This is a genomic window from Cryptosporangium arvum DSM 44712 (assembly GCF_000585375.1).
Classification (GTDB): Bacteria; Actinomycetota; Actinomycetes; order Mycobacteriales; family Cryptosporangiaceae; genus Cryptosporangium; species Cryptosporangium arvum.
The window spans coordinates 918,981-973,445 of sequence record NZ_KK073874.1; the positions used below are offsets into that span (position 1 = coordinate 918,981).

Here is a 54,465-nt window from a genome sequence, read left to right on the forward strand (position 1 = left end):
GGACGAACGCCCAGATCGCCGCCGAGCTCTTCGTCAGCGTGGCCACGGTGAAGTCGCACCTCACCCGCGTGCTCGTGAAGCTCGAACTCGACAACCGCACCCAGGTGGCCCTACTGGCCCACGACGCCGGCTGGGCCTGACGCCGCGCGCGCGTAGCGCTCACCGGTGGCCCGGAGCGCATCGATGAACTCCGGCGGACCGACGACCTCGAAGTCGGCGCCGAGCCAGCCGAGCGAGGCCACCGGCCACTCCAGGTAGTCGCTCCGGATCACGACCCGGCAGCTCCCGGCATCCACCACCGACACGTCGGCCTCGCGGCCGAACGCGCTGCGGATCGCCGCCTCGGGCGCGTGCACGAGCACCTCGATCGTGTAGCGGTGCGGACGCTCGGCCTGGCGCTGCCGCACGAACGCGGCGGCGTCCTCGGCGGGGAGTTCGCGCTGGCGGAACCGGGCGCCGGTGGGCTGCGGCGAGCTCAGCCGGTCGACGCGGAACGTCCGCCAGTCGCCGCGTTCGACGTCCCAGGCGACCAGGTACCAGCGCCGCCCCATCGAGACCAGCCGATGCGGCTCCACCAGCCGGGACGTCCGCTCGGCGCCCCGGGCGGTGTAGGAGAAGCGCAGGCGCTCGTCGTCCCGGCACGCGCTCGCGATCACGGCCAGCGCACCGGCGTCGACCGTGGGCCCGCCGGAAAAGACGCCGGGGACGGTGTACGCACGCAGCGCCTCGACCCGGCGGCGCAGCCGCGGCGGCATCACCTGGATCACCTTGGTCAGCGCGCGCACCGAGGTCTCCTCGATGCCCTCGACCGCGCCGCCGGCCGCGGTACGCAGCCCGACCGCGATCGCCACCGCCTCCTCGTCGTCGAGCAGCAGCGGCGGCATCGCGGTGCCGGAGCGCAGCTGGTATCCCCCCGCGACCCCGCGCGACGCGTCGACCGGATAGCCGAGCTCACGCAGCCGATCGACGTCCCGGCGCAGCGTGCGCTCGCTGACGCCGAGTCGATCGGCCAGATCGCCGCCGGGCCAGTACCGGTGGGTCTGCAGCAGGGAGAGCAACCGCAGCGTCCGCTCGCTCGTGTTCGCCATGGCTCCAGGATGGTCGACATTGCGGTCAGGAAGTGGCCGGAATGACTTCTACCGTTGGTCTCATGATCAAGACCTCCCAACTGACCAGGCACTTCACCGTGAAGAAGAAGACGGTCGAAGCAGTGAGCGGCTTGGATCTCGAAGTGCGGCCGGGTGAGCTCGTCGCGTTCCTCGGTCCCAACGGCGCCGGCAAATCCACGACGCTCCGGATGCTGACGACGCTCCTCACGCCGACGTCCGGCACCGCGGAGGTGGCCGGGTTCGACGTCGGCCGGAACCCGCGCGAGGTGCGCGAGCGGATCGGTTACATCGGCCAGGGCAACGGGGCCGGCCACAGCCAGCGCGGCCGGGACGAGCTGATCAGCCAGGGCCGTGCCTACGGCCTCGACCGGGCAGCGGCGCGCCGCCGGGCCGACGAGCTGGTCGAGTCGCTCGGCCTCGCCCCGGTCGCCGACCGGATCGTGTCCTCGCTCTCCGGGGGTCAGCGCCGCCGGCTGGACATCGCGATGGGGCTGATCCACACGCCGCCGCTGCTCTTCCTCGACGAGCCGTCCACCGGTCTGGATCCGCAGAACCGGGTCAACCTGCAGGAACACATCCAGCGGTTGCACGACGAACACGGCACGACGATGGTGCTGACCACCCACTACCTGGACGAGGCCGACCAGCTGGCCGAGCGGATCGTGGTGATCGACCACGGGAAGCTGATCGCCGACGACAGCCCGGCCCGGTTGAAGTCCGAGCACGTCGGCGACCGGATCGTGCTCACGTTCTCGTCCGCCGCCGACGCCACCCGGGCGGCGAACCGCGCGCTGGTCCTCGACGGACGGATCGACGTCGCGGGCCCGACGGTCACGATCGCGGTGCCCGAGGGCACCCAGCTCGTTCCGAAGCTGCTGCGCAGCCTGGAGGAGGCCGGGATCGCGGTGGCCGCGGTCGAGGTCACCCGCCCGACGCTCGACGACGTCTTCCTCGTACTGACCGGCCGGAGCCTCCGGGAAGGGGCAGCAGCATGACCACGCTCGTTCGGGACACCACCGTCGTTTTCAGCCGCGAGCTGCGGCCGGTGCTACGGAGCCCGTTCTCGCTGATCTTCACGATGGTGCAGCCGGTGTTCTTCCTGGCGCTGTTCGCGCCGCTGCTGCCCGACGACGTGTCCCCGGGATCCGGGAGCTCGCTGCAGTGGTTCGTGCCCGGCATCGTGGTGATGTCGTGCCTGTTCGGGACGTCGGTCACCGGCTCGAACCTGCAGCTGGAGATGCAGACCGGCTCGCACGAGCGGATGCTGGTCTCGCCGCTGAGCCGGCCCGCGCTGCTGATCGGGCGGGCGCTCAAGGAGATCGTCCCGATGCTCGCGCAGACCGTCGTGCTGATCCTGGCCACGATCCCGTTCGGCTTCCGGCTGCACCCGGTGGGTGTGCTCGTCGGCCTGGTGATCCTGTCGGTGTTCTGCGTCGGTCTCGGGGCGCTGTCGTACGCGCTGGCGCTGGCCAGCGAGGGCCAGGAGTGGATCTTCTGGACCGTGCAGCAGACCCTGCTCTTCCCGCTGCTGCTGATCGCCGGGATCCTGCTCCCGCTCGACGACGGCCCGGGCTGGCTCAAGGCGCTGTCCCACGTCAACCCGCTCACCTACCTGGTCGACGCCGAGCGGGTCCTGTTCGACGGCGAGGTGTTGTCGACCACCGTCGGCGCCGGGCTGCTGGCCGCCGTGCTGGTGGGGGTCGGCGGACTCTGGGTGGGTATCCGCGCCATGCGACGGGGCGCCGCCTGACCGCTGGGACCGGCGGCGGGCACCCGCCCGCCGCCTCGGCCTCGGCCCTCTTCCCGGGTGGGTCAGTACGTGAGGACGACTTCCTCGTCGCCGGTGCGGATCAGGTCGAGGATCGCGTCGGCCACCCGCTCCGGCGACTGCGGCGGCGGCATACCCGGCCGGTCGCTGAGCGAACCCGCGCGCAGCACGTCGTGGAACTCGGTCGCGGTGATCAACGGGTAGACGGTCGAGACCACGATGCCGTCGGCCGCGAGTTCCTTCCGCGCCACCGCCGAGAGCATGTTGAGCGCCGACTTGGTCGCCGCGTACGCGCCCAGGCCGGGCAGCACCAGGCGGGACGTCCCCGAGCTGACGTTCACGATCGCGCCACCGCCCTGCCTGCGCATCGTCGGGATCACCGCCTGCATCGCGATCAGCGGCGCCACGACGTTCAGCTCCAGCACGGCCCGGAAGTCGTCCGCGTCGACCTGCTCGAGCGGCACGTGCAGGCCCTGGCCGGCGTTGTTGACGAGCACGTCGACGCGGCCGTACGCGTCGAGCGCCACCTGGACCGCGGTCGGGATCTGCCCCGAATCGGTGAGATCGGTGGGGATGGCGATCGCGTCCGGCAGTTCGTCGGCGAGCGCGTCGATCCGGTCACCGCGGCGCGCGGCCAGCACCAGCCGGGCGTCCAGCTTCGCGGCGAGCCGGGCGGTCGCCGCTCCGATCCCCGCCGACGCCCCGGTGACGAGTACGACCTTCCCCGCGATGTCCATGCCTCCACGCTAGCCAACCTGAGGGTTCACGAGGCACTCTGTGATCCGTGGCCGTCGACCCCCGTCTGCGTGAGCTCGCGCTGCTGCGCCGTGTCCGCGACCGGATCGACCGGGAGTACGCCGAACCGCTCGACGTCGAGGCGCTGGCCCGGGGCGTCCACCTCTCGGCCGGTCACCTGAGCCGGGCCTTCCGGGCCGCGTACGGCGAATCGCCCTACAGCTACCTGATGACGCGGCGCATCGAGCGGGCGATGTCGCTGCTGCAACGCGGCGACATGTCGGTCACCGAGGTCTGTTTCGCGGTCGGCTGTTCCTCCCTGGGCACGTTCAGCACCCGGTTCTCGGAGCTCGTGGGCATGTCCCCGTCCGCGTACCGTCGCCAGAAGGGTGCGCACGCCGAGGGCGTTCCGCGCTGCGTCGCCAAACAGGTCGTCCGACCGGTCAGGAATCGAGAAGCTTCCCCGGGCTGACCTCACTTACCGTCATCGGCATGAACATCACGATCGCGAACACGTTCCTGCCGGCCGACAACCCCGAGAAGTCGCTCGAGTTCTACCGGGACGCCCTCGGGTTCGAGGTTCGGCTCGACGTCGGCTACGGCGACATGCGCTGGATCACGGTCGGCCCGCCCAACCAGCCGCAGACGTCGATAGTGCTGCACCCGCCGGCCGCCGACCCCGGCATCACCGACGACGAGCGCCGCACGATCGCCGAGCTCATGGCCAAGGGAAGCTACGCGAGCATCGTGCTCTCCAGCGACGACCTCGCCGCCACGTTCGACCAGGTGGTCAAGAGCGGCGCCGAGGTCATCCAGGAGCCGATGGACCAGCCGTACGGGGTCCGCGACTGCGCGTTCCGCGACCCGGCGGGCAACATGGTGCGGATCAACCAGCAGGCCTAGGGCCACCGGCACTTCGGGAAGCCGGGGTCCGGCAGCATCTCCCCGTCCGCGTCGTAGGCACGCAGCGTCCTTCGTGATCCGGCCGCCGGACAGCGCGAGCCCGTCGGAGGGGGTGCCGAGCAGGTTGAGGAGCTTCGCGCTCTTGGCCAGGTCCTGCTGCTCCGGGGGGCCGCCGAGCCCGTAGGAGGCGAGGCAGCCCGGGACGATCGACTCCCGCTCCCCGGTCGGCCGCTCCACCGACCGGGTGGGGACGGGCGACGGGGACGCCGACGTCGCCGGCGCGACCCGCTCCTCGTCACCACCACGGAGCGCGCCCACGGCCACCGCCGCGGCGGCGGGCGCGAGCCACCGCCTCCGGGGCGCACCCCGGGCGGTGGTGACCTCGGCGATCAAGGCCTCGTCCCGCCGGCGCCACGCGGTCAGGAACGTCACCGAGACCGCGTCCTCGGCGACGCTCCACGAGCCGGTGAGCCGGAAGCAGTGGTTGTACACCGCGCGCTAACGCTGTTGCATCAGATTTTCCGGCTGCCGACGGTGCTTCACCGCGTACATCGCCGCATCGGCGGCGCGGAGCAAGGTTTCCGGATCCTCCGCGCTGCCGACCGTCACCCCGATGCTCGCCCCGATGCCCAACCGGAGCTCGCCGATCCCGATCGGCTCGGACAGCACCCGCTCGATCCGGGCGACCAGCTGGGCCGCCGATTCGCGCGTAGCCCCGGGCATCAGCACCGCGAACTCGTCGCCGCCGAGCCGCGCGGCGGTGTCGGTCGGGCGCACGCAGCGGCGGATCCGCTCGGCCACGGCGATCAGCACCGCGTCGCCGACGTGGTGGCCGTAGCGGTCGTTGATCGGCTTGAAGCCGTCGAGGTCGATCGCGAGGAGCGCGACCGCGTCCTCGCCGAGGTCGGCCGTCGCGTCCAGGCGCTCGGTGAACAGCCGCCGGTTCGCCAGTTGCGTGAGCACGTCGTGGTCGGCCTGGTGGCGCAGCTGGAGGTTCGCGTGGTCCAGCTGCCCGATCAGCCGTGAGTTCTCCCCGAACGACAACAGCTGGCGGACGACGACCAGGCCGGTGACCAGGCACATCGCGACGAGCATGCCCCAGCAGCGCAGCGTCAGCTCGTCGTCGATCACGAACGCGCCGAACAGCAGCAACTGCACCCCGCCGACGACCCCGTACGGGAGCACGCTGTAGGGGCGGCGCCGGGTCCGCAGGCGGAAGTGCTCGGGATCCACCCGGAACCGGAGCAGCTCGAGCCGAGGTCCGGCGGCGATCAGCGCTGTGGGGAGCAACTGGACGGCGAGCGCGACACCGGGATCGAGCGGCCCGGCGTAGATCGGGAGCACCACGATCTGTCCGACCAGCACGATCGCCGACGCGATCATCGTCGCCGCGGCCGGCAATGCGACCGGGCTGTGGCCGCTCAGCACCAGCTTCACCGCGAAGAACCCGACCGCGAGAACGCCGACACCGATCACCAGACCGCCGATGACGCCGCCGCCGGTCGTGTTCGCGGCCCGCGGGTCAGCGAGCAGGAACCAGACCATCGCCCCGACCCCGGCCAGCACGATCGAGGCGTCCAGCAGGAACCGCTGCCGAGCCGCCCCGGAGCCGATCAGCATCGGATAGCCGATCAACGCGGCGAAGATCGCGGTCTGTCCGATCGCCAGGCAGGCCAGCTGTACCGGTCCGGACTCGGTCGTCTCCAGCCCGACCACGCCCTCGGCCGTGCGCAGGACGTCCGCGGTCACGAACACGCCACCGGCGAACGTCAGCAGCCGCCAGAACCGGTACGCCCGCCGATCGTCGCGTGCGTTGCGCGTCACGGCCAGCGCGCTCAGGAAGAACATCAGATCACCGGGGGCCTGGACGGCCCAGAACAGCGTGGTGCGGTGAGGTTCGGGCGTGTTGCCGAAGATCAGCCAGGAGGAGGCCAGCAGGAGTCCACCCACCAGGGCGAGCAGCCCACGATCCGTGCACGCCGCCCTGAAGAATGCAGAACGCTGCACGCCGCGACCCTCCCGCACCGGACCTCTGTTCGGTCAGATCGGCACGGAGCTCGGTCAGCTTCGTGTTCTGCGCCGCCGTCCTGACGCATAGGTGCGGGCAACCGGGGCATCACGCGACGATGCGTGCTCTGACGTGGCAAGGTACCCAGAAGGTTTCCGTCGAGACGGTCCCCGACCCGACCATCCAGCAGCCGACAGACGCGATCGTCCGGATGACGTCGACCGCGATCTGCGGCTCCGACCTGCACCTCTACGACGTCCTCGGAATGTTCCTCGACCCGGGCGACATCCTCGGCCACGAGCCGATGGGCATCGTCGAGGAGGTCGGCCCCGAAGTCACCCACATCCGGCCCGGCGACCGCGTCGTGGTCCCGTTCAACATCTCGTGCGGGCACTGTTGGATGTGCAGCCGCGGCTTCTACGCCCAGTGCGAGACCACCCAGAACGTCGAGCAGGGCAAAGGTGCGTCGCTGTTCGGCTACACCAAGCTCTACGGACAGGTGCCGGGGGCGCAGGCCGAGTACCTGCGTGTCCCGCAGGCCCAGTTCGGCCCGATCAAGGTCGAGTCCGAACACCCGGACGAGCGGTTCCTCTACCTGTCCGACGTCCTCACCACGTCCTGGCAGGCGGTCCGCTACGCCGACACGAACCCCGGCGACACGGTCGCGGTGATCGGTCTCGGCCCGATCGGCCAGATGTCGGCCCGGATCGCCAAGTACCTCGGGGCGAACCAGGTCATCGCGGTCGACAACGTGCCCGAGCGGCTGGAGATGGCTCGTCGGCACGGCATCACGGTGCTCGACGAGCGTGAGGTCGACGACATCCCGGCGGCGATCGCCGACCTCACCGACGGGCGCGGCGCGGACGGCGTCGTCGAGGCGGTGGGCATGGAGGCGCACGGGACGCCGTTCCAGGAGTTCGCGCAGCGTGCCGCCGGGCTGCTTCCGGACGCGCTGTCGAAGCCGGCGATCGACAAGATGGGCGTCGACCGGATGGGGGCGCTGCGGACGGCGTTCGCGAGCGTGCGCCGCGCCGGGACCGTGTCGATCATCGGGGTCTACGGCGGCCAGGCCGACCCGTTCCCGATGATGGACCTGTTCGACAAGGGCGTGACCCTGCGGATGGGCCAGGCCCACGTCAAGCGCTGGGTCGACGAGATCATGCCCGCGCTGACCGGCGCCGACGACCCGCTCGGCACCGAGGACCTGCGGACGCACTCCCTCGGGCTGGAGCAGGCCCCGGAGGCCTACGACATGTTCAAGGACAAGAAGGACGGCTGCATCAAGGTCGTGCTCAAGCCGTAGGAGACACGAATCGGCCGGGTCGCCGCTCGCGACCCGGCCGATTTCCGTCTCAGTTCTCGGCCGACCCCGGTTCGGCCATCCGCCGGTGCATCTCCGCTTTCGCCCGGTCGGGCAGGAACTTCGCCGCGGCCTCCTGCGCCTTCGTGGTGAGGCTCGCCGCGACGACGCGCGACTCGCCCTTCATCAGCGCCTCGAACCCCTGCTTCGCGACGTCGGCCGGGTCGTCCTTGCTGTCGCTCGCGCCGACCTTGGTGTCGAGCATGTCGGCGCGCTCGAAGAACCCCGTCTCGGTGGGGCCGGGCATCAGCGAGGTCACCGTGACCCCGGTGCCCCGGAGTTCGGCCTGCAGTGCCTCGGCGAACGACTGCACGAACGACTTCGACGCGTTGTACACGGCCTGGTAGGTGCCCGGCATCGTCGACGCGATCGACGAGGTGAACAGCACCTTGCCCTCGCCCCGTTCCACCATGGCCGGTAGGACGCGTTTGGCCAGGTGAACCGTCGAGCGGACGTTGACGTCGATGATCTCCATCTCGTCGCGGAGATCGGTGTCCCGGACGAAGTCACCGCCGGCACCGCGCCCGGCGTTCAGCGCGATCGCGTCCACCGGGCGGCCGGCCGCCACGATCGCCTGATGGAGGTGTTCGACGCCGCTGGTGGACGCCAGGTCGATCTGGACGACGTCGACGCGGTGGCCGGCGTCGCGCCGCAGATCGATCGCGGCGGCGTTCACGTCCTCGTCCTCGGCGGTGATCAGCAGGTCGAAGCCGTGGGCGGCGAACTGCCTGGCCAGTTCGTACCCGATGCCACTGGACGCGCCGGTAACCACGGCGAACGGCTTGTTAGTCATCTGGGAACCTCCTCCGGTGTTTTCCAGGCGTGCCCGGAGGTCGGCGGTCTATGCCTGCGCGAGTGAGGGGCCGTGGCCGGACGGCACCCGGTGCCGGGCCGTCAGCCGATGAGTGGTCACGCCCAGCAGGCCGAGGCTCACGGCCGCGAGGATCGCGTAGGCGATGGTGTTCCCGAGCGAGTCCCACGCCGTGTGCAGAGCGACCGCGACGGCGAACACGCCGACGAACCGCATCACCGCGGACGCGTGCCAGTGGCTCTCGGCGGCGTACCAGAGCGCGGCCGCGGTCAGACCGGTCCAGGCCATGTGCGCGGCCGGGCTCAGCACCCCGCGCAGGAAGAGCACGTCGTCGACCGCGCCGATGTCGCCCTTCGACTGGATCAGCGTGACGAACGCGTAGCCCATCGTCTCCAGCGTCGCGAACCCGGCGCCGGAGGCCACCCCGATCAGCAGACCGTCGGCCGGCTTGCGGGGCTTGAGCACGAAGACCAGGACGAGCGGCGCGATCAGCTTCGCGCTCTCCTCGATCAGCCCGACCGCGACCATCGGCAGCACCCCGAGGTCGTGCAGCGTGTCGTACTCCAGCACGCCGGCGGTCACGACGCCGATGACGCCGCCGACGAGTGCGGTGAGCGCGAGCGTGCCGCCGCTGACGCCGTACTCGATCCGGCGTCCGGCGAGGAACGCGACGAACGTCATCGGCACCACCGCGGCGCCGAGGAGGATCAGCGAGGGGATCAGATTCGGGTTCCCGGTGTCGAGCGTGGCCCGGCGCACGGCGTAGAACAGGGCCAGCCCGATGACCAGCACGGCCACCCAGGACCAGCGACGCGCGAACCTCATGACGTCCATCCCCTCGCTTGGTTGTTGTCAGCAACCTTCCCCGGGGCGTGGGGATTCACGTCAATGTGTAGCGCACCAGACAGCAGTCAGCCGGAAAAATCGTGCGTCAGCCACACCGTGCCGTTTTCGTCCCGGATCACGTCGACGCCGATCCGGGTCAGGTCCGGGTTCAGGATGTTCTTGCGGTGGCCGTCGTCCGGGGGAACCTCGGCCAGCATGCTGTCGGTCAGGCCGACCGCCATCTGGGTCTGGCCGCTGGCGTTGTCGTCGACCGGTCCGCCGGTGCCGACGTTCTCCGCGACCGAGGACCACGAGACGCCCTGCGCGCTGATCCGGTCGCCGATGCCGGACTCGCCGTCGCACTGGTGCGAGAGCCCGCACCCGTCGGCCATCTGCAGGTTGTGTTCGTGGGCGGCGGCGACCAGTTTGGTGTCCATGGTCAGCGCGCCCAGGCCCTCCTCGGCGCGGGCCTCGTTGATCCGGGCCAGCACCGCGAGCTCGGGCGAACCGGTGCTCGCTCCGGGCGCCTTCGTCGAGCGGCGTGGGCTCGGGCTCGCGCTGCCCGGTTTCGGGCCGGCGGTCGTGCCGGTCGCGGCCCGGGGAGGCCCGCCGGCTAAGCGTGGCCGCGCGGCCGACGCGCTCGGGCTCGCCGACTCCGACGGCTGCGCCGACTCGTCGACCGCGGGGTAGTCCGTCGCCTGCGGCACGAGCGTCTCGGCGGTCTGGATCGCCGCGCTGGCGTCCCCGGAGTCCTCGCCGGTGAGGCCGACGACCGCGATGCCTCCGGTGGCGAGCGCGGCGACGACGGCCACCCCACCGATTACGAGACGGGCACGGTTCGGCGAGCGGCGACGTCTGTGCACGGTATTCAGCCTCACCTGTCACAGGCGAACCGTGAACGTCATTCAGTCGCGCTTAAGGCGAGTTTGCGGCCGATCTAATTCGCGCGACCTCGGCGGCGTCGGCAGCGACCTCTGCCCGGGGGCGTGGACGAGGACGGCGTCCACCAATTCGTCACGCTCGTCGCAGGAAAGTACCCGGGTCGTTAATTCTCCGGCAGAGGGTTGACACTCCGGGTCGCGCGCAAGACTCTGTGTTGCACTCACTGCGCTTCATTGCATGATGCGCAACTCTGGCGCCCGCGTGAGGAGCCTTAACAGTGACGGCAACCACGGCACGATCAGGCACACCGGAGCGGGCGGACGACCTTCCCAGCGCGGACGTGGACATCAGCGTCCGGAACCTCTGGAAGGTGTTCGGGCCGAAGGCCGACCGGGTGCCCACCGACCCCGAGCTGGCCGCACTGCCCCGCACCGAGCTCAAGGAGAAGACCGGCTGCCTCGCCGCGGTCTGCGACCTGAGCTTCGACGTCGAGCCCGGCCAGGTCTTCGTCGTGATGGGACTGTCGGGCTCCGGCAAGTCGACGCTGGTGCGGTGCCTCACGCGGCTGATCGAACCGACCGCCGGTGAGGTCCTGATCCAGGGCCGGAACATCCGCGAGGCCGACGAGAAGGCGCTGCGCGAGCTGCGCCGGCACCAGGTCTCGATGGTGTTCCAGCACTTCGGGCTGTTGCCGCACCGCCGGGTGATCGACAACGTGGCCTACGGGCTGGAGATCCGCGGCGAGAAGAAGACCGACCGGCTGGCCCGGGCCCACGAGGTCATCGAGCTCGTCGGGTTGAAGGGCTTCGAGAACTCGCTGCCGCGTCAGCTCTCCGGCGGCATGCAGCAGCGGGTCGGCCTGGCCCGCGCGCTCGCCGGCGACCCGGGCGTGCTGCTGTTCGACGAGCCGTTCTCCGCGCTCGACCCACTGATCCGCCGGGACATGCAGAACGAGGTCATCCGGCTGCACCGCGAGGTCGGCAAGACGATGGTCTTCATCACCCACGACCTGTCCGAGGCGCTCAAGCTCGGCGACCGGATCCTGATCATGCGCGACGGCCGCCAGGTTCAGGTCGGTACCGGCGCGGAGCTGGTGGGCGCGCCCGCCGACGACTACGTGCGCGACTTCGTCCAGGAAGTACCGAAGGCCAACGTGCTGACGCTGCGCTGGATCATGCGGCCACCCGCGGCCGACGAGGTGCTCGACGGCCCCGAGCTGGACCCCGACGTGCTGGTCAAGGACGCGGTGCGGGCCGTGCTCGAAGCCACCGCCCCGGTGAGAGTCGTCGAGAGCGGCGAGTTGCTCGGGGTCGTCGGCGACGCGGAGGTGCTCGGCGTGGTGGCGGAGTCGTGAGCATCGCGCTGCCCCGCACAAAAGCACTGGGCAGGCCGAACCGCGGCTGGAGCATCGTCGGCATCCTGGCCGTCTGGCTGGTCGGGTACGCGGCGTTCCACGGGAAACAGACCCTTGCGTTGGCCCCGGCCGACATCAACGGCTTCCACCAGTCGCTCAACGACCTGAACGGCTCGGTCGGGGCGAACCGGAACTCCAACCCGCTTTTCCTGTACTTCTTCAACGAGATCAAGGTCGGCATCGACCAGATCGTCGTGTTCCTGCAGCACCTGATCTCCCAGCCGGTCGGCGACCGGCCGCTGCCCTACGTCGGCTGGCTCGGCGTCGTCGCGCTGGCGACGTGGGCCGCGTGGGCGTTCGGCAACTGGCGGGTCTCGCTCCTGACGCTGGCCGGCCTGCTGTTCGTCGGCGCGCAGGGCCTGTGGCAGGAGAGCATGGACACGCTCGCGCTGACGATCACCGCGGTGCTGCTCTCGTTGCTGATCGGCATCCCGCTCGGCATCTGGGCCGGCGTCTCCAACCGCTTCAACAACGTCGTCACGCCGGTGCTCGACCTGATGCAGACGATGCCGACGTTCGTCTACCTCGCGCCGCTCACGCTGCTGTTCCTGATCGGACCGGCGGCCGCGACGATCGCCACGCTGATCTACGCGGTGCCACCGGTGATCCGGCTGACCGCGCACGGCATCCGCGAGGTGCCCACCGACAGCGTCGAGGCGGGGGAGTCGCTCGGCTCCACGCGCGGACAGCTGCTGCGCAAAGTGCTGCTGCCGATGGCCAAGCCGAGCATCGTCGTCGGCATCAACCAGACGATCATGGCCGCGCTCTCGATGGTCACGATCGCGGCGCTCATCGACGCGCCCGGCCTGGGCCAGGTCGTCGTCCGTGCGCTGCAGACGCTCGACGTCGGCACCGCGTTCAACGCCGGCCTGTCGATCGTCGTGCTGGCGATCGTGCTGGACCGGGTGACGACGGCCGCGAGCGTGCGGGTGGAGCGGGAGGCCGGCCCGTCGAAGGCCCGGCGCTACGGCGCCCTCGGCGGTGGGGTGGCCGCGCTGATCGGCGTCTACCTCTCCTACACCTACGTCTGGGCGGCCGAGTTCCCGGACAGCCCGAACATCGGCTCGCCGATCATCCGTGCGGCGACGTCGGTGAGCGACTGGTGTCAGCTGCACCTGGCCGGTTTCACCGGTGGCCTCAAGGACGGTTTCACCGCGGCCGTGCTCAACCCGCTCGAGGCGCTGCTCTCGGGGTCACCGTGGTGGTTGGTGATCGCGGCGATCACCGCGTTCGCCTACGTGCTCGGCACCTGGCGGACGGCGGTGCTGTCGCTGGTGCTGCTGGTGCTGATCATCGGCACCGGCGTCTGGTTCGACGCGATGGTGACGCTCGCCGCGACGCTGGTGGCCACCGTGGTGACCACGGCGCTCGGTCTGGCCGTCGGCATCTGGATGGGGCGTAGCGATCGGGCCGACGCGATCATCCGGCCGGTGCTGGACGCGGCCCAGACGATGCCCGCGTTCGTCTACCTGGTGCCGTTCCTGGCGTTGTTCGAGGCCAGCCGGTTCACCGCTATCGTCGCGGCGGTCGTCTACGCGGCCCCGGTCTGCATCAAGATCATCGCCGACGCGATCCGCGGAGTCTCGCCGACGACCGTGGAAGCGGCCACCGCCGTCGGTTCGAGCCCGTGGCAGATCATCACGAAGGTCCAGGTGCCGATGGCCCGGCGTGGCATCACGCTCGCGGTCAACCAGGGCCTGATCTACGTGCTCGCGATGGTCGTCGTCGGTGGCCTGGTGGGTGCCGGTGCGCTCGGATACGACGTCGTCGCCGGGTTCGTGCAGATCAGCCTGTTCGGCAAGGGCCTGGCGGCCGGCGTCGCGATCGTCCTGCTCGGTGTCCTGCTCGACCGCATCACCCGGGCGGCGGCCAGCGAACGCCTCCCCGCTCCGATCTCCCCTCGGACCCGAACCCCCTAGCTAGGGAGCAGCATGTTTTCGAAGCTCAGACTCGTTGCCCCACTGGCCGCTCTGCTGCTTGTCGCGTCGGCGTGCGGCGGTGCGAAGGTCGGCGAGGAGTCCGGCGGCAGCGACGCCGGCAGCAAGGGCAAGTGCGGAACGGTGAACCTGGCGATCAACCCGTGGGTCGGCTACGAGTCGAACGCGGCGGTCGTCGCGTACGTCGCGGAGAAGCAGCTCGGCTGCAAGGTGGTCAAGAAGAACATCCTCGAGCAGGTCGCCTGGCAGGGCTTCTCCACCGGCGTCGTCGACGTGATCATCGAGAACTGGGGCCACGACGACCTGGTGAAGAAGTACATCACCGACGACAAGGTCGCGGTGGACGCCGGCTCGACCGGCGTGCCGGGCAAGATCGGCTGGTTCGTGCCGCCGTGGCTGGCCAAGGAGCACCCGGACGTCCTGGACTGGAAGAACCTGAACAAGTACGCGGCCGAGTTCAAGACGTCGGAGTCGGGCGGCAAGGGCCAGTTCCTCGCCGGCGACCCGTCGTACGTCACGAACGACGCGGCCCTGGTGCAGAACCTGAAGCTGAACTTCAAGGTGGTCTACTCCGGGTCGGAGACCGCGCTGATCACCGCGATGCGCCAGGCCGAGCAGCAGAAGAAGTGGCTGATCATGTACTTCTACACGCCGCAGTGGTTCCTCAACGAGGTGCCGGCCGTGAACGTGAAGCTGCCCGAGTACAAGTCGGGATGTGACGCCGACGCCAAGAAGGTCGCGTGTGACTACCCCGAGTACGACCTGAACAAGATCGTCAGCAAGAAGTTCGCCGACTCCGGCAGCCCGGCGTACACGCTGGTGAAGAACTTCACGTGGACGGCCGAGGACCAGAACGAGGTCGCGAAGGCGATCGCGGTCGACAAGCTCCCGGCCGAGGACGCGGCCAAGAAGTGGGTCGAGGCCCACCAGGACAAGGTCGACGCCTGGCTGCAGGGTACGTAGGCGCCACCCCCGGCGGCCCTTACGGGGTCGCCGGGGCCTTCGCTCGGGCGACCAGGGCTTTCGGGTCGTCGGCGAGGAAGCTGACCGCGGTGACCTCGCGATCCTTGACGATGATCGGTTCGGTCAGCACGACGCGGACGTTCACCTCGTTGTTCACGGCCACGAACAGCTCGTCGTCGATCAGCCGCAGCGTCCTGATCGACGACTCGAGGTTCGTGCGCTGCGTGGTGACGCTCGCGATGATTTCCCAGGGGAGCTTCAGATCGAAGTTTCCGCCGTGGCGGACCCGGAGCCCCTGGGGCGTCACCAGGTGCGGGTAGGTGCGCATCCCGGCCAGGAGGCCGAGCATCCAGAGCAGACCCCAGATGCCGACGATGTCGGCGACCAGCCGGATGCCCTCCCACGGCAGGATGAAGTGCACGACGACGGTCTCGACGGCCGAGCCGAAGATCCACAGGCACAGCACCGGCGTGACCAGCTGGGCGTACCCGAACGGCTCCCCGCCGCGGACGTCGGGCCTGCGCGCCACCCACCGCGCCAGGTTGCGGTAGATGCGCAGCTCGAACAGGACGGCTCGGCGAATCATGCTGGTCTCCCCTCGGCAATCGCGGCACGCAGCCGCTCCACCACGCCGGTGAGGCTGGTGACGAACTGATCGAGCTCGCCGGGCGTCATCGGCCCGAAGAGCTGCTCGGCGAGCTCGGTCTGGCCGGACCGGAAGGCGCTCACGATGGCCGCGCCCGGCTCGGTCATCGAGACGAGCGTCGCGCGCCGGTCGTCCGGGTGCGGTTCGCGCGTCACGTACCCGGTCTGCTCCAGCCCGTCGACCAGCCCGGTGATGTTGCGTGCGCTCACGTTCAACGCGTCGGCCAGGCTCTTCTGGGTGCTCGGACCCTGCGCGCCGAGCACCCACAGCAGATGCGCGCGCGGCTCGGTGAGATGGTCGCGCGCCAGGCTCTGCGTCATGTCCTCACCGAGCAGGACGGTGAGTTCCAGGACCAGGTCGAGGGCATTCACTGAAGGTGGCACATAGTGAATGTACTTCATTATTACGTAGGTTCACAGACGGTTTATCGGCCGATTCGCCGGGAAGCCGAGCGAAATGAATCAGCCCGCGCAGCAACAGGACGTTCCCGGTACCCAGTCGGAGATGACGCCGCGCCCGGACTGCGGCGAGAGCAGCTACCAGGGCACGGGTCGCCTCGCCGGCAAGGCCGCGATCATCACCGGCGGCGACAGCGGCATCGGCCGCGCCGTCGCGATCGCCTACGCCCGAGAAGGAGCCGACGTCCTCATCTCGTATCTGAGCGAGCACGAGGACGCCAAGGACACCGCGAAGTACGTCGAGGACGCCGGTCGCAAGGCCGTGCTCGTCGCCGGTGACGTGTCGCAGGCCCAGCACTGCCGCGACCTCGTCGCCCGCGCCGTGGAGGAGTTCGGCCGGCTGGACGTCCTGGTCAACAACGCCGCGTTCCAGATGACGCACGAGTCGCTGGACGAGATCCCCGACGACGAGTGGGACTACACGCTCGCGACCAACCTGTCGGCGTTCTTCCACCTGGCCAAGGCCTCGGTGCCGCACATGGGGCCGGGATCGTCGATCATCGGCAGCTCGTCGGTGAACTCCGACATGCCCAACCCGACGCTGGCGCCGTACGCGGCGACAAAAGCGGCGATCGCGAACTTCTGCGCGAGCCTGGCGCAGATGCTCGGCGAGAAGGGGATCCGGGTCAACAGCGTCGCTCCCGGACCGATCTGGACGCCACTGATCCCGGCCACGATGCCGCCGGAGAAGGTGGCGAAGTTCGGCGAGAACACGCCGCTCGGCCGGGCCGGTCAGCCGGTGGAGCTGGCGCCGGTCTACGTGCTGCTCGCGTCGGACGAGGGCAGCTACATCTCCGGCGCTCGCGTCGCGGTCACCGGCGGCCGCCCGATCCTCTGAGCCGAATCGCGGAGTCGGCCGGACCTGCCGGTGACCGTCGAGGACACGGCCTAGAGGTCCTGCCCCCCGGACGCCTCGATCCGCTGACCGGTGATCCAGCCGCTGCGGTCGCTCAGCAGTGAGGCGGCCACGGTGCCGATGTCCTCCGGCCGGCCGACGCGGCCCAGCGCGATCCGCTGCGACAGCATCTCCTGGAGCCCGGGGTTGTCACGCACGGCGCCACCGGCGAAGTCGGTCGCGATCACGCCGGGAGCCAGCGTGTTCACGGTGATGCCACGCGGTCCCAGCTCCTGGGCCAGGTACCGGGTGAACACCTCGACCGCACCCTTCATCGCCGCGTACGCCGCGTAGCCGGGGCTGGTGAACCGGGCCAGGCCGGTGGACAGGTTGAGGACCCGGCCACCGTCGGCCAGCAGCGGGATCAGCCGCTGGGTGAGGAAGAACGGGCCGCGCAGGTGCACGCCGAGCAGCGAGTCGAACTGCTCGACGGTCGTGTCGGCGATCGACGCGTAGACACCGGTGCCGGCGTTGTTCACGAGGTAGTCGAACGTGTCCCGGCCCCAACGGTCGGCCAGCGCGCCGCGGACCTCGTCCACGAACGCCTCGTGCGCGGCGAGATCGCCGACGTCGAGGCGGAACGCCACGGCCGTGCGGCCGAGCTTCGTCAGCTCGTCGACGACCTCTTGGGCCTCGTCGGCGTTCGACCGGTACGTGAGGATCACGTCGACGCCGTCCTCGGCGAGGCGGAGCGCGGTGTTCCGGCCGAGCCCACGGTTGGCTCCGGTGATCACGGCGATTTTGGACATGGGTGTCTCCAGGGAGTGTGCGGATTACGGGGTTCAGACGTCGACGCGGTCACCGATGACCGAGAGGAGCTGCAACTTCTCGTAGCTCTCGGTGCCGGGCGTCGCGGTGAAGACCAGCAGGCTCTGCGACTGGTCCGGGTCGAGGAGGGTTTGGCACTGCACTTCGAGGATGCCGAGCTCGGGGTGGTTGATGCGCTTGAACTCGGGGTGACCGGCGCTGATGTCGTGCTCGGCCCAGACGGCGGCGAACTCGGGGCTCTCGGCCAGCAGCGCGTCCACGAGCGCTGCCGACCGTGACCCGCTGCCCTCGGCCAGGTAGGCGTCGCGCAGCTTCGCGGTGAACGCCCGGCCGTGGATCGGGTGGTCGTCCTCCGGGTAGATCACCCGCGACCGCGGGTCGGTGTACCAGCGGTAGACCGTGGCCCTGGCCATGCCGGTGAACTTCAGCTGGTCACCGAGCAGGGCCTTCGCCATCCTCGTCTGGCGCAGCGTCTCGCCCAGGCGGGTCATCACCAGGGCGGGAGTGTCGTCGAGCCGGTCGAGGATCCGCATGATGCCGGGGTTGACGTGATCGGTGCGGATCGCCCGCTGCGGCGCCGTGTGGCCGGCGATCCGGAACAGGTGGTCCCGCTCGTTCAGCGTCAGGTGCAGCCCGCGGGCGATCGCGGCCAGCATCTGCTCGGACGGGTTCGGGCCCCGTTGCTGCTCGATCCGGCTGTAGTAGTCGGCCGACATGCCGCAGAGCGCGGCGACCTCCTCGCGACGGAGCCCGCCGGTACGCCGGCGCGGCCCACGGGGAAGCCCGACGTCCTCCGGCTGCAGAGCCTCCCGCCGCGAGCGGAGGAAATCCGCCAACTGCGCCCGGTCCGCCATCGTTCCTCCCCTCGTCGCCTGCCGACGGGACCAAGCATCACCCGTTCCGCGGCCGACAGGTAGGACACGTTCATCCAGGGATCGTTCGTCCCTGTCTGAGGGTCTGGCTGGGGAGCTCGCCGAACGCGGCGTGATAGGCCGCGGCGAACCGGCTGCGGTCGGCGAAGCCCCAGCGCCGAGCGGCGTCGGCGACCGTGGAACCGTCTCCGGGCTGCGCGTTCTGCAGCTCCTCACGCACGCGGTTCAGGCGGACCCGGTACAGCTGGCCGAGCGGCGTGGTGTCCAGGTGCCGGGCGAACGCGGCCTGCAGCGAGCGGGTGCTGACGCCGACCGCCGCCGCGATCGACTCGAGCGTCACCGGCTCCGCGGCGTGCTCCTCGATGAACTCGACCGCCCGCCGCACCACCGAGGGACCCGACCAGCCCGACCCGGGCACGTAGTCGATCCTCATCGTCGTGTTCGGGAACGCGGCCAGCACCGCGGTGGTGGCCGCCTCCATCACCGCGGAGAGCAGCAGTGGATGCACCTCGAGCGGCTCGGAGCCGTTGAACACGCCCGTGATGTAGGCGGTCGTCGCCCGCCAGTGCCTGGTCATGGCGGCCGAGACCGGCGTCATGCCCTCGAAGCGGAACTCCGCCGGGTCGACGCCGAGCCGGGCCGCCGCCCGCGTCGTCAGCTCCCCGGGCATCTGGATCACCTCGTACGCCACCTCGTCCATGACGAAGTCCAGCGGGACGTGGCGCGGGTACAGCACGCACTCACCGGGGCCGGCCACCACCCGCGCGCGCCCGGACGAGATGTCGAAGCGCCCCTCGCGGACCCGCAGGACGAGCGTGGTGTCGAACGGGTCGGCGTTGATCACGATGTTCGCCTGGTACTTGGCCCGGTCCAGCGTGAGTGCCCCGGCCCGCACCGACCGCGACGTGAAGCGGAAGGCGCGCGCGTCGCCGGAGATCCGCGGCTCGTGCTCCACGTACCGACGGCTGATCAGCTCCTGGACCTCTGCCATGTCCCGGGAGTCGAACGTGTCCCGTTCGACGTTCACCGAAGTGCCCATGCGTGAATCCCCCTCACCCGCCGCGAACTGAGGCTGAACCTCTCGAGCGTCGGAATCAACCCCGTAGCGTGTGGTAGCGACGGTTCGAGGCGCCACCAATCCACGGGCTGACCGGCTCCGAATGACCAGCGGACCCCGTCGACACAGGAGGGCACGTATGGACCGCTGGAGGCGCGCTCGCGCTACGGCACCGCCGCCCGACAGTGACGACACCGACGTGTTGGGCACGTTGCTCACCCGGGTCGGCCGAGGCGACGACGACGCGTTCGCGGGCCTCTACGACGAGGTGTCGCCGCGCGTCTACGGCGTGATCCTGCGTGTGGTCCGGGACCCCTCCCAGGCCGAGGAGGTCGCCCAGGAGGTGCTCGTCGAGGTCTGGCGCACGGCCGCCCGCTTCGATCCGGCCCGCGGCACGGCGTCGGGATGGATCCTCACGTTGGCGCACCGGCGCGCGGTGGACCGGGTACGCGCGGCGCAGGCCGCGACCGACCGCGAGAAGCGGGTGGCGGTGCCGGAGGCGCCGGCGTACGACGCGGTGGCCGACGAGGTCGCCGGGCGGCTCGAGCACCAGCAGGTGCGGCGATGTCTGCGAGGCCTGACCGACGTCCAGCGTGAAGCGATCACGCTGGCGTACTACGGCGGCCAGACCTACCGCGAGGTGGCGGCGACGCTCGACCTCGCGCTACCCACTGTGAAGACCCGGATGCGGGACGGCCTGATCCGGTTGCGCGACTGCCTCGGAGTAGGCCGATGAACGAACACCCGGAGTTGCTGAACGGCGCCTACGCCCTGGACGCGCTCGACGACATCGAGCGGGCCGCCGTCGAGCGCCACCTGCGGACGTGCCCCACCTGCGCGGTCGAAGTGGCGGAGTTCGCCGAGGCCGCCGCGCGGCTCGGCGGGGCCTCGGAGGCGGCGCCGCCGCCCGAGCTACGCAACCGCGTGCTGGCCGCGGCGCGAGCCACCCGGCAGACCCCGTCGCGCGTCGCCGGCCTGCGACCGCCGCGCGGGCGACGGCTGGCCGCGGTGGCCGCGGCGGTCGCGGTGCTGGCCGGCGCGGTCGGGACGACGTGGTGGGTGCAGGAGACGCGGGTCGGTGACGAGCGTGCCCGGGTGGTGGCGGCGCAGCAGGAGAGCGCCCGGGTGCGGGCCGTGCTCGCCGCGCCCGACGCGACGCTGCGGGTCTCGTCCGACGTTCCATCGGGTCGCTTCACCGCGGTGTACTCGGCCTCGCAGGAGGCGGCCGTGCTGACGTTCGGCGGGCTCGGTGACGTGCCGAGCGGCAAGACGTACCAGCTCTGGCGGATCTCCGGCGAGGTTCCCCGCAACCTCTCGGTGCTGCCGCCGGACGCCCGCGGCGGATCCCGCGTGGTCGAGGATCTGGCGCCGGGCGACAAGCTGGCGGTGAGCGTCGAGAACGAGGGCGGTGCCCAGCAGCCCACGTTCCCGTACGCGTCCGTGGCGATGTCCTAGCGTGATATCCCCGGGGACATGAAGACCTGGCTCACCTGGGTGGTGCTCGCGGTCACGGCGGTGACCACCGCGCTGGGGTACGCGGTGCCCGCGTTCTCCGACGCGCTGGCCCGCGACCCGGCGTTCTTCGACGGGCAGTACTGGCGCCTGGTGACGCCGATCCTGGTGAACCCGGAGGGCTGGGGGCAGATCATCACCAACGGCATCGGGTTGGTGGTGTTCGGATCGATCGCCGAGCGCGTCTTCGGCCGGCGCGCGTGGCTCGCGCTGTACCTCACCGGGGGAGTGGTCGGCGAGATCTACAGCTATGCGCTCGAGTACTACAGCGCCGGGTCGTCGGTGGCGGTCGCGGGTCTGCTCGGGGGGTGGGCGGCCTGGCTCCTCAGCGGGGCCGCGAAGCTTCCGCTGCCGGCGCGGGTCGGTGCGGGCGTCGTGCCGGTCCTCGGAGCGTTCCTCGCCGCGACCGGCGACAACCACGGCGCCCCGCTGCTGGCCGGCACGGTACTCGGCGGAGTCCTCGCCTGGCGCTACCCGCTGCCACCGGCGCAGTCCCTCCGAGAGCAGTAGCCCGCATGGGGCGGGCGGTAGCGCGTCATGGGGCGGGCGGTAGCGCGTCACGGCGCGAGCGGCAGCGAGGTGGCGCGTACACGGCTCGAGCGGCAGCGGCGCGGCACCGGGCAGCTGGTTGGGGCGCGGGCGGCACCTCGTAGCACGTGGCGGTCGCGGGTGGCGCGGTGGCGCGGTGGCGCGTGGCGGTCGCGGTGGCGCGTAGCGGTCGCGGGTGGTGCGCACCTCGTCACTGCGGGGTGGCGCGGTAGCGCGTACCTGGTCGCGGGGTGAGCGTCAGGCGGTGCCGCGCAGGAACGCCGTGAGTACTCGGGTGAGGCGTGGGCCGACCTCGACGATCGCGTGGCCGAGGCGCGGATCGCTGCGATAGAGCGCCTCGATCTCCGGGCCGGGCGTGGCCATCTGCCAGAGCGCGCCCGCCAGCGAGGTCGCCGTCGCGATCAGATCGACGCCCTGCTCCTCGGTCAGGCCCGGCCGCAGACGCCGGAACTCGGCGACGATCGCCTCGACCTGCTCCAGCGTCACGAGCTTGAACTCGCGCACCGACTCGAGCGACACGTTGCGCTCCAGGTTCAGCGGCGCCTGCGCGAGCAGATCGCAGAACATCGGCCGGCTGACCAGCGACTCCGCGATCTCCTCGGCGATCCGCTCCGGGGACGCCCCGCCGGGCGTCCAGGGCGCGAGCCGGGTGAGGAGATCCGGCCCCCACTCCCGCCAGCCCTCCGCGGTGAGCAATAGATATATCTGTTCCCGCGTCTCGAAGTATCGCAACAGCGCCGACTTGTGCATGCCGACCGCGTTGGCGATATCAGTCAGCGTGATCTGCCTGATGCCCCGCTCGAGGCCCAGCCGGCGGGCGGCCTCCAGGATCGCCTGCTCCCGTTGCTGCTTCGCTTCCACCGACCGCGCCCGCTGCACGTCCCCAGCATATCGCAACACTGTTGCGGTATTAACGAAACCGCGTTTTACTAAGAGCATGTCCGTTTGGTTCATCACCGGTTCGTCCCGCGGCTTCGGCCGCTCACTCGTCCGCGCCGCTCTCGACGCCGGACACCAGGTCGTCGCCACCGCGCGCCGGCCCGAGACCCTGTCCGAGTTCGGCGACCAGGTCCTCCCGGTCGCGCTCGACGTCACCGACCCCCAGGCCGTCCACGCCGCACTCGCCGCGGGCGTGGAGCGCTTCGGCCGCATCGACGTCGTGGTCAACAACGCTGGCTACGCGAACGTCGCCCCGATCGAAACCGGCGACGAGGCCGACTTCCGCGCGCAGTTCGAGACCAACTTCTGGGGCGTCTACCACGTGTCGCGAGCGGCGATCCCGCAGCTCCGAGCCCAGGGCGGCGGCACGATCGTGCAGTTCTCCTCGATCGGCGGGCGCGTCGGCGGCTCGCCGGGGATCGCGTCCTACCAGGCCGCGAAGTTCGCGGTCGACGGGTTCAGCCGGGTGCTGGCCGCCGAGACCGCACCGTTCGGGGTGCGTGTGATGGTGGTGGAGCCCAGCGGGTTCGCCACCGACTGGGCCGGTGCGTCGATGACGATCCACGACATCCCGGCCGAGTACGACGCCACGATCGGCGTCATGCAGCGCCGGGTCCGCGCCAACGACGCCGGCGCGGCCGGTGACCCCGACCGGGCGGCCGAGATCATCGTGCGTGCGGCGAGCCGCGAGAACCCGCCCTCGCACCTGCCCCTCGGGGTCAACGCGGTGGAGATGGCCCGCGCCTACTCCGAGCGCCAGCTGGACGAGGGGGCGGCCTGGGCCGCCGTGGGCCGCAGCGCCGACTTCACCGAGCCCTACCCGGCCCCTCACCCCGACGAGAAACTGGCGTGACCACCGCTTTCCGGGCCCATTCCGACGGAGATGAGCCCGGAAAGCAGTTCAGAACGCCGGGTCGGTCAAGAGCTTGTCCAGGCGCACCGGCAGGTCGCGCACCCGCACGCCGGTCGCGTGCCAGATCGCGTTCACGATCGCGGCCGGCGACCCGACGATCCCGATCTCGCCGATGCCTTTCACGCCGAGCGGATTCACCGACGAATCCTCCTCGTCGAGCCACGCCGCGTCGATCCACTCGACGTCGGCGTGGGCCGGCACGTGGTACTCGGCCAGGTCGTGGTTCACCCAGTCGCCGGTCGTGACGTCGAGGACGCTCTCCTCGTGCAGCGCCATCCCCAGGCCCATCGTCATCCCACCGATGAACTGGCTCCGCGCGGTCCGCGGGTTCAACACCCGGCCCACCGCGTACTGACCGAACAACCTCGACACCCGGACCTCGCCGGTGTCCGCGTCCACCCGTACCTCGGCGAAGTGGGCCCCGAACGCGTGCTTCCCGGAGTTCTCCCGCGAGCGGACGTCCGGACCGGTGTCGAACGAGGCCGACAACCCGTCCGCCGGGACGGGTCCGGTCAGCCGCGACATCTCCTCGCGCAGCTTCCGGCACGCTCCGTCCACGGCCCAGCCCCACGACGCGGACCCCGACGACCCACCGGCGATCGACGCGCGCGGCAACGAGCTGTCGCCGATGCGTACCGTCACGTTCTCCAGCGGGACCCCCAGCACGTCCGCCGCGACCTGGTGCAACACGGTCCGCGACCCGGTACCGATGTCCACCGCCGCGACCTCGACGAGAACGTTGCGTGACGCGTCGATCCGCACCGTCGCCGTCGACGGCATCACCATCGACGGGTACGTGGCTCCGGCCACCCCGGTCCCGACCCACCACCGGCCTTCGCGCCGCTGCCGGGGTCGCAGCGGCCGGGTGTCCCACCCGAACCGGGCCGCGCCGAGCCGCAGACACTCCACGTAGTGCCGGCTGCTGAACGGCGTCCCGTCTTCGGGCTCGGCGTCCGGCTCGTTGCGGATCCGCAGTTCGATGGGGTCCAGGCCGAGCGAGGCCGCCAGCTCGTCGACCGCGCACTCCAGCGCCACCATGCCGGGCGCCTCGCCCGGCGCGCGCATCCACCGCGGCGTCGGGACGTCGAGCCGCGCCAGCCGGTGCGACGTGCGCCGATTGGGCGCCGCGTACATGTGCCGCGTCACCACCGCGGTCTGCTCCGCGAACTCGAACAGCTGCGACGTGTGCTCGACGACGTCGTGCGCTATCGCGGTGAACACACCGTCCGCGGTCGCCCCGAGCCGCACCCGCTGGATCGTCGGCGTCCGGTGCCCGACCATCGTGAACAGCGCCTGCCGCGGCAACGCCAGCCGCACCGGGTGACCCACCACCCGCGCGGCCATCGCGGCCAGGATCGCGTTCGGACGTGCGCTGCCCTTCGACCCGAACCCGCCGCCGACGTGCTCGGCGACCACGTGCACCTGGTCCTTTTTCAGCCCGAAGACCTTCGCGACCTGCGAAGCGATCGCCGACGGGCCCTGGTTCGAGTCGTACAGCACCAGGTCGTCGTCGACCCAGAGCGCGGTGGTGGCGTGCGGCTCCATCGGGTTGTTGTGCAGCGCGGGGGTCTCGTACGTGACGTCGACGGTCGCGGCCGCGTCGGCGAGCGCCGCCTCCACGTCGCCCGACGAGGTGTCCGACGGGAACGCCGGGTTGACCTTCTCCGGGGTGTAGAGCCTCGGGTGGTCGGGCGTCAGGAGCACGTCGTGCTCCTCTTCCTCGATGCTCAGTTCGACGCTCTGCGCAGCACCCCGCGCCGCCTCCAACGTCCTGGCGACGACGAGCGCCACGACCTGACCCCGGTAGCTGATCGTCGGCGACTGCAGTACCTGCAGTTCGGGGTCGTCGGCCTCGCTCAGCTTCGGGGCGTTGCCGTGCCAGAGCGTGGTCAGCACGTCGCCGCTTTCGGGGGCGTCGATCGCCGTGAGCGTGCCGCGTGCGACCGGCGACTGCACGATCCACGCGTAGACGACGTTCTCCACCGGGTACTCGACCGCGTACCGGGCGGTTCCGGTGACTTTGAGCGGGCCCTCGACCCGCGCCACCGGCGTTCCGATCGCCCCCGGCCGGGTCGGACTGAGCGTCATCGGAGCTCCTCGAGCGTGGTGGCCACCAGATTGCGGATCAGGGGGATCTTGAACGCGTTGTCGCGCAGGGGCTCGGCGGCGGCGAGCTCGGCGTCGGCCGCGGCGAGGAACGCTTCGCGGGTGGCCGGTCCGCCGCGCAACGCCTCCTCGGCCGCACGGGCGCGCCAGGGTTTGTGCGCCACCGCGCCGAGCGCGAGCCTCACGTCGTCGACCCGGCCGTCGGCATCGAGCTGCAGGCAGGCCGCCACGGAGCCGACCGCGAACGCGTACGAGGCGCGGTCGCGGGCCTTGCGGTACGCGCTGGGTCGGCCCAGCACAGGCAGGTCGACCGCGGTGATCAGCTCGCCCGGCTCCAGAACCGTGTCGTGGTGCGGCCGGTCGCCGGGGAGGCGGTGGAGCACCTCGATCGGGATCGTGCGCTCGCCGTTCGGCCCGGTGACGCGGGCGACGGCGTCCAGGGCCACGAGCGCCACCGCCATGTCCGACGGGTGCGTGGCGACGCACGCCTCCGAGGCGCCGAGGACGGCCAGGTTGCGGTGGTCACCCTCGCGGGCCGGACAGCCGCTGCCCGGAACCCGCTTGTTGCAGGGTTTCGTCGCGTCCATGAAGTACCGGCAGCGGGTGCGCTGGAGCAGGTTCCCGCCGGTCGTGGCCATGTTGCGCAGCTGCCCCGACGCGCCGGCGAGCAGCGCCTGGCTGAGCACCGGATAGTGCCGCCGCACCACCGGGTGCGCGGCGAGCTCGCTGTTGCGCACGCCCGCGCCGATCCGCAACCCCCCGTCCGGCCGCCGGACGACGTCGTGCAGCGGCAGCTGGTTGATGTCGACAAGCGTCTCCGGGGCGGTGACGCCGAGCTTCATCAGGTCGACGAGGTTCGTGCCGCCGGCCAGATAGGTGCCGGTCTGCGCGACGGCTTCGTCGATGTCGGTGACCGCGCGATAGGTGAACGTCTTCACCGGGCCGCCTCCACGATCGCGTCGACGATGTTCGGGTAGGCGCCGCAGCGGCAGAGGTTGCCGCTCATCCGCTCGCGGACCTCTTCCCGGCTGAGCTGCGGGGTGTCGCCGGTGACCGCGCTGGGCCAGCCGTCGTTCAGTTCGCCGAGCATGCCGACCGCGCTGCAGACCTGGCCGGGCGTGCAGTAGCCGCACTGGAAACCGTCGTGCTCGAGCATCTCCCGCTGCACCGGATGCAGGTTCTCCGGCGTGCCGAGCCCTTCGACCGTCGTGATCCGCGCGTTCTGTTGCGAGATCGCCAGGATCAAACAGCTGTTGACGCGACGACCGTCGAGCAGCACCGTGCAGGCACCGCACTGGCCGTGATCGCAGCCCTTCTTGGCACCGGTCAGGCTCAGGTGCTCACGGAGCGCGTCGAGGAGCGTCGTGCGGGGATCGACGGTGAGGTGATGGGTGGTGCCGTTGACGGTCAGCGCGAACGTCTCGCGGGCAGATTCGGGCATAACGCCGAACTACCCGCGTTGGCTCCCGATTAACTCGTCAGGGTCGCGGCGTGGTTCGGCACGAAACGCTGGGAGTCGCGCGGAGGGCGCTGGTACCCCGACGACTTCGGCCGCTTGGGCAGCTTGATCTTCGGCTCGCTGACGTGCTGGTACGGCACGGTCGAGAGCAGGTGCGCGATCATGTTCAGCCGAGCCGACCGCTTGTCGTCGCTCTCGACGACGTACCAGGGCGCTTCCGGGATGTCGGTGTGCACGAACATCTCGTCCTTGGCGCGGGAGTAGTCCTCCCAGCGCGCGATCGACTCCACGTCCATCGGCGAGAGCTTCCAGCGGCGCAGCGGGTCGTCCAACCGGGCTTCGAAGCGGCGCTGTTGCTCGGCGTCGCTCACCGAGAACCAGTACTTGCGGAGCAGGATCCCGTCCTCGACGAGCATCCGCTCGAACAGCGGGCACTGGTGCAGGAAACGGCGGTACTCGTCCTCGGTGCAGAAGTTCATCACGCGCTCGACGCCGGCGCGGTTGTACCAGGACCGGTCGAACAGCACCGCCTCACCCGTCGTGGGCAGGTGCTGGGCGTACCGCTGGAAGTACCACTGGCCGCGCTCACGGTCGGTGGGCGCCGGGAGCGCGACCGTGCGAGCGTAGCGGGGGTTCAGGTACTGGCTGACGCGGCTGATCGTGCCGCCCTTGCCGGCGGCGTCGCGTCCTTCGAAGATCACCAGCAGCCGGCTGCCCGACTGACGCAGCCAGGCCTGCATCGTGACCAGTTCGGTCTGCAGCCGGAGCAGCTCGGCCTCGTAGACCTTCTTCCCGACCCGCGCCGGTTCGGTCTGCTCGTCGACGTCAGGCTCGCGCTTTGCCATCCGTTCACTTTACGGGGGTCAGGGGCGGGTCACCGGCGAGGACGGCCAGGATGTTGTCGACCGCCAGCGACGCCATGGCCCGGCGGGTCTTCGCGGTGGCGCTGCCGATGTGGGGCGTGAGGACCGCACGGCTCCCGACCGCGAGCAGGTCGGGGTGGACGTCGGGCTCGTTCTCGAAGACGTCCAGACCCGCGCCGGCGAGCTGGTTCGTCCGGAGCGCTTCGGCGAGATCCCTCTCGTTGATCAGCGGACCGCGCCCGGTGTTGATCAGGATCGCGGTGGGCTTCATGAGCGTCAGCGTCTCGCGGTCGATCAGGTGCCTGGTCTCGTCGTTGAGCGGGACGTGCAGGCTCACGACGTCGGACTCGGCGAGCAGTTGACCGAGCGGGAGACGCGACGCGCCGAACCGCTCCTCGGCGGCCGGGTGCGCCGAACGGGCGGTGTACAGGATCTTCATGCCGAAGCCGAAGTGCGCGCGGTGCGCGAGTGCCTCACCGATCCGGCCCAGGCCGACGATGCCCAGGGTCGCGCCGGAGATGTCGATGCCCATCGGCTCGCGCAGCAGCTGGAACGGACCGGTGCCGTGCTCGCGGGTGCTCGCGTCGGACTCGGGGATCTGCCGGGCGACCGCAAGCATCAGCGTCATCGCGAGGTCGGCGGTGGCGTCGGTGAGGACGTCGGGAGTGCGCGTGACGATGGTCCCGGCCTTCTGCGCCGCGTCGACGTCGATGTTGTCGAAGCCCGTCGCGATCGTGGCGACGATCGTGAGGCGGGTTTCCGCGAAGACCTCCTCGGTCAGCTTGTCGGTGAGCTGGCTGAGCAGGGCGTCGGCGTCTTTCGTGTGCTCGATCAGCTCGGCGGCGCTCAGACCGCGCGGCGAGTCGAGGGTGACCACCTCGTGCCCGGCGTCCCGGAGGCGCTGAACCTGTTCTGCGTGTACCGGCTGGGTGACGACGATCTTCGCGACCATGTGGTCTGGATATCAGATGGCTGGAACTTGACTGATTCCAGTTACCCTGGGGGAGTGGTCGAGGAAAACACCCGCGCTCAGTTGCGCGACGCCGGGCTGCGGGTCACCGCGCAGCGCGCGTCGGTGCTGGATGCGCTGCGAGACCAGCCGCACGTGACCGCCGACGCGGTCGCGCGGTGGGTGCGTGAGCACGGGGTCACGATCTCCACGCAGGGCGTCTACGACGTGTTGGACGCGCTCACCGCGGTGGGGCTGACGCGCCGGATCGAGCCCGCCGGTTCCCCCGCGGTCTACGAGGCCCGCGTCGGCGACAACCACCACCACCTCGTGTGCCGGACCTGCGGAACGATCGTCGACGTCGACTGCGTCGTCGGGTCGTCCCCGTGCCTGACGCCGGCCGACTCGCACGGGTTCGCGGTGGACGAGGCCGAAGTGGTGTTCTGGGGCGTCTGCCCGGAGTGCTTGCGACTTTCGTCGTAAGGCCTCTCGCCTTCGGTGCGATGACTCCCCGGACGGTTCCTCCGACACTCGGTGCATGGCTGTTCTGACGAAGCACCGACGGACGTACACCCTCGACGGCTCGCGGGTCGAGCTGTGGCGCTCACTCCGGCGCGGTTCGCTGATCATCGACGACGTGGTCGTTCCGGTCGAGGTGACGAGCTTCCGCCGGCTGGCCGTCTCGGCCGGTGCGGTGCGGCTGGGCCCGTCCGGGGCGATGCTGCCCGACGGGCCGGCCGGCTGGGAGGTCACCCGGCGGTCGGTGAGCGTCGTCCGCGACGGCGCGCGGATCGACGTCCGCGAAGAAGGTTTTCTCCGCAAGACGACGACGGTCGACGTGACCGGGGAGTGGGCCGACCGCGAGCTGATCGTGCTGACCGCGGCGTTCGCGCTGCTGGCGCGGCAGCGCCGCCGCCGGATGATCATGATCGTCGCGGCGGCGAGCAACCACGGCTAGGGGCGCCAGGCGGGGTCGCGGCCGGTGAGGCCGAGGATCCGATCGAGCGACGGCGCATCGGCCGGGACCGGCACCTCGGGGCCGAAGATCCCCATCTGCCGGCCCTGCTCGGCCATTCCCCGCGCTTCCGCGACGAGCGGGCGCAGCACCTCCTCCGGCCACCTCGGCGACTGTCCGGTCGCTCGGGCCAGGTCCCAGCCGTGCACGACCAGCTCGGCGAGGACCATCCCGCCGATCATCGGCGCGGGGAACTCCGTCGGGCCGCCCATCCGGGTCGTGCCCTCCCAGGCCGCGGGCGCGCCCCAGCCGGTGACGAGCTCGTCGAAGTGGGCGTCGAGCGCCTTGCGCCAGTCCTTCGGCGGCTCGACCGGACCCACCTCTTCCTTCCGCGCGGCCCCGACCAGCGCCGGCCCCCACTGCAGCAGATGGTCGACCAGCGCTTTGACGTCGAACTCGCGGCACGGCGTCGGCGCGCCGAGCTGCTCGTCCCGGATGGTGCGGACGACGTCTCGCGTCGGCTCCACGGTCTGGGTGATCAACGTGTGCATACGTGCCACGCTACGAACGGTGTCTTGAAAAAATGCGACGCTGTCGACGTGGACAGGCGAGGCCAACGCGGCGGCTGGGCCGATTTCCAGACCCACTCGTTCGGGTCACCCTCGGCGGAGCTCGCGCCGTTCGTGGAGCACTACTGGGCGGTGCGGTGGGATCTGCGGGGGCAGGAGCCGTTCCGGCAGCTGCTGCCGCCGCACGTGAACGTGCACCTGTCGTACGTCGGCTCGTCGCCGGGGGCGGTGCGCGGGCCGGCGCGCCGGTTCTCCCACCGTGCGCTCTCCGACGTCGGAGAGGTGTTCGGCGTGGCTTTCCGCCCGGGCGCGTTCCGTCCGTTCCTCGACGGCCCGGTCTCGTCGCTGGCCGGGCGGTCGGTGGCGGCGGCGGCGATCTTCGGTCGCGACGGCGCACCGACGCCCGACGCCGTCGAGAGCCTCCTGCTGGCCCGGGAGCCGGTGCTGACCGCGGCGGCCACCTCGGCTCGCGACGCGGTCGAGCTGATCGCGTCGGAACCGGCGTTGACGCGGGTCGAGGCGCTGGCCGCGCGGTTGGACGTGGGTGTGCGGTCCCTCCAGCGACTGTTCGCCGAGCACGTCGGCCTCGGGCCGAAGTGGTGCATCCGGCGCTACCGCCTCGCCGAGGTGACGTCCCGGCTCGAGTCCGGCGCCGACGTCGACTGGGCCGCGCTCGCCGCCGAGCTGGGCTACGCCGACCAGGCGCATCTCAGCCGGGACTTCACCGCGATCCTGGGCGAGCCACCTAGCCGTTACGCGCTGCGGTACCCGTCGGGATCGCCCACTCGGGGTTGAACGCGACGACGTCGTCGCCGGTGGGCCGCGGATCGCCGACGCGCCCGCTGCCGGGATCCACGAACCTCACCCCGGCGTTCGTCAACCGGGCCAGGTGCGCTTCCCACGCCGGATGCCCCCAGAGCGCGTCGCTGACCGTCGGCACGATCGTGATCGGTGTGCCACTGGCCAGCGCCTCGCACACGAGACCGGCGGCGTAGTTGTCCATGATCCCGGTGGCCAGCTTGTTGATCGAGTTGAACGTCGCCGGGCACACGACGACGTGCCCGGGGGTGGGGAACCGTTTGGGTTCGTCCGGCCGCCGCTGCTCGACCAGCGGTGCGTACCCGGTGACGCGCTCCACCTGCTCGGCGTCCACCCAGTTCATCGCGCTCGCGGTCGCGACGACACGCACCACCCACCCGTGTTTCCGCGCGGCTTCGGCGATCTCGTGCACCCGAGCGGCCAGCGGGGAGCCGCACGCGACCACGGCGAGGTACTCGCTCACGTGCGGGACACTAATACGGTGGCGGCGGTAACTCTGGACAACCTCGGCGCGTGGGTGCTCAAGGGCAACGCGGATCGCGTCGACCTGGCTGGTCGTTTTGCTCGGGAGCCGCGGGTCTCCCAGTGGTGCGTCCGCCCGGGCTACCGGATGCGCCTCATGCGCGCTCCGCAGCCGGTGGTGTTCTGGGCCAGCGGTTCCCAGGCCGGGGTGTGGGGCGTCGGGAACGTGGCCGACGTGCCGTTTCTCGGGGAGGACGGGGCGTGGCACGTGCCGCTCGGTCTGACGATCGATCCGGTGTCGGCCCGGGTGCCGCGATCGTCGCTCCGCGCCGATTCCCGGCTCGCCGGGATCGAGGTGTTCCGCCAGCCCCAGGGCCCCAATCCGTCGTTCCTCACGGTCGAGCAGTTCGACGTGGTGCGGAGTTATCGGGACTCCCAGGCGAATCCGTCCGGGTCGCTGAAATCACCTTCGTCGGCGGCGATCGCGAGGCGGTGAGAACCGCTGCCGGTGGTCGGAACACCGGCGTCCTTGGCCAGCGCGCGCCGCCCGTAGAGCGCGAATTTGACGCCGGAGGATTCGAACTCGACGTACTTGTTCCCGAAGCCACGCTTAACCGTGAGCCCCCGGTCGAGGTAGAACTTCTTGGTCGTCGCGACGTTCTCGGCTCCCAGCAGCAACACGACGTCGTCGATGTGTTTGGTGGCGGGCCCGGTGTTCTTCTTCGACGAGGACGCGATCTTGACGATGGTGCCGTCCGGGGCTCGGACGACGCCGCCGTAGCCCCAGAAGCTTTTGGTGACGGGCTTGAGGGCGGTGGCGCCGGCCGACATCGCAGCTTCGGTGAGGGCGTCGACGGTGGCCGGTTGGGATACGACGAGTGACACCGTGCAGCCCCGGAAGCCGGTGGTGGGGGTGGTGTCGTGGCGGATGCGCACCCGGTCGGCGAGGCCGATGGCCTGGTAAAAGGCGGTGGCCGTGGTGGGGTCGGCGGCTTCGATCACCAGAGATTTGATCGTTGTCATGGGCATGACGCTAGGTGGCCGGCGGGTGCCCGGGCTTCTCGATTCCTGACCGCTTGCGTCCAGGGGCGCGTCAGCTCACGAGGCGCACGTCGGTCACCGTCCGGGGCGGTTGGATCGTGAGCGTCTGCCGGGGCACGACACCGGCCGCGAGCGTCGCGCCGGCAACCTGCCACACCGGCGAATCCCGGCCGCCGGGCTCGGATGTCCGAAGTGGCAACGTCCTGCCATGGCAACTCCTGACAACTGCGGCATCGGTGACACGCCCCACAATTCCCTGATCTCCTGACTGGGCAATTACCGGGCAACAGCACGGGGAGATCCACATGCGGCGCGGATTCGGCATTCTTCTCGCCACCATCGCACTCGCACTTTTCGGCGCGGTACCGATCGCCACCACGTCAATCGACTCCGGCGCGTCGACGCCGAACAGCACCGAATGGGGAGACCGCTAGTCCACCGGCGAATTCCGATCACTGGAAGGTGTGAAAATGCGAGCGACTTTTCGTTTACTGCTGGCCGTCGGGTTGACCGGAGCGGCACTCACTATTCCGGCGCAGGCGGCCACGGCCGACCCGTGCGGCGCCAGTAGCTACAAGAGCGGAAGCACGCAGTACGTCGCCTATCGGAACTGCGGGGAGAGCGTCTCGCGCCGAATGCGGGGCGTGATCGACGGGAGCCGGGGCGCCTGCCTCCAGGTTCCCGGCGCGACCTCGGGCGTCCTGCACAAGAAGAACATCGGTTCGGCGTCGCTCCGGCCGTGGTCGCTGGAGGGCTGCTGACGTTCGTCGGGGTCCGGGTGTCCCGTTCTGCGGGGCACCCGGACGTGCTTTCAGAAGTCGTCGTTGCGCCGCAGCTTGCGGGGGCGGCCGTCGGGGTCGAGCAGGTACTGGTACAGCGGGTCGGCCCAGAAACCGGCAAAGGGCTTGAGCTTCTCCGGGGTGTACGGGCGAAGCCGGCCCTTCGGGCGCGGACCTGATTTTCCGTCCTTGTGCCAGGCGTCCAGGGCGTCGGCCGACTCTTTGAACGCACGGAACGCCGCGTGCGGGTCGCTCAGGGCGTCGACCTCGTCTTTCTGCAGTTCCAAGTGTTCGGACGACAGCAGGAGCCGCAGGTCGCGGGCGTAGACCCGGGCGCCGTCGCCGAGGCCGGCGGGGTCCTGGGGTTCGCGGCGGTCACGTTCCTCGTCGATCACCGCGCAGGAGAGCTCGGAGTCGTAGGTCCAGGAGCGGCGGTTGAGGTTGTCGGAACCGACAACGGCCCAGATGTCGTCGATCACGCAGACTTTTGCGTGGACGTACACGGGCGTGCCGTCGCGGTTCTCCGGCCCGTAGACGGCGACGCGGTCGGGGGCGACCGCGCGGAACTTCTCCAGCGCCCGGTTGCGGCCGAGGTTCTCGCCGGTCGTCGAGAGGCCGCCCTGGTCGGGAAAGGACGGAACGACCGCGATCAGGTGCAGGTCGGGGTTGGAGTTCAGCGCCTCGGCGAAGCACGCGGCGACGTCCTCCGACCAGAGGTACTGGTCTTCCAGGTAGATCAGGCTGCGGGCCCGCTTGAGCGCCTTGAGGTAGGCACGAGCGATGCTGCGCTCGCCGTCGGGCGCGAACGGGTAGCTGTTGCGCCGGCGGTGCGGGTAGGTGCGCAGGATCTGGACGGCCTGCGTGCCCCGCGGCGACGGGTCCGGCGGTTGCTCGGGCAGCGGGTCGGGCGTGATGTCGCGATGGGTGATCAGGTCGCGCGCGACGCGCACCAGGTTGTTGGAGAGCGGGCTCGGGTCCTCCCAGCGCTCCCGGAACACCGTGTCGACGTCGCCGACGGCCGGACCGCGCATCGCGACCTGGACGTCGTGCCAGGGCGGCTTGTCCCCGTAGACGTCGGGCATCGGCTGGGCCTGCGGATCACCCTGGTGGTCGCCGTCGTCGCGGCGACTGTGGCCGAGGTCGATGCCACCGACGTACGCGATGTCGGCGTCCTGGTCGCCGGGGTGCCGGATCACCACGAACTTCTGGTGGTGCGAGCCGCCGGTGCGGACACGCATGTCGAGCAGCACCTCACCGCCGGCTTCCTCGACCTCGACGCCCAGGTGGCGGTTCTCCTCCGCGCTGAACTGCAGCTTGTCGAGGTGCGAACGCCAGACCAGGCCTTTGACGACGACACCGCGCCGGGCTGCGTCCTCGAGCACGGAGCCGACCGTGCGGTCGGGCTCGGCCAGCAGCTCGTCGGGGTCGCCCCGCCAGTCGGTGAAGAAGAGGATGTCGCCCTTCTGGGCGGCGTCGATCTCCGCGAGCAGATCAGCGAAGTACGTGGACCCGTGGACGAGCGGCCGCACCTCGTTGCCGGTCGTCCAGGCGATCCCGTCGGGGTGCCGGGAGTCGAGCCGGGTCGAGGGGTTGCCGCGCTCGTCCGCGGTCAGGAACCAGTCGTCGAGGGGCATGCGGGCTCATTACCCCCTCCTGGTGGGTCGGCACACACCGGGTGGGTCACACCGCGATCGGAGCGGCCGGAAGGCGGGTGCGTGTCGTCGCGTCGGCGACCGAGTCGGCGAAACGGCGGAGCCCGCCGGCGAACCGCACGACGTCGTCGTCCGACCAGTCCTCCAGGCCACGCGAGATCAGCTCGACCATCTGCGCCCGATGCACACGCAGCGTCTCGACGCCGGCGTCGGTGATCGCGAGCCGGTGCACACGGCGGTCGGCCGGGTCGGTGGCGCGGGCGATCAGACCGGCCTCGATCAGCGCCGCCACCTGACGGCTGATGACCGACAGGTCCACCCGTAGCCGCTCGGCCAGGTCGCTGGCGCGCTGCTCGCCGTCGGCCGCCAGAACCCCGAGCGTGGGGATCGCGCCGGCCGCGCCGACGTTGTTCGTGCCGACCGCCGGAACCACACGGTGGAACTGACGCTTGATCTCGCCGATCGCGGGCAGCTGGTCGAGCAGCTGGGCGCAGGCCTCCTGCGACGCCATGTCCGCCTCCTCATTAGTTGCTCTTACCAACCATACTGCGTGACGTGTGTAAGTGGCCACTGTGAGGCCGCGCACGTTTGCCGCGAAGCATCACACAAAGGACGCTCAGCCGCCCGCAGGTGGCGCCTCGTCGGCACCGCCGGATCCGTTTCCTCCTCGCGCGCACGGCCATCTTGATGTCGACGAACCGCTCGAACCCTTCCTGCCGGGCCGCGGCGATCAGGTCGTCGATGCTCAGGCGTTCCATCCGCATCGTCTCCAGCACCGGTTCCCCGTTCTCGACGACGACGTACGGAACGCCGTGCACGATCGGGCGGTTGCGCCGGTAACGCCGCCGGACCCGGCCCAGCGCGATCGTCAGCAGCGCGAACACCCTGATCGCGAGGAGGCCCGAGGTCTCCCGAGTACCCGCCGCGGAGCGTCGAGGCCGGCCCGGGCGACCTGCGCGTACTGAACCGTGAGCGGGTAGCCGTTCGCGGTGGCCCGCGCCGGGCGGGAATGGACGCCGAGGAGCCCGAAAGCGTCTCCTACGGGTCTCGCAACACCTGGACCAAAGCGCGCAAAGCGGGCACCGCGCCCTCTAGTTGTTCCCTGTATCCCGGCTCCACCCGGCTGAGCGCGGCGTCCAGGTGGGTGTTCCAGGCGCGCTGGAGACGTTCGAGGTTGTCGTAGGCCTGACCGGTGAGCGTGAGGCGGGCGATCCGGCGATCGTGCGGGTCGGCGTCGCGCGTCATCAGGTCACGCGCGACGAGGTTGCGTACCGCCGCGCTGACGTTGCTGCTCTTCATGCGCAGTTCGCGGGCCACGGTGCTCACGCTGACGCCGGGGTGCCGGCCGACGAAGCGCAGCACGTCCCGCTCGGATTCGGGCAGCGGGACGAGGTTCACTTCCGCGTGCGCGGCCGCTCGGAGCTGGCGCGAGACGTCGTGCAGCAAGGCCGCGAGTTCGCCTGAGAGGAGCGCCACAGCCTCGGGCTCTGTCGACTCCCCGGACACACGTCGATACTAACTTATGTATGAACCCATAAGCTTTTGAAACGAGTGTCGATGGTGATCACCCGGGCGGAGGCGCCCCCGAGGACCGCCCTGCCGCTGGCGGCCGTGCTCGTGCTGGCGCTGCTGTCGGCGATCGCGCCGCTGGCCACCGACATGTACCTGCCCGGCTTCCCCACGATGGCCGACGAACTGGGCACCGACGCGGCGAGCGTGCAGCTCACGCTTACTACGTTCATGGCTGGCCTGGCGATCGGACAGCTGGTCATCGGCCCGCTCTCCGACCGCTGGGGCCGGCGTCGCCCGTTGCTCGTCGGCGCGGCGGTGTGCGTCCTCGCGTCAGCGTTGTGCGCGGCCGCGCCGAACGTCGGTGCGCTTGTCGCCTTCCGGTTCCTGCAGGGTTTCGCCGGCGCCGCCGGCGTGGTGCTCGGACGCGCGATCGTGGCCGACACCGTGCGCGGCGCGGCCGCGGCGCGGATCTTCTCGGTGCTGATGACGATCGGCGGCATCGCGCCCGTGGTGGCCCCGCTGATCGGCGGCGCACTGCTGGGGCCGGTGGGGTGGCGCGGTGTGTTCGTCGTGTTGACGGCGCTCGCGCTCGTGATGCTGACCGGATCGTTCTTCGTGCTCCGCGAGTCCCTGCCGGCCCCCTCGCGGCAAGGAGGCGGGCTGGCGGCGACGTTCCGCGGCGCGCGGATCGTCCTGGGCAACCGGCAGTTCCTCGGATACACGCTGGCGTTCGTCTTCTCGTTCGGGACGCTCTTCGGCTACATCTCGGCGTCGCCGTTCGTGCTGCAGACGGTGTTCGGGCTCTCGTCCGGCTGGTTCTCGGTGGCGTTCGCGGCGAACGCGCTGGGTGTCACCGTCGGCAGCCTGCTGAACGCTCGGTTGGTGGGGCGGTTCGGACCGCGGCCCCTGCTGACCGCCGGGCTCGGTTCGCTGACGCTGTGGTCGGTGCTGCTGTTCACGCTCGCGGTGTCCGGCGGGTTGCAGCTCTGGTCGGTGCTGGGCCTGCTGTGGCTGACGATCTTCTCGCTCGGCTTCGTGATGGGCAACGCGACGTCGCTCGCGATCGCCCAGACCCCGTCCGCGGCGGGAACGGGCTCAGCGGTGATCGGCGCGAGCCAGTTCGCGCTCGCGGCGGTCGTCTCGCCGCTGGTGGGGCTGGGTGGTGAGAACACCGCGATCCCGATGGCGCTGGTGATGGTGGCCTCAGCCCTGATCTCGGTGACGGCGTTCGGAGCGCTGACCCGCTCGTCGGCCCCCGCGGTTCAGCGCACTTGACGAGCCGTTGACCGGATACTCGGAACGCCGGGGGTCCGGTTACCGATACGCTGGGCCCTGGATCCGAGCGGCGGAAGCCACGCGGACCAGGGTGCCGACGACGGTGTCGGCCTCGCCCTCGTAGCTCAGGGGATAGAGCACCGCTCTCCTAAAGCGGGTGTCGGCAGTTCGAATCTGCCCGAGGGCACAGGTCTGACCTGCGGAAACGCCGCGATAGCGGCGCGGCGCGACTGTCCGGTTGGTACCGGGTGTCAACGGCTGTCACCGACGGCCTGTGCCGAATACGCGCCCAAGTTTGGCGGGCCAGTAGGACGCCGTCACGCGCTCGGACGGTCGTCCCGGCCGCGTGGGCCGGGATCGGGACCGGACACCCCCACCGATGGCGGTAGGACGGAACCGGCGACTTCGCTCCGGGGATCGCCGACGGAGCCGGAGGTTCGAATCGCGCCGGGGGCACACAGGAAATCTGCAACGACACCGTCGCCGCACAATCGCTGTGCGTGACTGCGCCCTACCAGTTGCCCGGTTAGACCGCGTTAGGCGCTTCGGCTGCCACGGCGCGGGTCTTCACCAGGAAACCGTTCGAGACTTCGCCGAGCGTGCCGATCGCGTGGCATGGCCACTTACCTCATGACCTGGAATCCGAACGACGTCGGATACGGGAGCTACCTGGATGACATCGGCGTCACCGATGTCGGAGGAACCGTCCGGGCTCGCTGGAGAATCACCATCGGTCAACCTGTGTTCGGGACGACGACCAGGCCTTCCTCTACCGAGTCGGCGATGACCCCGGACTCATCGCCTCCGGCCGCATCACTGACCAGAGGCTCTTTGCGGGGTCGGATTGGGATCCCAAGCGAAAGCGTCAGGTCTCGTACGCAGCCGTGGAATGGGACCGAGTCATCCCAGCGGTCCTGCCGAAGGCCACTCTCAAGGCTCGGCTTCCCGACTTTCCCTGGGACAACTTGCGCCCGTCTGGCGTCGAGGTCCCCTGGCCGCAAGACATCGAGTTGCAGGAGTCGTGGACCGACCACCTCGACAGCGTCACCCCTACCCCCGCGTGGCTCGTCAGCCGGCACGCGTCTGGGGGAGCCAACGCGTTCTGTCCGCTTCGGCGGAGCGGATGAACGCATCAAGATCCCGCCACGCGGAGCGAACCTGTTCCTCACCGCCGCACCTTGGATCGCACGACCGGAGCGATGGCTGGACGATTGACGGGAGCGCTTTCCTGTTCACAGGCGAGGACGAGCTGGACGGTAGCCTGAGCAAGCACAACCGGCGGATCGTCAATCATGTCGCGCGGGGGATCAACTACGTCTGTTCGTGCCTGACGACGAGCAGAAGTCCCACTTCGATCCGCACCCACAGCGGTACATCGGCCAGTTCCGCGTCGGCCCTGACCCCGAAGCCCACCATAAGCGCGGAAGCGCACCGGTGTTCCACCTACTACCCGTGGAAGACCTTCCGCGGGACGAGCAAGACTTCGCGCGATGAAGGTCTCCAACCCGGGTGCCGCCGCTGTAAAGCGTACCGAGACCGCCGGTCGCCGAATGAATGAGGCGACATGATGGAAGAGGACGCTTGGCCCTCGGTTGCGGAGTCAGCCGTCACTCGCCTCCAGCACTCAATGTGAAGAATCGCTCAAAGAATTCCCCGAGGCGCGCGAGTACGCGCTGCTTTTTCTCGCCGTGTCCACCGCCGGCGGAGAAGCGTGATCCGGGCGGAAGGATCTTGGTAATCGCAGTGCCGGTCGTCGGGATCGAGCCATCCCGGAACGCGTGCTCGATGAAGGTCCGCGTCTCGTCCGGCTTCAGGTTCTCGTCCGCAATGATCGCGTCGAGCTCCGCTGTCCGTTGGGCCGCGACGTAGGCGCGCCATTCCTCGTCAATCTCGCCGGACGCGGAGACGCGGTCGACGAAGTCCATGATGAGGTCTTTCTTGTTGCGCAGCGTTGGACTCGAGTCGACGGACCGTTGGATGTCCGCGAGGGCGGACATCTCTTTATCGTTGCCGTTGCCGCGGATCTCGCGCCACTTGCCGACCAGCATGAGAATGTAGTCGACGTTGATCTCGACCTGTTTGATTAGCTCGATCTCGAAGACTACGTCGTCGTTGATCGACTCCTTCTCTCCTTGACCTTCCTTGCGGAATTCGGCATAGAGGTTGAGGTAGATGCTTCGGTAGTCCTGCATCTGGCGTTCGGTGAGAATCTCGTTGCCGGCGAAGTCGTCGAAGGAAGTCAGGATGTTCTGCAGCCGCAGGATCGCGCCGAGCAGGGCGATGAACTCCTTCTGCGCTGCCTCTCCGATGATTGGTTGGCCGAGAGGGAATTTGGACAGCAGCTCGTTGGCCTTATCGGCGTACTCGGCGTAGTACTCGGTGTAGGGCTTGAGTAGCACGATGCCGCGGGCGTCCTTGTTCCCGAACAGCGCGATGGCTTCGTTAGTCTCTTCTTCGAGGTCTCGAAAGGAAACGATATTACCGTAGGTCTTGACCGAGTTAAGGATCCGGTTGGTTCGCGAGTACGCCTGGATGAGGCCGTGGTTGACCAACCGCTTGTCGACGAACAGCGTGTTCATCGTGGTGGCGTCGAAGCCGGTCAGGAACATGTTGACGACGATGACCAGGTCGAGTTCGCGGTTCTTCAACCGCAGCGACAGGTCCTTGTAGTAGTTCTGGAACTTGTCGGCGCTGGTGTCGTAGCTGGTTCCGAAGAGGGCGTTGTAGTCCTTGATGGCGTCATCGAGGAAGTCGCGTGACGATTGATCCAGCGACCTGGTCTCAAAAACTTCCTCGTCCAGATAGTCGTCGCCGATGTCCTCGTTGGCGGCGTAGGAGAAGATCGTGGCAACCTTGAGCCGCCGGTCGGGTGTGAGTTCAGCCTGCTGCTTCTTGAACTCCAGGTAATAGCGCTTGGCGGCGTCGATCGAGGCGGTGGCGAAAATGGCGTTGAAGCCCTTGACCCGGCTGGCTTGTTTGAGTTCGACGAACTTGTTTCGGCTGGCGACCACCTCAGCGACGTTCGCGACGACCGAGTAGTCGTAGCCCTGAGTCCGCTTGGTCTTCTGGTCAAAGTGCTCCAGCGTGTAGCCAACGACCTGGCTCAGGCGCTCGGGCGCAAGCAAGGCCCGCTCGGTGTCGATCGCGCTGACCTGCTTGTCCGACACTCCCTCGGGCAACTTGATGGTGTTGACGTAGTCGATCCGGAATGGCAGCACGTTCTTGTCGTTGATGGCGTCCACGATTGTGTAGGTGTGGATGGCCATCTGATGGTCTTCCCGCTGGCAATGCACCGGGTCTCCGTGCTGGTAGCAGCCGAACGCCTGGGGGGTTGTCCGCAGGTTCGGATTGCCGCCGGTGCCGGAGTTGACGGCGAAGATCGGGGTGCCGGTGAAGCCGAAGATGTTGTAGCGCTTGAACGACTTGGTGATAGCGGCGTGCATATCGCCGAACTGCGAGCGGTGACACTCGTCGAAGATCAGGACGACGTGCCCGTCGTAGATGGCGTGGCCCTTGTTGGCATTGATGAACGTCGAAAGCTTTTGGATTGTCGTGATGATGATTTTGGCGCTCGGATCCTCCAGCTGCCGCTTGAGCACCGCGGTCGAGGTGTTGGAGTTGGCGGCGCCCTTCTCGAAGCGGTCGTACTCGCGCATGGTCTGGTAGTCCAGATCCTTGCGGTCGACCACGAACAGAACCTTGTCAACGCTCTGCAATCGCGAGGCGAGCTGCGCCGTCTTGAAGGAGGTCAGGGTCTTGCCTGAGCCGGTTGTGTGCCAGACGTAGCCACCAGCCGCGAGGGATCCGAGCTGCTTGTAGTTGGTCGCGATCTCGATGCGCTGAATCACTCGCTCGGTCGCAACGATCTGGTACGGCCGCATCACGAGGAGCAGACGGTCGGCGGTCAGCACGCAGTAGCGCGTGAGCACGTTGAGCAACGAGTGCTTGGCGAAGAATGTTTTGGTGAAACCGGTCAGGTCCTGGATTGGCCTGTTCTGTGCGTCCGCCCACCATGAGGTGAACTCGAAGGAGTTGGAGGTCTTCTTGGTCTTCTTCGCCGAGGCCTGCTCCGACAGGTGCTGACGACGGGTGGTGTTGGAATAGTATTTGGTCAGCGTGCCGTTGCTGATTACAAAGAGCTGCACGTACTCGAACAGTCCTGAGCTGGCCCAGAAGCTGTCGCGCTGGTAGCGGTCGATCTGGTTGAACGCCTCGCGGATGTCGACGCCACGGCGCTTCAGCTCGATGTGCACCAGCGGAAGGCCGTTGACCAGCACAGTCACGTCGTAGCGGTTAGAGCGACGCGCGCCGCCGTCGCCCTTGCCGATCTCGTACTGGTTGATGACTTGGAGGCGGTTGTTGTGAATGTGCTTCTTGTCCAGCAACGAGATGTTTTTGGTTGAGCCGTCGTCACGCCTCAGGACCTGGACGTGGTCCTCCTGGATGCGGACGGTCTTCTCGGCTATGCCTTCGTTGGCCCCGGCGATCTTTTCGGAGAAGAACTGCTCCCACTCGGTGTCTGAGAACGCGATCCCGTTCAGTACCTCGAGTTGTGTGCGCAGGTTGGCGACGAGCTGAGCCTCGGTCGTGATGGGCAGGTACTCGTATGCCTGGCCCTGCAGGAGTTTGACAAACTCTCGCTCCAGCGCCGCCTCAGACTGATAGGACGTGTCGCCTGCAGGGCCAGGCAGAAAGTCTGCAACCACAGTGCTCTCGGACGAGATAGCGATCGGCTCGTAGCGCACGCCCGGTGCCTCACTCATGCCACCGCCTCCTCGAACGCGAGGAAACGATCACGGTAGTAGGCGAACTGCTGCTGACGAGATACGAGCTCGGCGTTGATCGCCTGGCGGAGGTCCCGGAACGCGCTGTCGATTCTGACCATCTCGCGTTGGACGTCGAGAGGGGGTAGGTCAATCACGAATGCATTGAACTGCTCTTCCTTCCACCGCCGCCGGCTCTTCGTTCCGCCGGAAGCCTGTCCTGCGACGACCGAGACGATGTACGGATCACGGAATTTTAGATAGAGCCATTCGGGAAGGATGCGGCTCGCGTCGAGCTCGAAGACGGGGAACTCGTTGGAGACGACACCATGCGCGATCTCCGGGGTCACTATGCCAAATGACCCTTCGGTGACAAACATTCGGTTATATATGAACTGGCCAGGACGCACCTTATAGAGCGTTTTTGCCTTTATGTCGCGACCATATTTGGGCTCCCGAGCGAAGGCACCCTCTCCGTACCACTTCACGCCCAGGTTCACGTACTGAACGTTGGGCTCAACTTTGACCGGTTCGATGACCTGCGTTGCGACATTCCCCAGCGCCACGCGGTCGACGGTCCCTTGCGTCGCCAACTGATTGCTTACCACGGCTACCTGTTGTTCGCGCCGAAGGCCCATCTCGGCCTGGAGGCACCCCTCCAACTCGTTGAACGCATCGAAGATCGTGACGAGGTTGCGCTGTACTACGAGCGGCGGTACGGGGATCCGCCACTCGAAAAACGCCTTCGAGTTAACTGCTGCCATCGACCCATCCGTGCGGACACATGCCTGGCGGATCCGCTCGCTGTCAGCCTGCAGCGCCCAGAAAACATAGCGAGAATCGATGCCATCGACAGGGGTCAGCAGGCGTAGATCCTGGTTCGCCGATGTGTCAATATCGATGTACCCAATTGGGAGGAAGCGCCGGAGGATGTTTGAACGCATGACTACCGCGATCGACGGTCCAGCAACCAACCGGAGCGAGGTTTCCCTCAAGGCCGCCTCTGTGACAAGTCCGCGAATTTCGCTGCCACCCGTCGCGCTGATGTCCATCGAGGTCACCCAAGGGACGGTGCCGCGATCCCAATATTTTGGATTCGCCTTCGACGGCGTAATTCCTCCGGTCCAGGTTCCGAGTTCACCTAGTGTCTTGTACTCAACACCGTCGGGTACGTGCTGCTGTATGAGGTCGGCAACCTGGCTCACGCGCTGTCGCCCTCCATCCCCGCAATAATCGTGTCGACCTGGGTTCGAAGCTCGGCCTGCCGTGCCACGATGTCGGCGATCCGTTTGTTGAGCTCGGCGATCTCTATGACCTCACGGCTGTCCTTAACCTCGACCCATGCGGTGACCGACAGGTTGTAGTCGCTGTCCGCAATCTGTCGGGTCGGCACCAGAGCACTGAAGTGCTCGACTATTTCCCGGCCCGTGTGAGTATCGAGAATCCGCTGCTGATTCGCCGGTAGGAGTTTATTCTTGTTGCCAACTCGCTTGAACTCGGCGGAAGCATTAATGAAGAGCACTGAATTTTCATTGCGCGACTTCTTGAGTACAAGAATGCAGGTCTGGATCCCTGTTCCGAAAAACAGGTCGGGCGGGAGCTGAATGACGGTGTCGATGTAGTTGTTGTCGATCAGATATTTGCGGATCTTTTGCTCAGTGCCACCTCGGTACATGACGCCCGGAAACTCGACAATGGCGGCAGTGCCGTTGACCGCCAGCCAATGGAGCATGTGCATGGTGAATGCCAGGTCCGCGTAACCCTTCGGCGCAAGGACGCCGGCTGGCGAGAACCGCGGATCATTGATCAACAGCGGGTTGGAAGCACCTTCCCAGTTGATCGAGTACGGGGGGTTGGACACGATTGCCTCGAAGGGCTCGTCGTCCCAATGCGCCGGGTCGGTAAGCGTGTCGCCATGCGCAATGTCGAACTTCTCGTAGTTGATGTCATGCAAGAACATGTTGATACGGGCGAGGTTGTACGTAGTGAGGTTGATCTCCTGACCAAAGAAGCCCTGCCGAACGTTGTCCTTGCCGAGCACCTTCGCGAACTTGAGCAGCAGTGATCCGGAGCCGCAGGCCGGGTCGTAGACCTTGTTGACAGCCTTCTTACCCGCGACGGCGATTCGGGCGAGCAATTCGCTGACCTCTTGTGGCGTAAAGAATTCGCCGCCGGACTTTCCTGCGCCTGATGCGTACATAGTCATCAGGTATTCGTAGGCGTCACCGAAGGCGTCAATCGTGTTCTCGCTGAACCCTCCGTTACCGAAGTCAAGATCCCCGATCGCATCCAGCAGCTTAACGAGCTTTTCGTTCCGTTTCGCAACGGTAGGCCCGAGCTTTGGACTGTTCACATCGAGGTCGTGGAAGAGTCCTTTCAGGTCGTCTTCGCTAGCCGTCCCGACCGCAGAGCCCTCGATGTCCGCAAAGACACGTGACAGTGTCTCGTTCAGATTCTCATCGTTGGCGGCGCGCTTACATACGTTGGCGAAAAGATCGCTGGGCAGGATGTAGAAGCCCTTCTCGTCCACCGTGTCCTTGCGCCCGAACTCGGCGTCCTTGTCGCTGAGCTTGGCGTAGTCAAAGTCCGCATCTCCAGCCTCGCGCTCTAGGCGGTTGAGGTAGGCGGTGAGGTTCTCGGAGATGAAACGATAGAACAGGATGCCGAGGACGTAGCTCTTGAAGTCCCAGCCGTCGACGCTTCCGCGAAGGTCGTTGGCGATACGCCAGATGATCTTGTGAAGCTCAGCCCGCTGAGCTTCCTTACTGGTGGGAGCCACTATGACGTCACCGCCCTCGCGTTGGGGCCGTTGGTGGACGCTCCGCTGAGGTGGCTCATCTTGAGGTGTGTCTCCTCTACGCCCGTGGCGTGTGCTTGGTTCCTGCCGGTTCTAAGGCTCAACCTAGCGGGGGGCACCGACAGATCGCGGCGGCCCCGCCGGGGGATGCGGGCGTGACGCCACATGTCACACAAGGCGCACACCCAGTCAACGACCAAGCCCGCCACCCTCTCGGGTGGCGGGCTTGGTCGTTGACTGGGTTAACCTCGTCGTCAGGCTGAACGGCTCCGGCGACCCCGAAGGACCTCCAGACGCTCAGCCAGAACCTCCTCCAGCTCTGCGACGGTGCGGCGCTCCAAGAGCATGTCCCAGTGCGTCCGCGGCGGCTTGGCCTTCTTCGCCTCGGGCTCGTCACCGTCGATGATCCGCGCGACGGTACCGTCGGCACGGCATTCCCACGTGATCGGAATCTCCGCGTCGGCCGCGAAGGGGACCGTGAACCGGTGCCCACGCGGGCACAGGTACTCTCCCTGCTGGCGAGGCGCCAGCTCCGTGTTGCGGTCGGTCTCGTAGCTCACGGCACCGAGCCGACTACCGCGCAGCGTGCGCTCACCCATCTGCACCAACCCCCTGGCGTCTGCGATCAGCCACCGGTACCAACGACGACGCGGGACGAAAAATTCCGCCCGGCGCCGGATCCCGCCGAGCGCCACCGCAAACTCCGCACGCAAACCGACCCGCTCAGCCAACTCCAGCAGCAATAGCGCGCCGGCGAATCACTCGTTGTTTTCCCCTGTCTCTCGCAGTCACCGCCGGAGGCCGCATGGCGGGCCAACCCCCGCGCCGCGCCGCGTGCAATTGGTACAACGGACCGTAGCCGACGACGCGCACAGCACAGCTCGATTCCCGGCTGGTCAGTAACGCCGCATGCCTCGGCTGGTCGAATCCGCTGCTCAGTCTATGAAAAGCCAACTCCGCCAGGATCTTCACCATGCGTAATTCTGCGAGTGCCTTTCGGTGAACCTCGGAGGCCGTCGATGCATATCAAGTGACGACTATCGAACGGCGACCGGGGAGGCGCGGTGTCGGCGTCCGGGCAGGATTTGGGTGTTCAGCTCTACGGGTTGCTCGTCGCGGCGAAGAACCACCTGCTGGAGATCGCGGGCCAGTACGGGGTTGCGCTGGCCGCGCTGGACGCGAGCGGCTACGGAGCCAGTGGAGCATTTTCTCGTCCTGCCGAGCTCGGCGGCGGGTTTTACGGACCGGTGTATCAGCCGCTCGCCGACCTCCGGGAAGAGCTGGCGCAGGCGCTGACCACGACGAAGGAGAACCTCGGGCTCACGGCCGACGCCCTGGTCCTGGCGACACAGGTCTACGCCGACTCCGACGCCGAGGCCGCAGCGGAGTTTCACCGTCTGCTCACGGATCAGGCTCACGGGGAGCCGCGTCCAGGTGACAACGGGGTGGTGCCGCCGCCGGGCGCCTCGGGCGGACGGCCGTGAGCTTCGACCAGCTGATGCAACACGCAGCCGACATCCGGGACAAGGCTGTGCTCGAGGCGCTCAAGGAGCAACGGCGACCGCCCTACGATCCGACCGGAAGCCCCAGGACCCGCGACGAACTGCGTGACGCGCTGGCGGCCTCGCGGCAGATCGTCCTCGGGCAAGGGCTCGCCGAGATCCCGGGACTCTTTCAACCCCTCGCGGAGATGCCGAACCCAGCAGGATTCGTACCGATGCGCGACCAGGCTGACGGATTGGCCTCGGCGTTGTCGACCGCTTCCGGGGCGACTAACCCGCTCGACGGGAGGACCTACCTGGCGTCGCTGGCGTTCTCCGAGATCGCCGACGTGCGAACGGCGATCGAGCGATGGCACGGCCCGACCGCCGAAAAGTTCCGGAAGAACTTCCTCTCGCCGTTCCCGCACCGGCTGGACAACCAGTTCACGATGGCGCTGCTAGGGCGTGTTTGAAAAGCGCTTCGTTCGTTGGGTGATGCGTGGCTCGTGGTGATCTGACGAATGCGGAGTGGGAAGTCTTGTCGGCGGTGTTGCCGTCGGCTAAGCCGGGTGGTCGGCCGCCGCGTTCGCGGCGGCAGGTCATTGATGGGATCCGGTGGCGGGTGAGGACCGGGGCGCCGTGGCGGGACCTGCCCGAACGGTATGGGCCGTGGGAGACCGCGTATGCGCTGTTCCGGGACTGGCAGCGGGACGGGACCTGGGCGCGCATCGTGTCCGATCTGCAGTCCCGCGCCCAGGCCCGGGGGCTGATCACCTGGGACGTGTCCGTCGACTCCACCGTGGTCCGGGCTCACCAGCACGCCGCGGGCGCCCGTAAAAGGGGGTCGATCAGAAACAACCGCCGGGAGGGTGCACCGCAGAGCCCAACGACCATGGTCTGGGACGGTCACGCGGCGGGTTGAGCACCAAGATCCATCTCGCGGCCGAGGGCGGACAGCGTCCGCTGTCGCTGCTGGTCACCGCCGGGCAGGCCGGAGACGCGCCGCAGTTCCAGCCGGTGATCGACGCGATCGGTGTCCCCGGTCGAGTCGGCAGGCCCAGGACACGGCCGGCGCGGGTCCTAGCCGATAAGGCCTACGGATCCCGCGCCAACCGCGTCTACCTGCGCCGACGCGGAATCCGCGCCACCATCCCCGAACCAGCCGACCGGTTGGCCCACCGCCGACGTCGCGGCAGCGCCGGCGGCCGCCCACCGACGTTCAACGCCGAGACCTACAAGCAGCGCCACGCGGTCGAGTGCGGGATCAACCGCCTCAAGCGCTACCGGGCGGTCGCGACTCGCTACGACAAACTCGCCGTCCGCTTTCTCACGACGCTGCACATCGCCGCGATCAACGAATGGCTACGGTGACCAGCTTTTCAAACAGGCCCTAGTGCGTGGCGCGGTGGATGCCGAACGGGAGATCTGGACCAGGGCCCGGGGCGACATCGACCGGATCGCGCACGGCACCCTCAACGCCCTGGACGCACTCGAAGACTGCACCAAGTTCGAGTGGACGATGACCTTCACGGTGCTGGCCTCCGTCGCCACGATCGCCGCGTTCCCGCTGACGGTGACCGGCCTCGCCCTGTCGATCACCGTCGTGGGCGCCTCCAGCCAGGTGGTCGCCGCCGCCGCCCTGGATGACCCGCCGAAGACCGAGTACGGCGCACGGACCGTCAACGGCGTTCTGGACAACATGCGCGAGGCCATCACCCGGGTGACCGCCGGGATCCGCGAACAGGAAACGACGATTGCCGATGCGCTCCGCGAAGCGGCGAACAGCATTCGAGGACACCGCGAGGGCTTCGTCGCGCCGCGGCCGGCGCTGACCGCCGCGACCCGAGCCACGATCCAGGAGGAACTCGGCGATGCCTACTAGCACTGCAACACGGCGGGTGCGCCATGGGTGAATTCGCCGACCGTCTCGGAGAGATGAGGGTTCGTGTCGCGCTTCCTGGGGACTCGCTGGCGGCCGAGCTCACCGGCAGCAACACCGTCACCGTGTCCTTCTCGCCGGCGAGTACGGACGCGTGCCCGAACCGGAGTTGGCCTGGCGGCTGACCCAGTTGGCGCGGCTGTTGTGGACCCGCCGGACGGCCGAGTACTTCCGGATCCGATCGGAGGGCACCGGCGAGACGATCACCAAGGAGCGGGCCGGGATCGGGCGACGCGACCGCGAATACGCAGCCGCACGCGACGACCTGGTCGCCGAGGGGCGCTCTTCCGACGATCGCGTCCACGTCAGCGTCCGGGGTATGCGCGAGTGGACGGTACGGATCCGGCCCGGAACCGGGAACACTCCGCCACCGGAGTCCGAGGGGTTACTCGGTGGGGGCGCGATCGGCGACGGCTGAGCCGGTGACGGTGAGGTAGGCGAGGAGGGCGCCGGCGACGACGGCTCCCCAGTGCCGCCGGGAGCCGACGGAACCGAGTTCTCCGGCGACGGCGCGGGCGCCGGGGCCGGTGCCGGTGCGGGGCTCGGCGGAGGCGCCGCCCGAGCGGAGATCGCCGGCGCGGCGACTCCCAACCCGAGCAGTACCCCGAGCGTCAGGGCCGCGGTAGCGGCGAGGCGGCGTGCCGGTGGGTGCTGCGTGGTTGCCCGGTGGGCGGCTTGGCCGACGGTGGGGTGGGTGCGGCGGCGCATCAGATGAACACTTTCGCCACGACCGCGACGAGCAGCGGGGCGAGGATGCCGAGCGCCAGACCGATCACGGCGCCGCGCATCGTGCGGTTGGCCCGCTCGATCTCGCCGGGCTCGCCGTCCGCGCCGATCCGGCGGACCGCGCCCCAGGCGATCATGAGCCCGGCGTAGCCGACCAGCAGCCCCGTGAGCAGTGCCCACAGCCGGTTGATCACGTCGTCGAGGTCTTTGGTGGACGTCGTCGGCGCGTTGACCGGTGCCGGGGTCTGCGCGCCGAGTGCCGCCCCGCCGAGCGCGACCACGACAAGAACAGCCATGGTCATGGTCACGGCGACGGCAGCGAGCAGGCGCCACCGGACGGAACGGTTCGACAGCGTTGGGCGCGGACGACGGTGCCGTCCCCGCGGGTGAAACTTCGGGTCACGCACAGCACACCTCCGGGAGAGGACCGGGCCGCCGGCCCCTGCAGAAGCTCAACCGCGCAGAGGAGCGGGCGGACCAGCAGAACGAGAACGGGGGCAGGAAGACCGGAAGCAGCTCCGCGTGCACCGGTCCGATTCATGAGCCGGTCCGATTCGTGAGCCGGGGTGGTGGTGTCCGGCCCGGCCGAGGCCGTCCTCCTTCACGGGGACAGAGGGCCAGGACGAGGTGTCAGCGCCGTCCGGGGCGCCGAGCCGGACACCGTCACCGCCGGGGATCGCGGTGCGGGTGCTTCCACTCATCAGATGGCAGGAGCGAGCCGGATTTTGGAATTCACCTGCTCGGCGGCCCCAGTCGGTGCCCGGCGATCTCGGCGGCGCGGGTTCGGTGCGGTAAGCAGGGTGTTCATGGCCCGGTAGCGCCGGTGGCCTCGGCGATGACCTGCGCGTTCATGTCGTCGAGGTCGCCTGCGTTCAACGCGGCGATCAGCCGTGCTTCAGCGGCGGTGCGCCGCTTGTAGATCGCCCACTCGGTCATCCCGAGACGCGCGGCGTACTCGCGGACTGGTACGCCGTCCAGGCGGATGGCGCCGATCAGGTCCGCGTCGGCGACGGTGAGGACACCCGCCCGGACGGCGCGGGCGAGCACGAAATCCGGGTGTCCACCCACCACCGCCTCAGCCGCTGCGTCACCCGCCGCCTCCAGCGAAACCTCGGGCGCCGTAGGGCGGGCGGAGCGCAACGCGGCACGGGCCGTGCTCTGCGCGGCGTTACACAACCGCGGACACACCCTCGGCGCGGAGACATCCAGGTTGCGCAGCCCCGCCAGGAATCCGGCGAGTACCTCGGCCTGGACGTCCGGGTCGCCTGGGCGGCCGAGCCGACCCGCAATCGCCCGCAATCCGGGCAACGCGACGCCAGTCGCGCCGACCACCCAGGCCGGGCCGCCGGTGCGGGCCTGAGTGACCAGCAGCCGCCACACCGCGTCCCGCGCCGGGTAGCTGGCCGAGGGATGCATCAGGATCGCGGCCAGCTCGGTGAGCCGAATCTCGCGGCGCGGCAGGCCGTGACCGATCGCTCGGCCGGACACCGCGAGTGGGCCAGGCCCATCGCACAGCAGGCGCAGCGCGGACTGTGCGACGTCGAACGGCGTGCCGGGCTCGGCGGTTGGCGGCGGCACGACGCGCGGAGCCGGGCTGGAGGTCGACGTGGGCGGTGAAGCGGCTTCCAGGCGGGAAGCGGGGCCGGCGCCTCCAGACGTCGGCTCTGGCGAGGAGGCAAGCGGCGACGGCGACGAGGTAACGCAAACCATGAGGGCGTCTCCGGGGTGAACGAGCCAGTGGGAAGCTCCCCGGCCGACATCGGCAGCCCGGGGAGCGCCACCGATTCACCCGGCTGGCGTGAACGCCTCTTGGTCACCGTGCGCGGGCTCGCCATTGGACACAGCGCGTCCAGGTCCCTGCGTTCGCCCGTGGTGAGCGCTGACGACCTTAGGCCGCGCTTGCTGCGCGGTGGTGGCTTGTTCAGGGCGGCTTACTGCATGTTCAAGCCCCGACCGCTGCTCGTCTGGCGCGGCGCGAACACCTACTCGACGAACGTCTCGGAGTTTGTGGCGCAGGTCACACTCACCTCATGCGGCGTCGTTTGCCGAATAGCGCGGCTAGCTCGTCTCTATCTCCTCCCGCGACGCTTCGAGCAGTTCGCGGGAGGTGATGGCCTCGACGAACCAGTACATGTCCATCGCTCCGTCATCACCCGGTCCGGCGCACAGCAGCCGGGCCGGCTCCTCGCCAGGTCGGGGAAGACGCGGCACCAACCCTGTTGGCGCGGGGCGAACCATTTGAGACCGCCGGAACGAGGTAGCAGTCAGGAACATTCCGGCTTCATTCTCCAGCGGGCCAAGCCGCGCGTTGTCGCGTAGCGAGCCGGGTCCTTCCGGCCAGTGCGGTTCGCCGTAGGACACCACGAGGTCGACGTCCGCAGCCTGGTTCGGTTCTAGTTCCTTCGAGAGCCTCGCACCGAATCTGTTCGGCGTGATCTCTGGCAACGGGTGCGTAACGGGTGCGGCGTTCCGGTACCGAGGTCGCTGCAGGTCCCAGGTCCACCGGATACGTGCAACGCGGTAAGCACCAGGTGCGACCCGTTGGCCGTCGTACGGGTGGCCCTTGCGGAAGACGCTGTGCGCGACGAAATCTCCGCGGCTCTGCGCTTCGGCTGCAGCCCGGCGGTCGACTTTGATGTGGAAGCGGTGCGCCCCCGGATTGTCCTCGTTGGGCCCGTGCACAGACAGGTGGGCGAGGCCAGCGTCCCCAAGGGGATCGATGTAGAAGTCGGTCTTCTTGGCAGTGATGCGCCAGACGTTGCCGAGCGGCACTGACCCACCGCCCGTGAAGGCGATCAGGATTTCCCGGCTGTTCACGCTGGTCAGCCTAGGTCGCCGAACTGAGGGATGCGACCAAGTTGTCCGCTGCCGGGTCGGTACCGCCCCAGCGCGGATCCGAACGAGGCCGGCACGTGGTGGGCGGCGCGGTTCGAGTGTTAGGACCGCCGCCGCTGCTAACGTCTGGCGGGCTTCTTGTTCGCCTTTGCTTTGGTCAGATCTCAGACGCCAGGCTGCTGTTCGGAGCTTCCCGCCGCCTGAGACTCCTCGGAGGTATCGGCGTTCAGCCAGCCCTCGTGAATGTGATCCGCGCGAACGGCGTAGCCGAGAATCGTGGACACGTCCCTCTCGAATACCACCCGCACAGCGTCCGGCAGCGAACGCAGAAAAATCCCGGCCACCAAGCCCAGATACGCCGCTGCTGCCAACAGCGGCTGGGGGCGACGCGGGAGCGGCTGAAACTCGGGCATGAATCCGCCGTCTACCTCCCGCAGGTGGTTACGGATCAGGTCGAACCATCCACCGTGCAGTGCGTCCGATCCGACGCGGTACGAGGGGTAAGAGGTAGGTCCGAACGCCAGCTCGATGAGCTCTTGCGCGTGTGGCCACTTGATCTGACGGCGCCCGGGTATCTCGTCGAGGTTGATACCGGCCGCACGAGCCGTGTCCTCAATCGAACGACGGAGGCGACGCTCGATCGGAAGCTCCGCGCCGCCGTCCTCGCGCTGCCGGCGTTCGATCACCTTCAGGAATTCGCGCTCCGATATCAGGCTGTTGTACAGGAACGCACGGTGGCGCTCGCCGCTCTCGTCGTCGGCGCAGAGGTACGCCAGATTCGCAAGTGTCTCTAGGAGCTGGCGGGTCAGGCCGATCTGCTGTCGCCCGTGCCCAACGCAGGCATCAGCGAGAAGGTCCAGGCTCAGCTTGCAGGACCGGACGAGCAGCCCGCAGCGTACCGCCGCATGGAGAGCCATCGGTTTCGCTGACGCCGCGTGGACGAGCGCCTCGGCTAACGCGACCGTGGACTTCAAGAGCTCCACCGCCAGGCGCATGAACGCGTTCTCGTCGTGCGCCCGCTGGAGCGCGGCCCAGTCCGGCTCGCCGTCAGCGAGCCCGCTCGACGGCCGCCACAGCGGTGTGTCCTCCTGCATCCGGCGACCGTACCGGCGGCGAGCCGCCGCCCCCGTACGAATATCGGGCCGTGCGGACGATCGTCCGGCCTCGCCAACCCGGTGACCCACTGGCGATGCCCCCGCCTGGTAACCCGTGCCCTGCGCCTCGCGAGCGGATCGGCTCGGCTGTTCATGGACATGTCCTGTTCACGGTCGGACCTGCGTGTTCATGCCCCAGGCGCCTCTCGTGCGTGCGGGCGTTCCAATTTCCGGGCGTGAGCTGCCTTCTGTAGGTGTCAGCGTCGCACCAGGGTTCGGCCTCACCACTCATGTCGCAGCCCGACTCGTCGGCCCCCTCCCAGATGCCGGTACCCACGGCGATCCTTCTGCCTCGCCCCGCGACCGATCCCGGTCCCGAGGCCTCGCTGCCGCCTCGTCCCGGTGGCTGGTCGTCCTCGACCGTCGGCGCGCTCGTCGCCGTCTACACCCGCCTCGGTGACCGCGTCGCGGTCGTCGACCCGAACCTGTCCGGCACCGTCACTCCGGTGACCGAGTTGCTCGGCCGCCGGACCGCTGTGCTCCCGATGCGCGAGTTCACCCCGTCCGCTGGGCGGCGGACCCGGCTTGTGCTGGCCCGTCTGCCCGAGCCCGGTGTTCCCGCCGGATCCGCGCTCGGCGAGTGGATGCACCGGGTCGCTCGGTCGCTGACCGAGCGCGGATATCTCGCGGTCACCGTCGACCCGTTCGGCGCCTACCCCGCTCAGCGCGAGCGGTCCGGCGAACCGGGCCGAGCCCGCTACCGCGACCACACCACGAGCGTGATCGCCGCCGCCCGTGCGGCCGGTCTGCGCTATCAGCAGCACCTTATCGCCCTGCACACCACAGTCCTCGAACCCGACACGCGCGAGCGGTCGGGGCCTGGCGCGCCGGACGCATCGGACTCCGGGGGCCGGCGGGCGCCGGTCCACGAGCGGCTGCACACGGACATCTTCGTGTTCGCCGCCCACGTCGCGGCGATCCCGGCCCGGCCCCAGACCACTGCCCATCGGCAGGAGATGCGGCATGGCTGAGCGACTCCCATCGGTGTGGCTGACCGGTCAGCAG

General features: G+C 68.9%; 61 protein-coding genes and 1 tRNA gene (2 of these 62 running past the window's edge). 30 read left to right on the forward strand and 32 right to left on the reverse strand.

Annotated features, from left to right (window positions below):
- Nucleotides 1–140 carry the 3' end of a response regulator gene (locus tag CRYAR_RS04190; protein ID WP_035848591.1) on the forward strand. 532 nt of this gene lie to the left of the window's left edge, so 140 of the gene's 672 nt are visible here — the last part of the coding sequence; the start codon falls outside the window, past its left edge; it ends in the stop codon at nt 138–140.
- Here the strand turns inward: CRYAR_RS04190 and CRYAR_RS04195 are convergent.
- Nucleotides 111–1,088, reverse strand: a complete 978-nt coding sequence (locus tag CRYAR_RS04195; protein WP_035848592.1) for a helix-turn-helix transcriptional regulator — start codon at nt 1,086–1,088, stop codon at nt 111–113. The two genes, CRYAR_RS04190 and CRYAR_RS04195, sit on opposite strands and share 30 nt — an antisense overlap.
- A 62-nt stretch (nt 1,089–1,150) precedes the next feature.
- Here CRYAR_RS04195 and CRYAR_RS04200 point away from each other — a divergent pair, with 62 nt between their 5' ends.
- Both CRYAR_RS04200 and CRYAR_RS04205 read left to right on the forward strand, forming a co-directional pair.
- Entirely contained in the window at nt 1,151–2,104 is a 954-nt protein-coding gene (locus tag CRYAR_RS04200) for an ATP-binding cassette domain-containing protein (RefSeq protein WP_035848594.1), read from the forward strand.
- Nucleotides 2,101–2,859 carry an ABC transporter permease gene (locus CRYAR_RS04205; protein WP_035848595.1) on the forward strand — a complete coding sequence of 253 codons (759 nt, stop codon included), beginning with the start codon at nt 2,101–2,103 and terminating at the stop codon, nt 2,857–2,859. Before CRYAR_RS04200 ends, CRYAR_RS04205 begins: the two co-directional genes overlap by 4 nt.
- Nucleotides 2,860–2,921: 62 nt before the next feature.
- Here CRYAR_RS04205 and CRYAR_RS04210 read toward each other — a convergent pair whose 3' ends face one another.
- The gene (locus tag CRYAR_RS04210) at nt 2,922–3,614 is read right to left on the reverse strand and encodes an SDR family NAD(P)-dependent oxidoreductase (protein ID WP_035848596.1); all 693 of its coding nucleotides are present in this window, start codon (nt 3,612–3,614) and stop codon (nt 2,922–2,924) included.
- A gap of 47 nt (nt 3,615–3,661) precedes the next feature.
- On the opposite strand from CRYAR_RS04210, the gene CRYAR_RS04215 reads away from it, so the two are divergent.
- The 3 genes from CRYAR_RS04215 to CRYAR_RS51205 all read left to right on the forward strand — a co-directional run bounded on the left by CRYAR_RS04215 (nt 3,662) and on the right by CRYAR_RS51205 (nt 5,017).
- Entirely contained in the window at nt 3,662–4,084 is a 423-nt protein-coding gene (locus tag CRYAR_RS04215) for a helix-turn-helix transcriptional regulator (protein WP_035848597.1), read from the forward strand.
- Nucleotides 4,085–4,104: 20 nt separating this feature from the next.
- Complete coding sequence (locus CRYAR_RS04220; protein WP_035848599.1) at nt 4,105–4,515, forward strand: VOC family protein; 411 nt, start codon at nt 4,105–4,107, stop codon at nt 4,513–4,515.
- Nucleotides 4,516–4,759: 244 nt separating this feature from the next.
- Entirely contained in the window at nt 4,760–5,017 is a 258-nt protein-coding gene (locus tag CRYAR_RS51205; RefSeq protein WP_035848600.1) for a hypothetical protein, read from the forward strand.
- On the opposite strand, the gene CRYAR_RS50090 is transcribed toward CRYAR_RS51205, so the two are convergent.
- Nucleotides 5,014–6,522 carry a GGDEF domain-containing protein gene (locus CRYAR_RS50090; RefSeq protein WP_157017337.1) on the reverse strand — a complete coding sequence of 503 codons (1,509 nt, stop codon included), beginning with the start codon at nt 6,520–6,522 and terminating at the stop codon, nt 5,014–5,016. The genes CRYAR_RS51205 and CRYAR_RS50090 overlap by 4 nt on opposite strands.
- A gap of 119 nt (nt 6,523–6,641) precedes the next feature.
- On the opposite strand from CRYAR_RS50090, the gene CRYAR_RS04235 reads away from it, so the two are divergent.
- The gene (locus CRYAR_RS04235; RefSeq protein ID WP_035848601.1) at nt 6,642–7,826 is read left to right on the forward strand and encodes a zinc-dependent alcohol dehydrogenase; all 1,185 of its coding nucleotides are present in this window, start codon (nt 6,642–6,644) and stop codon (nt 7,824–7,826) included.
- Nucleotides 7,827–7,875: 49 nt separating this feature from the next.
- Here CRYAR_RS04235 and CRYAR_RS04240 read toward each other — a convergent pair whose 3' ends face one another.
- The 3 genes from CRYAR_RS04240 to CRYAR_RS04250 all read right to left on the reverse strand — a co-directional run bounded on the left by CRYAR_RS04240 (nt 7,876) and on the right by CRYAR_RS04250 (nt 10,331).
- A complete protein-coding gene (locus CRYAR_RS04240) occupies nt 7,876–8,676 on the reverse strand; it encodes an SDR family NAD(P)-dependent oxidoreductase (RefSeq protein ID WP_035848602.1) in 801 nt (266 codons plus the stop codon).
- A gap of 48 nt (nt 8,677–8,724) precedes the next feature.
- Nucleotides 8,725–9,519, reverse strand: a complete 795-nt coding sequence (locus CRYAR_RS04245) for a PrsW family intramembrane metalloprotease (RefSeq protein WP_063725862.1) — start codon at nt 9,517–9,519, stop codon at nt 8,725–8,727.
- An 86-nt stretch (nt 9,520–9,605) separates the two neighbouring features.
- Nucleotides 9,606–10,331, reverse strand: coding sequence for a CAP domain-containing protein (locus CRYAR_RS04250; RefSeq protein ID WP_051569719.1), 726 nt, complete (start codon nt 10,329–10,331; stop codon nt 9,606–9,608).
- A gap of 410 nt (nt 10,332–10,741) precedes the next feature.
- On the opposite strand from CRYAR_RS04250, the gene CRYAR_RS04255 reads away from it, so the two are divergent.
- Genes CRYAR_RS04255 through CRYAR_RS04265 form a run of 3 tightly spaced genes read left to right on the forward strand, consistent with a single transcriptional unit; the run spans nt 10,742 to nt 14,715 of the window.
- Nucleotides 10,742–11,755: a quaternary amine ABC transporter ATP-binding protein gene (locus tag CRYAR_RS04255; protein ID WP_211247926.1), complete on the forward strand. Its 1,014-nt coding sequence runs from the start codon at nt 10,742–10,744 to the stop codon at nt 11,753–11,755.
- A complete protein-coding gene (locus CRYAR_RS04260) occupies nt 11,752–13,734 on the forward strand; it encodes an ABC transporter permease (RefSeq protein WP_051569720.1) in 1,983 nt (660 codons plus the stop codon). Before CRYAR_RS04255 ends, CRYAR_RS04260 begins: the two co-directional genes overlap by 4 nt.
- Nucleotides 13,735–13,746: 12 nt before the next feature.
- Nucleotides 13,747–14,715 carry an ABC transporter substrate-binding protein gene (locus tag CRYAR_RS04265; protein WP_035848607.1) on the forward strand — a complete coding sequence of 323 codons (969 nt, stop codon included), beginning with the start codon at nt 13,747–13,749 and terminating at the stop codon, nt 14,713–14,715.
- Between the two features lie 19 nt (nt 14,716–14,734).
- Here CRYAR_RS04265 and CRYAR_RS04270 read toward each other — a convergent pair whose 3' ends face one another.
- A complete protein-coding gene (locus CRYAR_RS04270; protein WP_035848608.1) occupies nt 14,735–15,301 on the reverse strand; it encodes a hypothetical protein in 567 nt (188 codons plus the stop codon).
- Complete coding sequence (locus tag CRYAR_RS04275; RefSeq protein ID WP_035860544.1) at nt 15,298–15,744, reverse strand: MarR family winged helix-turn-helix transcriptional regulator; 447 nt, start codon at nt 15,742–15,744, stop codon at nt 15,298–15,300. The genes CRYAR_RS04270 and CRYAR_RS04275 overlap by 4 nt, the downstream gene beginning before the upstream one ends.
- 73 nt (nt 15,745–15,817) lie before the next feature.
- Between CRYAR_RS04275 and CRYAR_RS04280 the strand changes: the two genes are divergently transcribed.
- The gene (locus CRYAR_RS04280) at nt 15,818–16,657 is read left to right on the forward strand and encodes a glucose 1-dehydrogenase (RefSeq protein ID WP_035848610.1); all 840 of its coding nucleotides are present in this window, start codon (nt 15,818–15,820) and stop codon (nt 16,655–16,657) included.
- A 50-nt stretch (nt 16,658–16,707) separates the two neighbouring features.
- Here the strand turns inward: CRYAR_RS04280 and CRYAR_RS04285 are convergent, their stop codons facing one another.
- The 3 genes from CRYAR_RS04285 to CRYAR_RS42660 all read right to left on the reverse strand — a co-directional run bounded on the left by CRYAR_RS04285 (nt 16,708) and on the right by CRYAR_RS42660 (nt 19,393).
- Nucleotides 16,708–17,463, reverse strand: coding sequence for an SDR family NAD(P)-dependent oxidoreductase (locus CRYAR_RS04285; protein WP_035848611.1), 756 nt, complete (start codon nt 17,461–17,463; stop codon nt 16,708–16,710).
- A 33-nt stretch (nt 17,464–17,496) separates the two neighbouring features.
- Nucleotides 17,497–18,336, reverse strand: coding sequence for a helix-turn-helix transcriptional regulator (locus CRYAR_RS04290; RefSeq protein WP_035848612.1), 840 nt, complete (start codon nt 18,334–18,336; stop codon nt 17,497–17,499).
- 70 nt (nt 18,337–18,406) lie between these two features.
- Nucleotides 18,407–19,393, reverse strand: coding sequence for an AraC family transcriptional regulator (locus tag CRYAR_RS42660; RefSeq protein ID WP_051569722.1), 987 nt, complete (start codon nt 19,391–19,393; stop codon nt 18,407–18,409).
- A gap of 157 nt (nt 19,394–19,550) precedes the next feature.
- Between CRYAR_RS42660 and sigK the strand changes: the two genes are divergently transcribed.
- From sigK to CRYAR_RS04310, 3 genes are read left to right on the forward strand one after another with little or no spacing between them, the layout of a single operon-like run.
- Complete coding sequence (gene sigK, locus CRYAR_RS04300; protein ID WP_084700051.1) at nt 19,551–20,147, forward strand: ECF RNA polymerase sigma factor SigK; 597 nt, start codon at nt 19,551–19,553, stop codon at nt 20,145–20,147.
- Nucleotides 20,144–20,866, forward strand: a complete 723-nt coding sequence (locus CRYAR_RS04305) for an anti-sigma factor (RefSeq protein WP_035848615.1) — start codon at nt 20,144–20,146, stop codon at nt 20,864–20,866. Before sigK ends, CRYAR_RS04305 begins: the two co-directional genes overlap by 4 nt.
- An 18-nt stretch (nt 20,867–20,884) precedes the next feature.
- Nucleotides 20,885–21,433: a rhomboid family intramembrane serine protease gene (locus tag CRYAR_RS04310; RefSeq protein ID WP_051569723.1), complete on the forward strand. Its 549-nt coding sequence runs from the start codon at nt 20,885–20,887 to the stop codon at nt 21,431–21,433.
- A 276-nt stretch (nt 21,434–21,709) separates the two neighbouring features.
- Here the strand turns inward: CRYAR_RS04310 and CRYAR_RS04315 are convergent, their stop codons facing one another.
- On the reverse strand, nt 21,710–22,351 hold the full coding sequence (locus CRYAR_RS04315) for a TetR/AcrR family transcriptional regulator (RefSeq protein WP_211247258.1): 642 nt from the start codon (nt 22,349–22,351) through the stop codon (nt 21,710–21,712).
- A 58-nt stretch (nt 22,352–22,409) separates the two neighbouring features.
- On the opposite strand from CRYAR_RS04315, the gene CRYAR_RS04320 reads away from it, so the two are divergent.
- Nucleotides 22,410–23,264, forward strand: a complete 855-nt coding sequence (locus tag CRYAR_RS04320; protein WP_035848616.1) for an SDR family NAD(P)-dependent oxidoreductase — start codon at nt 22,410–22,412, stop codon at nt 23,262–23,264.
- 48 nt (nt 23,265–23,312) lie between these two features.
- Here CRYAR_RS04320 and CRYAR_RS04325 read toward each other — a convergent pair whose 3' ends face one another.
- Genes CRYAR_RS04325 through CRYAR_RS04345 form a run of 5 tightly spaced genes read right to left on the reverse strand, consistent with a single transcriptional unit; the run spans nt 23,313 to nt 28,704 of the window.
- The gene (locus CRYAR_RS04325) at nt 23,313–25,412 is read right to left on the reverse strand and encodes a xanthine dehydrogenase family protein molybdopterin-binding subunit (protein ID WP_035848618.1); all 2,100 of its coding nucleotides are present in this window, start codon (nt 25,410–25,412) and stop codon (nt 23,313–23,315) included.
- On the reverse strand, nt 25,409–26,368 hold the full coding sequence (locus tag CRYAR_RS04330; RefSeq protein WP_035848619.1) for an FAD binding domain-containing protein: 960 nt from the start codon (nt 26,366–26,368) through the stop codon (nt 25,409–25,411). Before CRYAR_RS04330 ends, CRYAR_RS04325 begins: the two co-directional genes overlap by 4 nt.
- Nucleotides 26,365–26,871, reverse strand: coding sequence for a 2Fe-2S iron-sulfur cluster-binding protein (locus CRYAR_RS04335; protein ID WP_051569725.1), 507 nt, complete (start codon nt 26,869–26,871; stop codon nt 26,365–26,367). The genes CRYAR_RS04330 and CRYAR_RS04335 overlap by 4 nt, the downstream gene beginning before the upstream one ends.
- 29 nt (nt 26,872–26,900) lie before the next feature.
- On the reverse strand, nt 26,901–27,734 hold the full coding sequence (gene ppk2, locus CRYAR_RS04340; RefSeq protein WP_035848621.1) for a polyphosphate kinase 2: 834 nt from the start codon (nt 27,732–27,734) through the stop codon (nt 26,901–26,903).
- A 4-nt stretch (nt 27,735–27,738) separates the two neighbouring features.
- A complete protein-coding gene (locus CRYAR_RS04345; protein WP_035848622.1) occupies nt 27,739–28,704 on the reverse strand; it encodes a 2-hydroxyacid dehydrogenase in 966 nt (321 codons plus the stop codon).
- Between the two features lie 54 nt (nt 28,705–28,758).
- Here CRYAR_RS04345 and CRYAR_RS04350 point away from each other — a divergent pair, with 54 nt between their 5' ends.
- Nucleotides 28,759–29,184: a Fur family transcriptional regulator gene (locus tag CRYAR_RS04350; RefSeq protein WP_035848623.1), complete on the forward strand. Its 426-nt coding sequence runs from the start codon at nt 28,759–28,761 to the stop codon at nt 29,182–29,184.
- Nucleotides 29,185–29,239: 55 nt separating this feature from the next.
- A complete protein-coding gene (locus CRYAR_RS04355) occupies nt 29,240–29,659 on the forward strand; it encodes a hypothetical protein (protein WP_035848624.1) in 420 nt (139 codons plus the stop codon).
- On the opposite strand, the gene CRYAR_RS04360 is transcribed toward CRYAR_RS04355, so the two are convergent.
- On the reverse strand, nt 29,656–30,207 hold the full coding sequence (locus tag CRYAR_RS04360; protein ID WP_051569726.1) for a TIGR03086 family metal-binding protein: 552 nt from the start codon (nt 30,205–30,207) through the stop codon (nt 29,656–29,658). The genes CRYAR_RS04355 and CRYAR_RS04360 overlap by 4 nt on opposite strands.
- 48 nt (nt 30,208–30,255) lie before the next feature.
- On the opposite strand from CRYAR_RS04360, the gene CRYAR_RS04365 reads away from it, so the two are divergent.
- Entirely contained in the window at nt 30,256–31,020 is a 765-nt protein-coding gene (locus CRYAR_RS04365) for a helix-turn-helix domain-containing protein (protein WP_211247259.1), read from the forward strand.
- Here CRYAR_RS04365 and CRYAR_RS04370 read toward each other — a convergent pair.
- Nucleotides 30,971–31,507 carry a flavoprotein gene (locus CRYAR_RS04370; protein WP_051569727.1) on the reverse strand — a complete coding sequence of 179 codons (537 nt, stop codon included), beginning with the start codon at nt 31,505–31,507 and terminating at the stop codon, nt 30,971–30,973. The genes CRYAR_RS04365 and CRYAR_RS04370 overlap by 50 nt on opposite strands.
- A gap of 18 nt (nt 31,508–31,525) precedes the next feature.
- Here CRYAR_RS04370 and CRYAR_RS46740 point away from each other — a divergent pair, with 18 nt between their 5' ends.
- Nucleotides 31,526–32,002, forward strand: coding sequence for a hypothetical protein (locus CRYAR_RS46740; protein ID WP_211247260.1), 477 nt, complete (start codon nt 31,526–31,528; stop codon nt 32,000–32,002).
- On the opposite strand, the gene CRYAR_RS04380 is transcribed toward CRYAR_RS46740, so the two are convergent.
- Nucleotides 31,930–32,529, reverse strand: coding sequence for a VOC family protein (locus CRYAR_RS04380; RefSeq protein ID WP_035860575.1), 600 nt, complete (start codon nt 32,527–32,529; stop codon nt 31,930–31,932). The two genes, CRYAR_RS46740 and CRYAR_RS04380, sit on opposite strands and share 73 nt — an antisense overlap.
- A 323-nt stretch (nt 32,530–32,852) precedes the next feature.
- Here CRYAR_RS04380 and CRYAR_RS50095 point away from each other — a divergent pair, with 323 nt between their 5' ends.
- Both CRYAR_RS50095 and CRYAR_RS46745 read left to right on the forward strand, forming a co-directional pair.
- Complete coding sequence (locus CRYAR_RS50095; protein WP_281174548.1) at nt 32,853–32,981, forward strand: hypothetical protein; 129 nt, start codon at nt 32,853–32,855, stop codon at nt 32,979–32,981.
- Between the two features lie 36 nt (nt 32,982–33,017).
- Nucleotides 33,018–33,308 carry a hypothetical protein gene (locus tag CRYAR_RS46745; RefSeq protein ID WP_157017341.1) on the forward strand — a complete coding sequence of 97 codons (291 nt, stop codon included), beginning with the start codon at nt 33,018–33,020 and terminating at the stop codon, nt 33,306–33,308.
- Between the two features lie 50 nt (nt 33,309–33,358).
- On the opposite strand, the gene CRYAR_RS04385 is transcribed toward CRYAR_RS46745, so the two are convergent.
- The 4 genes from CRYAR_RS04385 to CRYAR_RS04400 form a co-directional block, all read right to left on the reverse strand.
- A complete protein-coding gene (locus CRYAR_RS04385) occupies nt 33,359–34,960 on the reverse strand; it encodes a phospholipase D family protein (RefSeq protein ID WP_035848625.1) in 1,602 nt (533 codons plus the stop codon).
- A 46-nt stretch (nt 34,961–35,006) separates the two neighbouring features.
- The gene (locus tag CRYAR_RS04390) at nt 35,007–35,489 is read right to left on the reverse strand and encodes a MarR family winged helix-turn-helix transcriptional regulator (RefSeq protein WP_051569728.1); all 483 of its coding nucleotides are present in this window, start codon (nt 35,487–35,489) and stop codon (nt 35,007–35,009) included.
- A gap of 13 nt (nt 35,490–35,502) precedes the next feature.
- Nucleotides 35,503–35,862, reverse strand: a complete 360-nt coding sequence (locus CRYAR_RS42665) for a YetF domain-containing protein (RefSeq protein WP_051569729.1) — start codon at nt 35,860–35,862, stop codon at nt 35,503–35,505.
- A gap of 154 nt (nt 35,863–36,016) precedes the next feature.
- Nucleotides 36,017–36,484, reverse strand: a complete 468-nt coding sequence (locus CRYAR_RS04400; RefSeq protein WP_084700055.1) for a MarR family winged helix-turn-helix transcriptional regulator — start codon at nt 36,482–36,484, stop codon at nt 36,017–36,019.
- A gap of 51 nt (nt 36,485–36,535) precedes the next feature.
- Between CRYAR_RS04400 and CRYAR_RS04405 the strand changes: the two genes are divergently transcribed.
- Entirely contained in the window at nt 36,536–37,765 is a 1,230-nt protein-coding gene (locus CRYAR_RS04405) for a multidrug effflux MFS transporter (RefSeq protein WP_051571902.1), read from the forward strand.
- Between the two features lie 114 nt (nt 37,766–37,879).
- Nucleotides 37,880–37,952: transfer RNA gene (locus CRYAR_RS04410), tRNA-Arg, on the forward strand.
- A 1,420-nt stretch (nt 37,953–39,372) separates the two neighbouring features.
- Here CRYAR_RS04410 and CRYAR_RS04415 read toward each other — a convergent pair.
- The 4 genes from CRYAR_RS04415 to CRYAR_RS04430 form a co-directional block, all read right to left on the reverse strand.
- Complete coding sequence (locus CRYAR_RS04415; protein ID WP_035848628.1) at nt 39,373–42,528, reverse strand: type I restriction endonuclease subunit R; 3,156 nt, start codon at nt 42,526–42,528, stop codon at nt 39,373–39,375.
- Nucleotides 42,525–43,733, reverse strand: a complete 1,209-nt coding sequence (locus tag CRYAR_RS42670) for a restriction endonuclease subunit S (RefSeq protein ID WP_084700057.1) — start codon at nt 43,731–43,733, stop codon at nt 42,525–42,527. The genes CRYAR_RS04415 and CRYAR_RS42670 overlap by 4 nt, the downstream gene beginning before the upstream one ends.
- Complete coding sequence (locus CRYAR_RS04425; protein ID WP_035848629.1) at nt 43,730–45,307, reverse strand: type I restriction-modification system subunit M; 1,578 nt, start codon at nt 45,305–45,307, stop codon at nt 43,730–43,732. Before CRYAR_RS04425 ends, CRYAR_RS42670 begins: the two co-directional genes overlap by 4 nt.
- Before the next feature lie 272 nt (nt 45,308–45,579).
- The gene (locus tag CRYAR_RS04430) at nt 45,580–45,924 is read right to left on the reverse strand and encodes an RNA polymerase-binding protein RbpA (protein WP_035856302.1); all 345 of its coding nucleotides are present in this window, start codon (nt 45,922–45,924) and stop codon (nt 45,580–45,582) included.
- A gap of 465 nt (nt 45,925–46,389) precedes the next feature.
- Here CRYAR_RS04430 and CRYAR_RS42675 point away from each other — a divergent pair, with 465 nt between their 5' ends.
- The 5 genes from CRYAR_RS42675 (at nt 46,390) to CRYAR_RS04460 (ending at nt 49,163) form a co-directional block, all read left to right on the forward strand.
- Nucleotides 46,390–46,809, forward strand: coding sequence for a hypothetical protein (locus CRYAR_RS42675; protein WP_051569731.1), 420 nt, complete (start codon nt 46,390–46,392; stop codon nt 46,807–46,809).
- The gene (locus tag CRYAR_RS04440; RefSeq protein WP_035848630.1) at nt 46,806–47,279 is read left to right on the forward strand and encodes a ubiquitin family protein; all 474 of its coding nucleotides are present in this window, start codon (nt 46,806–46,808) and stop codon (nt 47,277–47,279) included. Before CRYAR_RS42675 ends, CRYAR_RS04440 begins: the two co-directional genes overlap by 4 nt.
- Before the next feature lie 26 nt (nt 47,280–47,305).
- Nucleotides 47,306–48,177 (forward strand): IS5 family transposase gene (locus CRYAR_RS44925; RefSeq protein ID WP_169744990.1). Its coding sequence is split into 2 segments (ribosomal slippage): nt 47,306–47,692 and nt 47,695–48,177, totalling 870 coding nucleotides; the frame shifts between segments, so codons are not numbered across the junction.
- Nucleotides 48,178–48,199: 22 nt separating this feature from the next.
- Nucleotides 48,200–48,688, forward strand: coding sequence for a hypothetical protein (locus tag CRYAR_RS04455; protein WP_035848631.1), 489 nt, complete (start codon nt 48,200–48,202; stop codon nt 48,686–48,688).
- Between the two features lie 151 nt (nt 48,689–48,839).
- Nucleotides 48,840–49,163 (forward strand): hypothetical protein, encoded by a 324-nt coding sequence (locus tag CRYAR_RS04460; protein WP_035848633.1) that lies wholly within the window; start codon nt 48,840–48,842, stop codon nt 49,161–49,163.
- A 289-nt stretch (nt 49,164–49,452) separates the two neighbouring features.
- Here CRYAR_RS04460 and CRYAR_RS04465 read toward each other — a convergent pair whose 3' ends face one another.
- From CRYAR_RS04465 to CRYAR_RS04480, 4 genes are all read right to left on the reverse strand, one after another.
- A complete protein-coding gene (locus CRYAR_RS04465) occupies nt 49,453–49,767 on the reverse strand; it encodes a pilin (protein ID WP_035860592.1) in 315 nt (104 codons plus the stop codon).
- 508 nt (nt 49,768–50,275) lie between these two features.
- A complete protein-coding gene (locus tag CRYAR_RS04470) occupies nt 50,276–51,049 on the reverse strand; it encodes a hypothetical protein (RefSeq protein ID WP_035848636.1) in 774 nt (257 codons plus the stop codon).
- Between the two features lie 480 nt (nt 51,050–51,529).
- Nucleotides 51,530–52,288 (reverse strand): hypothetical protein, encoded by a 759-nt coding sequence (locus tag CRYAR_RS46750; protein ID WP_157017343.1) that lies wholly within the window; start codon nt 52,286–52,288, stop codon nt 51,530–51,532.
- Nucleotides 52,289–52,470: 182 nt separating this feature from the next.
- Nucleotides 52,471–53,400, reverse strand: coding sequence for a DUF5677 domain-containing protein (locus CRYAR_RS04480; RefSeq protein ID WP_035848641.1), 930 nt, complete (start codon nt 53,398–53,400; stop codon nt 52,471–52,473).
- A gap of 290 nt (nt 53,401–53,690) precedes the next feature.
- Between CRYAR_RS04480 and CRYAR_RS04485 the strand changes: the two genes are divergently transcribed.
- A complete protein-coding gene (locus CRYAR_RS04485; protein ID WP_035848643.1) occupies nt 53,691–54,431 on the forward strand; it encodes a hypothetical protein in 741 nt (246 codons plus the stop codon).
- A protein-coding gene (locus CRYAR_RS04490) for a TRM11 family SAM-dependent methyltransferase (RefSeq protein ID WP_084700059.1) crosses the window boundary here: on the forward strand, nt 54,424–54,465 show its 5' end (the start). The gene runs 885 nt beyond the window's last position; only the first 42 of its 927 coding nucleotides appear in the window; the start codon lies at nt 54,424–54,426; its stop codon lies beyond the right edge, outside the window. Before CRYAR_RS04485 ends, CRYAR_RS04490 begins: the two co-directional genes overlap by 8 nt.

Bases quoted from the DNA above. Each gene is read 5' to 3' on its own strand.
- CRYAR_RS04220 (WP_035848599.1), top strand. From the start codon at position 4,105: ATGAACATCACGATCGCGAACACGTTCCTGCCGGCCGACAACCCCGAG.
- CRYAR_RS04390 (WP_051569728.1), bottom strand. From the start codon at position 35,489: ATGGCGTCGCAGGAGGCCTGCGCCCAGCTGCTCGACCAGCTGCCCGCG.
- CRYAR_RS04380 (WP_035860575.1), bottom strand. From the start codon at position 32,529: ATGACAACGATCAAATCTCTGGTGATCGAAGCCGCCGACCCCACCACG.
- ppk2 (WP_035848621.1), bottom strand. From the start codon at position 27,734: ATGGCAAAGCGCGAGCCTGACGTCGACGAGCAGACCGAACCGGCGCGG.
- CRYAR_RS04285 (WP_035848611.1), bottom strand. From the start codon at position 17,463: ATGTCCAAAATCGCCGTGATCACCGGAGCCAACCGTGGGCTCGGCCGG.
- CRYAR_RS04430 (WP_035856302.1), bottom strand. From the start codon at position 45,924: ATGGGTGAGCGCACGCTGCGCGGTAGTCGGCTCGGTGCCGTGAGCTAC.
- CRYAR_RS04405 (WP_051571902.1), top strand. From the start codon at position 36,536: ATGGTGATCACCCGGGCGGAGGCGCCCCCGAGGACCGCCCTGCCGCTG.
- CRYAR_RS04325 (WP_035848618.1), bottom strand. From the start codon at position 25,412: ATGACGCTCAGTCCGACCCGGCCGGGGGCGATCGGAACGCCGGTGGCG.
- CRYAR_RS04480 (WP_035848641.1), bottom strand. From the start codon at position 53,400: ATGCAGGAGGACACACCGCTGTGGCGGCCGTCGAGCGGGCTCGCTGAC.
- CRYAR_RS04345 (WP_035848622.1), bottom strand. From the start codon at position 28,704: ATGGTCGCGAAGATCGTCGTCACCCAGCCGGTACACGCAGAACAGGTT.
- CRYAR_RS04485 (WP_035848643.1), top strand. From the start codon at position 53,691: ATGTCGCAGCCCGACTCGTCGGCCCCCTCCCAGATGCCGGTACCCACG.
- CRYAR_RS50095 (WP_281174548.1), top strand. From the start codon at position 32,853: ATGCGGCGCGGATTCGGCATTCTTCTCGCCACCATCGCACTCGCACTT.
- CRYAR_RS04240 (WP_035848602.1), bottom strand. From the start codon at position 8,676: ATGACTAACAAGCCGTTCGCCGTGGTTACCGGCGCGTCCAGTGGCATC.
- CRYAR_RS04205 (WP_035848595.1), top strand. From the start codon at position 2,101: ATGACCACGCTCGTTCGGGACACCACCGTCGTTTTCAGCCGCGAGCTG.
- CRYAR_RS04305 (WP_035848615.1), top strand. From the start codon at position 20,144: ATGAACGAACACCCGGAGTTGCTGAACGGCGCCTACGCCCTGGACGCG.
- CRYAR_RS04290 (WP_035848612.1), bottom strand. From the start codon at position 18,336: ATGGCGGACCGGGCGCAGTTGGCGGATTTCCTCCGCTCGCGGCGGGAG.
- CRYAR_RS46745 (WP_157017341.1), top strand. From the start codon at position 33,018: ATGCGAGCGACTTTTCGTTTACTGCTGGCCGTCGGGTTGACCGGAGCG.
- CRYAR_RS04270 (WP_035848608.1), bottom strand. From the start codon at position 15,301: ATGATTCGCCGAGCCGTCCTGTTCGAGCTGCGCATCTACCGCAACCTG.
- CRYAR_RS04465 (WP_035860592.1), bottom strand. From the start codon at position 49,767: ATGGCTGTTCTTGTCGTGGTCGCGCTCGGCGGGGCGGCACTCGGCGCG.
- CRYAR_RS42660 (WP_051569722.1), bottom strand. From the start codon at position 19,393: ATGGGCACTTCGGTGAACGTCGAACGGGACACGTTCGACTCCCGGGAC.
- CRYAR_RS04280 (WP_035848610.1), top strand. From the start codon at position 15,818: ATGAATCAGCCCGCGCAGCAACAGGACGTTCCCGGTACCCAGTCGGAG.
- CRYAR_RS04385 (WP_035848625.1), bottom strand. From the start codon at position 34,960: ATGCCCCTCGACGACTGGTTCCTGACCGCGGACGAGCGCGGCAACCCC.
- CRYAR_RS04245 (WP_063725862.1), bottom strand. From the start codon at position 9,519: ATGAGGTTCGCGCGTCGCTGGTCCTGGGTGGCCGTGCTGGTCATCGGG.
- CRYAR_RS04320 (WP_035848616.1), top strand. From the start codon at position 22,410: ATGTCCGTTTGGTTCATCACCGGTTCGTCCCGCGGCTTCGGCCGCTCA.
- CRYAR_RS04210 (WP_035848596.1), bottom strand. From the start codon at position 3,614: ATGGACATCGCGGGGAAGGTCGTACTCGTCACCGGGGCGTCGGCGGGG.
- CRYAR_RS04415 (WP_035848628.1), bottom strand. From the start codon at position 42,528: ATGAGTGAGGCACCGGGCGTGCGCTACGAGCCGATCGCTATCTCGTCC.
- CRYAR_RS04355 (WP_035848624.1), top strand. From the start codon at position 29,240: ATGGCTGTTCTGACGAAGCACCGACGGACGTACACCCTCGACGGCTCG.
- CRYAR_RS04360 (WP_051569726.1), bottom strand. From the start codon at position 30,207: ATGCACACGTTGATCACCCAGACCGTGGAGCCGACGCGAGACGTCGTC.
- CRYAR_RS04335 (WP_051569725.1), bottom strand. From the start codon at position 26,871: ATGCCCGAATCTGCCCGCGAGACGTTCGCGCTGACCGTCAACGGCACC.
- CRYAR_RS04235 (WP_035848601.1), top strand. From the start codon at position 6,642: ATGCGTGCTCTGACGTGGCAAGGTACCCAGAAGGTTTCCGTCGAGACG.
- CRYAR_RS04195 (WP_035848592.1), bottom strand. From the start codon at position 1,088: ATGGCGAACACGAGCGAGCGGACGCTGCGGTTGCTCTCCCTGCTGCAG.
- CRYAR_RS04200 (WP_035848594.1), top strand. From the start codon at position 1,151: ATGATCAAGACCTCCCAACTGACCAGGCACTTCACCGTGAAGAAGAAG.
- CRYAR_RS04265 (WP_035848607.1), top strand. From the start codon at position 13,747: ATGTTTTCGAAGCTCAGACTCGTTGCCCCACTGGCCGCTCTGCTGCTT.
- sigK (WP_084700051.1), top strand. From the start codon at position 19,551: ATGGACCGCTGGAGGCGCGCTCGCGCTACGGCACCGCCGCCCGACAGT.
- CRYAR_RS04310 (WP_051569723.1), top strand. From the start codon at position 20,885: ATGAAGACCTGGCTCACCTGGGTGGTGCTCGCGGTCACGGCGGTGACC.